This window comes from Magnetofaba australis IT-1, assembly GCF_002109495.1.
Lineage (GTDB): Bacteria > Pseudomonadota > Magnetococcia > Magnetococcales > Magnetococcaceae > Magnetofaba > Magnetofaba australis.
Genome location: NZ_LVJN01000015.1, coordinates 344,645 through 400,495 on the forward strand (window position 1 = coordinate 344,645; position 55,851 = coordinate 400,495).

The 55,851-nt window shown below is 58.7% G+C and carries 58 protein-coding genes and 1 tRNA gene (1 of these 59 running past the window's edge); 18 read left to right on the forward strand and 41 right to left on the reverse strand.

The features are described 5' to 3' along the window. Nucleotides 1-212: 212 nt before the first annotated feature. The 3 genes from MAIT1_RS03805 to hemC form a co-directional block, all read right to left on the reverse strand. On the reverse strand, nt 213-2,198 hold the full coding sequence (locus MAIT1_RS03805; protein WP_085440894.1) for an ATP-binding protein: 1,986 nt from the start codon (nt 2,196-2,198) through the stop codon (nt 213-215). 275 nt (nt 2,199-2,473) lie between these two features. Then, complete coding sequence (locus MAIT1_RS03810; protein WP_085440896.1) at nt 2,474-3,262, reverse strand: uroporphyrinogen-III synthase; 789 nt, start codon at nt 3,260-3,262, stop codon at nt 2,474-2,476. Then, nucleotides 3,259-4,203 carry a hydroxymethylbilane synthase gene (gene hemC / locus MAIT1_RS03815; protein WP_085440897.1) on the reverse strand — a complete coding sequence of 315 codons (945 nt, stop codon included), beginning with the start codon at nt 4,201-4,203 and terminating at the stop codon, nt 3,259-3,261. The genes MAIT1_RS03810 and hemC overlap by 4 nt, the downstream gene beginning before the upstream one ends. A gap of 870 nt (nt 4,204-5,073) precedes the next feature. On the opposite strand from hemC, the gene tsaD reads away from it, so the two are divergent. After that, the gene (tsaD, locus tag MAIT1_RS03820) at nt 5,074-6,129 is read left to right on the forward strand and encodes a tRNA (adenosine(37)-N6)-threonylcarbamoyltransferase complex transferase subunit TsaD (protein WP_414673635.1); all 1,056 of its coding nucleotides are present in this window, start codon (nt 5,074-5,076) and stop codon (nt 6,127-6,129) included. A 222-nt stretch (nt 6,130-6,351) separates the two neighbouring features. After that, complete coding sequence (locus MAIT1_RS03825; protein WP_085440900.1) at nt 6,352-7,395, forward strand: NAD(P)H-dependent glycerol-3-phosphate dehydrogenase; 1,044 nt, start codon at nt 6,352-6,354, stop codon at nt 7,393-7,395. A gap of 449 nt (nt 7,396-7,844) precedes the next feature. Here the strand turns inward: MAIT1_RS03825 and MAIT1_RS21765 are convergent, their stop codons facing one another. Further along, nucleotides 7,845-8,000, reverse strand: coding sequence for a hypothetical protein (locus tag MAIT1_RS21765; RefSeq protein WP_158089298.1), 156 nt, complete (start codon nt 7,998-8,000; stop codon nt 7,845-7,847). 79 nt (nt 8,001-8,079) lie between these two features. Next, nucleotides 8,080-8,334 carry a hypothetical protein gene (locus MAIT1_RS21435; protein ID WP_143814639.1) on the reverse strand — a complete coding sequence of 85 codons (255 nt, stop codon included), beginning with the start codon at nt 8,332-8,334 and terminating at the stop codon, nt 8,080-8,082. Nucleotides 8,335-8,932: 598 nt separating this feature from the next. On the opposite strand from MAIT1_RS21435, the gene MAIT1_RS03830 reads away from it, so the two are divergent. Beyond that, entirely contained in the window at nt 8,933-9,910 is a 978-nt protein-coding gene (locus MAIT1_RS03830; RefSeq protein WP_085440901.1) for a hypothetical protein, read from the forward strand. 94 nt (nt 9,911-10,004) lie between these two features. On the opposite strand, the gene MAIT1_RS03835 is transcribed toward MAIT1_RS03830, so the two are convergent. Next, nucleotides 10,005-12,113: an adenylate/guanylate cyclase domain-containing protein gene (locus MAIT1_RS03835; RefSeq protein WP_158089299.1), complete on the reverse strand. Its 2,109-nt coding sequence runs from the start codon at nt 12,111-12,113 to the stop codon at nt 10,005-10,007. Between the two features lie 173 nt (nt 12,114-12,286). Next, complete coding sequence (locus tag MAIT1_RS03840; protein WP_085440905.1) at nt 12,287-14,155, reverse strand: sensor domain-containing diguanylate cyclase; 1,869 nt, start codon at nt 14,153-14,155, stop codon at nt 12,287-12,289. Between the two features lie 357 nt (nt 14,156-14,512). Between MAIT1_RS03840 and rsgA the strand changes: the two genes are divergently transcribed. Together rsgA and MAIT1_RS03850 are read left to right on the forward strand one after the other, a co-directional pair. Further along, nucleotides 14,513-15,571 carry a ribosome small subunit-dependent GTPase A gene (gene rsgA / locus MAIT1_RS03845; protein ID WP_085440907.1) on the forward strand — a complete coding sequence of 353 codons (1,059 nt, stop codon included), beginning with the start codon at nt 14,513-14,515 and terminating at the stop codon, nt 15,569-15,571. Nucleotides 15,572-15,671: 100 nt separating this feature from the next. Beyond that, nucleotides 15,672-15,748 (forward strand) — tRNA-Arg (locus tag MAIT1_RS03850). Between the two features lie 64 nt (nt 15,749-15,812). On the opposite strand, the gene MAIT1_RS03855 is transcribed toward MAIT1_RS03850, so the two are convergent. The 3 genes from MAIT1_RS03855 to MAIT1_RS21440 form a co-directional block, all read right to left on the reverse strand. Beyond that, nucleotides 15,813-16,805: a phage integrase gene (locus MAIT1_RS03855; protein WP_085440909.1), complete on the reverse strand. Its 993-nt coding sequence runs from the start codon at nt 16,803-16,805 to the stop codon at nt 15,813-15,815. A gap of 1 nt (nt 16,806) precedes the next feature. Then, entirely contained in the window at nt 16,807-18,057 is a 1,251-nt protein-coding gene (locus tag MAIT1_RS03860; protein ID WP_085440911.1) for a hypothetical protein, read from the reverse strand. A 78-nt stretch (nt 18,058-18,135) separates the two neighbouring features. Further along, nucleotides 18,136-19,134, reverse strand: coding sequence for a hypothetical protein (locus MAIT1_RS21440; protein ID WP_143814640.1), 999 nt, complete (start codon nt 19,132-19,134; stop codon nt 18,136-18,138). A gap of 69 nt (nt 19,135-19,203) precedes the next feature. Between MAIT1_RS21440 and MAIT1_RS03875 the strand changes: the two genes are divergently transcribed. The 3 genes from MAIT1_RS03875 to MAIT1_RS03885 all read left to right on the forward strand — a co-directional run bounded on the left by MAIT1_RS03875 (nt 19,204) and on the right by MAIT1_RS03885 (nt 21,051). Then, a complete protein-coding gene (locus tag MAIT1_RS03875; protein WP_085440272.1) occupies nt 19,204-19,506 on the forward strand; it encodes a transposase in 303 nt (100 codons plus the stop codon). A gap of 11 nt (nt 19,507-19,517) precedes the next feature. Next, nucleotides 19,518-20,501 carry an IS3 family transposase gene (locus MAIT1_RS03880; protein ID WP_198947786.1) on the forward strand — a complete coding sequence of 328 codons (984 nt, stop codon included), beginning with the start codon at nt 19,518-19,520 and terminating at the stop codon, nt 20,499-20,501. Nucleotides 20,502-20,577: 76 nt separating this feature from the next. Beyond that, complete coding sequence (locus MAIT1_RS03885; RefSeq protein WP_143814641.1) at nt 20,578-21,051, forward strand: integrase core domain-containing protein; 474 nt, start codon at nt 20,578-20,580, stop codon at nt 21,049-21,051. Nucleotides 21,052-21,075: 24 nt separating this feature from the next. Here the strand turns inward: MAIT1_RS03885 and MAIT1_RS03890 are convergent, their stop codons facing one another. From MAIT1_RS03890 to MAIT1_RS03950, 14 genes are all read right to left on the reverse strand, one after another. Next, nucleotides 21,076-21,543: a zonular occludens toxin domain-containing protein gene (locus MAIT1_RS03890; RefSeq protein WP_158089300.1), complete on the reverse strand. Its 468-nt coding sequence runs from the start codon at nt 21,541-21,543 to the stop codon at nt 21,076-21,078. Further along, nucleotides 21,543-21,854, reverse strand: coding sequence for a DUF2523 family protein (locus MAIT1_RS03895; RefSeq protein ID WP_085440919.1), 312 nt, complete (start codon nt 21,852-21,854; stop codon nt 21,543-21,545). Before MAIT1_RS03895 ends, MAIT1_RS03890 begins: the two co-directional genes overlap by 1 nt. Before the next feature lie 3 nt (nt 21,855-21,857). Next, complete coding sequence (locus MAIT1_RS03900) at nt 21,858-22,520, reverse strand: hypothetical protein (protein WP_085440921.1); 663 nt, start codon at nt 22,518-22,520, stop codon at nt 21,858-21,860. Nucleotides 22,521-22,912: 392 nt separating this feature from the next. Further along, on the reverse strand, nt 22,913-23,305 hold the full coding sequence (locus tag MAIT1_RS21445; RefSeq protein WP_143814642.1) for a hypothetical protein: 393 nt from the start codon (nt 23,303-23,305) through the stop codon (nt 22,913-22,915). Nucleotides 23,306-23,377: 72 nt separating this feature from the next. Then, nucleotides 23,378-24,361 (reverse strand): IS3 family transposase, encoded by a 984-nt coding sequence (locus tag MAIT1_RS03910; protein WP_085441294.1) that lies wholly within the window; start codon nt 24,359-24,361, stop codon nt 23,378-23,380. Between the two features lie 11 nt (nt 24,362-24,372). Next, nucleotides 24,373-24,675, reverse strand: coding sequence for a transposase (locus MAIT1_RS03915; protein WP_085440078.1), 303 nt, complete (start codon nt 24,673-24,675; stop codon nt 24,373-24,375). Between the two features lie 109 nt (nt 24,676-24,784). Continuing rightward, nucleotides 24,785-25,021, reverse strand: coding sequence for a hypothetical protein (locus MAIT1_RS03920; protein ID WP_085440926.1), 237 nt, complete (start codon nt 25,019-25,021; stop codon nt 24,785-24,787). Between the two features lie 8 nt (nt 25,022-25,029). Continuing rightward, nucleotides 25,030-25,257: a hypothetical protein gene (locus tag MAIT1_RS03925; protein ID WP_085440928.1), complete on the reverse strand. Its 228-nt coding sequence runs from the start codon at nt 25,255-25,257 to the stop codon at nt 25,030-25,032. Between the two features lie 42 nt (nt 25,258-25,299). After that, nucleotides 25,300-25,623, reverse strand: a complete 324-nt coding sequence (locus MAIT1_RS03930) for a hypothetical protein (protein WP_085440930.1) — start codon at nt 25,621-25,623, stop codon at nt 25,300-25,302. Nucleotides 25,624-26,062: 439 nt separating this feature from the next. Then, nucleotides 26,063-26,392, reverse strand: a complete 330-nt coding sequence (locus MAIT1_RS03935; RefSeq protein WP_085440931.1) for a hypothetical protein — start codon at nt 26,390-26,392, stop codon at nt 26,063-26,065. Beyond that, the gene (locus tag MAIT1_RS03940; protein ID WP_085440933.1) at nt 26,389-26,577 is read right to left on the reverse strand and encodes a hypothetical protein; all 189 of its coding nucleotides are present in this window, start codon (nt 26,575-26,577) and stop codon (nt 26,389-26,391) included. Before MAIT1_RS03940 ends, MAIT1_RS03935 begins: the two co-directional genes overlap by 4 nt. A gap of 9 nt (nt 26,578-26,586) precedes the next feature. After that, on the reverse strand, nt 26,587-26,859 hold the full coding sequence (locus MAIT1_RS03945; protein WP_085440936.1) for a hypothetical protein: 273 nt from the start codon (nt 26,857-26,859) through the stop codon (nt 26,587-26,589). Between the two features lie 6 nt (nt 26,860-26,865). Further along, the gene (locus MAIT1_RS21770) at nt 26,866-27,036 is read right to left on the reverse strand and encodes a hypothetical protein (protein ID WP_158089301.1); all 171 of its coding nucleotides are present in this window, start codon (nt 27,034-27,036) and stop codon (nt 26,866-26,868) included. 4 nt (nt 27,037-27,040) lie between these two features. Further along, complete coding sequence (locus MAIT1_RS03950; protein ID WP_198947787.1) at nt 27,041-27,256, reverse strand: helix-turn-helix domain-containing protein; 216 nt, start codon at nt 27,254-27,256, stop codon at nt 27,041-27,043. A 123-nt stretch (nt 27,257-27,379) separates the two neighbouring features. Here MAIT1_RS03950 and MAIT1_RS22635 point away from each other — a divergent pair, with 123 nt between their 5' ends. The 4 genes from MAIT1_RS22635 to MAIT1_RS03970 all read left to right on the forward strand — a co-directional run bounded on the left by MAIT1_RS22635 (nt 27,380) and on the right by MAIT1_RS03970 (nt 31,238). After that, on the forward strand, nt 27,380-27,667 hold the full coding sequence (locus MAIT1_RS22635; RefSeq protein WP_414673636.1) for a helix-turn-helix domain-containing protein: 288 nt from the start codon (nt 27,380-27,382) through the stop codon (nt 27,665-27,667). A 77-nt stretch (nt 27,668-27,744) separates the two neighbouring features. Continuing rightward, entirely contained in the window at nt 27,745-28,332 is a 588-nt protein-coding gene (locus MAIT1_RS03960) for a DUF2726 domain-containing protein (protein WP_085440939.1), read from the forward strand. Between the two features lie 35 nt (nt 28,333-28,367). Beyond that, a complete protein-coding gene (locus MAIT1_RS03965; protein ID WP_085440941.1) occupies nt 28,368-29,513 on the forward strand; it encodes a dsDNA nuclease domain-containing protein in 1,146 nt (381 codons plus the stop codon). A 33-nt stretch (nt 29,514-29,546) separates the two neighbouring features. Next, on the forward strand, nt 29,547-31,238 hold the full coding sequence (locus tag MAIT1_RS03970; RefSeq protein ID WP_198947788.1) for a hypothetical protein: 1,692 nt from the start codon (nt 29,547-29,549) through the stop codon (nt 31,236-31,238). A gap of 56 nt (nt 31,239-31,294) precedes the next feature. Here MAIT1_RS03970 and MAIT1_RS03975 read toward each other — a convergent pair whose 3' ends face one another. Further along, on the reverse strand, nt 31,295-31,552 hold the full coding sequence (locus MAIT1_RS03975; protein ID WP_085440943.1) for a Txe/YoeB family addiction module toxin: 258 nt from the start codon (nt 31,550-31,552) through the stop codon (nt 31,295-31,297). Beyond that, nucleotides 31,549-31,803 (reverse strand): type II toxin-antitoxin system Phd/YefM family antitoxin, encoded by a 255-nt coding sequence (locus tag MAIT1_RS03980; protein WP_085440945.1) that lies wholly within the window; start codon nt 31,801-31,803, stop codon nt 31,549-31,551. Before MAIT1_RS03980 ends, MAIT1_RS03975 begins: the two co-directional genes overlap by 4 nt. Before the next feature lie 501 nt (nt 31,804-32,304). Between MAIT1_RS03980 and MAIT1_RS03985 the strand changes: the two genes are divergently transcribed. Further along, entirely contained in the window at nt 32,305-33,189 is an 885-nt protein-coding gene (locus tag MAIT1_RS03985; protein ID WP_085440947.1) for a hypothetical protein, read from the forward strand. 63 nt (nt 33,190-33,252) lie between these two features. On the opposite strand, the gene MAIT1_RS03990 is transcribed toward MAIT1_RS03985, so the two are convergent. The 8 genes from MAIT1_RS03990 to hemB form a co-directional block, all read right to left on the reverse strand. Continuing rightward, nucleotides 33,253-34,398, reverse strand: a complete 1,146-nt coding sequence (locus tag MAIT1_RS03990; RefSeq protein WP_158089302.1) for a hybrid sensor histidine kinase/response regulator — start codon at nt 34,396-34,398, stop codon at nt 33,253-33,255. Nucleotides 34,399-34,492: 94 nt separating this feature from the next. Continuing rightward, on the reverse strand, nt 34,493-35,434 hold the full coding sequence (locus MAIT1_RS03995; RefSeq protein ID WP_085440951.1) for a diguanylate cyclase domain-containing protein: 942 nt from the start codon (nt 35,432-35,434) through the stop codon (nt 34,493-34,495). Next, nucleotides 35,406-40,430, reverse strand: a complete 5,025-nt coding sequence (locus MAIT1_RS04000; RefSeq protein WP_085440953.1) for a PAS domain S-box protein — start codon at nt 40,428-40,430, stop codon at nt 35,406-35,408. The genes MAIT1_RS03995 and MAIT1_RS04000 overlap by 29 nt, the downstream gene beginning before the upstream one ends. Nucleotides 40,431-40,737: 307 nt before the next feature. Next, complete coding sequence (locus MAIT1_RS04005; protein ID WP_085440954.1) at nt 40,738-41,184, reverse strand: CBS domain-containing protein; 447 nt, start codon at nt 41,182-41,184, stop codon at nt 40,738-40,740. 114 nt (nt 41,185-41,298) lie between these two features. Beyond that, a complete protein-coding gene (locus MAIT1_RS04010) occupies nt 41,299-42,726 on the reverse strand; it encodes a B12-binding domain-containing radical SAM protein (protein WP_158089303.1) in 1,428 nt (475 codons plus the stop codon). 405 nt (nt 42,727-43,131) lie between these two features. Further along, nucleotides 43,132-43,413 carry a sulfurtransferase TusA family protein gene (locus MAIT1_RS04015; protein ID WP_085440959.1) on the reverse strand — a complete coding sequence of 94 codons (282 nt, stop codon included), beginning with the start codon at nt 43,411-43,413 and terminating at the stop codon, nt 43,132-43,134. A 23-nt stretch (nt 43,414-43,436) separates the two neighbouring features. Then, complete coding sequence (locus tag MAIT1_RS04020; protein ID WP_085440961.1) at nt 43,437-44,474, reverse strand: tRNA (5-methylaminomethyl-2-thiouridylate)-methyltransferase; 1,038 nt, start codon at nt 44,472-44,474, stop codon at nt 43,437-43,439. 112 nt (nt 44,475-44,586) lie between these two features. Beyond that, entirely contained in the window at nt 44,587-45,576 is a 990-nt protein-coding gene (gene hemB, locus MAIT1_RS04025; protein WP_085440963.1) for a porphobilinogen synthase, read from the reverse strand. A gap of 278 nt (nt 45,577-45,854) precedes the next feature. Between hemB and MAIT1_RS04030 the strand changes: the two genes are divergently transcribed. From MAIT1_RS04030 to MAIT1_RS04050, 5 genes are all read left to right on the forward strand, one after another. After that, nucleotides 45,855-46,724: a PP2C family protein-serine/threonine phosphatase gene (locus MAIT1_RS04030; protein WP_085440965.1), complete on the forward strand. Its 870-nt coding sequence runs from the start codon at nt 45,855-45,857 to the stop codon at nt 46,722-46,724. 54 nt (nt 46,725-46,778) lie between these two features. Then, on the forward strand, nt 46,779-47,696 hold the full coding sequence (locus MAIT1_RS04035) for an adenylate/guanylate cyclase domain-containing protein (protein WP_085440967.1): 918 nt from the start codon (nt 46,779-46,781) through the stop codon (nt 47,694-47,696). A 561-nt stretch (nt 47,697-48,257) separates the two neighbouring features. Next, the gene (locus MAIT1_RS04040) at nt 48,258-49,349 is read left to right on the forward strand and encodes a glycosyltransferase family protein (protein ID WP_085440968.1); all 1,092 of its coding nucleotides are present in this window, start codon (nt 48,258-48,260) and stop codon (nt 49,347-49,349) included. Between the two features lie 73 nt (nt 49,350-49,422). After that, on the forward strand, nt 49,423-49,701 hold the full coding sequence (locus tag MAIT1_RS04045) for a type II toxin-antitoxin system RelE/ParE family toxin (protein ID WP_085440970.1): 279 nt from the start codon (nt 49,423-49,425) through the stop codon (nt 49,699-49,701). 10 nt (nt 49,702-49,711) lie between these two features. Continuing rightward, entirely contained in the window at nt 49,712-50,011 is a 300-nt protein-coding gene (locus tag MAIT1_RS04050; RefSeq protein WP_085440972.1) for a HigA family addiction module antitoxin, read from the forward strand. Between the two features lie 30 nt (nt 50,012-50,041). Here MAIT1_RS04050 and MAIT1_RS04055 read toward each other — a convergent pair whose 3' ends face one another. From MAIT1_RS04055 to lpxC, 7 genes are all read right to left on the reverse strand, one after another. Next, the gene (locus MAIT1_RS04055) at nt 50,042-50,257 is read right to left on the reverse strand and encodes a hypothetical protein (RefSeq protein ID WP_085440974.1); all 216 of its coding nucleotides are present in this window, start codon (nt 50,255-50,257) and stop codon (nt 50,042-50,044) included. Next, nucleotides 50,257-50,469, reverse strand: a complete 213-nt coding sequence (locus MAIT1_RS04060) for a hypothetical protein (protein WP_085440976.1) — start codon at nt 50,467-50,469, stop codon at nt 50,257-50,259. Before MAIT1_RS04060 ends, MAIT1_RS04055 begins: the two co-directional genes overlap by 1 nt. A gap of 109 nt (nt 50,470-50,578) precedes the next feature. Next, nucleotides 50,579-51,514 carry a sigma-54 interaction domain-containing protein gene (locus tag MAIT1_RS04065; RefSeq protein WP_241893406.1) on the reverse strand — a complete coding sequence of 312 codons (936 nt, stop codon included), beginning with the start codon at nt 51,512-51,514 and terminating at the stop codon, nt 50,579-50,581. Beyond that, nucleotides 51,466-51,993, reverse strand: coding sequence for a response regulator (locus MAIT1_RS22700; protein WP_241893407.1), 528 nt, complete (start codon nt 51,991-51,993; stop codon nt 51,466-51,468). Before MAIT1_RS22700 ends, MAIT1_RS04065 begins: the two co-directional genes overlap by 49 nt. Further along, nucleotides 51,990-54,290, reverse strand: a complete 2,301-nt coding sequence (locus tag MAIT1_RS04070) for a sensor histidine kinase (RefSeq protein ID WP_085440978.1) — start codon at nt 54,288-54,290, stop codon at nt 51,990-51,992. The genes MAIT1_RS22700 and MAIT1_RS04070 overlap by 4 nt, the downstream gene beginning before the upstream one ends. Further along, nucleotides 54,287-54,925, reverse strand: coding sequence for a DUF4390 domain-containing protein (locus MAIT1_RS04075; RefSeq protein WP_085440980.1), 639 nt, complete (start codon nt 54,923-54,925; stop codon nt 54,287-54,289). The genes MAIT1_RS04070 and MAIT1_RS04075 overlap by 4 nt, the downstream gene beginning before the upstream one ends. A gap of 19 nt (nt 54,926-54,944) precedes the next feature. Further along, nucleotides 54,945-55,851: the 3' portion of a UDP-3-O-acyl-N-acetylglucosamine deacetylase gene (gene lpxC, locus MAIT1_RS04080; protein WP_349678466.1), read on the reverse strand. The gene runs 14 nt beyond the window's last position; only the last 907 of its 921 coding nucleotides appear in the window; the start codon falls outside the window, past its right edge; it ends in the stop codon at nt 54,945-54,947.

A 55,851-nucleotide genomic window follows, 5' to 3' on the forward strand; every position in this document is an offset into this window, starting at 1 on the left:
CGCAGGGGGGAATTGCTTCTGCAAGTTATTTTGCATGGCAGTAGTGCGTGTGATTTTAAGTAAATAAAATAAACTGTCTACGCAAAACTTCCCGCTCCATGGGAACATGAATTCATAATGTCGAACGCATTGCTGTATGTGACATTTGTGCGAATATTGAGTGTATTGTTTGTGAATGTGTGCCTATCGTCGTGCTGCGGAGGTAGCGTGGATCAGACGTATTGTTGCAACACGCCCAGCAGTTTGCGCTTGCCTAACGGTTTGGTGAGGTGACCGTCGGCGCCCGCTTCGTGGCTCATGCGGATGTCGCGTTCAGCGGCGTTGGCGGTGAAGGCGAGGATGGGGGTGGCGGGCTGATGGTTCTCCCGCTCCCAGTGGCGGATCAGACGAATGGCGGTGATGCCGTCGGCGCCGGGCATGTTGACGTCCATCAACACCAGGTCGAACGGTTCGCTGATGAACACGCCGATGGCGTCCAGACCGTTATTGACCCAGGTGAGACGGTGCGACGTGCCCTTGAGGAAGGCTTTGATCAGATCGCCATTCTCCGACATGTCATCGGCCATCAGAATGCGCAGTCCGGCGCCGGGCAGGTGGGGAGAGCGCTCAGGGCGATGGTTGAGGCAGTTGGCGTCGTTGTCACAGGTCGGCAGGCAACTGCGCAGCGTCTCCGGCGTATTTGCCACAGCGGGCAGGCAGGCCGTAAAACAGAACTCGCTGCCCGCGCCCAGGGTGCTGGCGGCGGTGAGTTCGCCCTGCATGAGCGCCACCATCTCCCGGCACAGCGAGAGCCCCAGGCCGGTGCCGCCATAGTTGCGCGCGACCGAGTTGTCCGCTTGTTGGAACGGCTGAAAAATGGTCGCCAGCTTCTCCTCGGCGATGCCGATGCCGGTATCGCGCACGCAAAAGCGCACCTGATCGCCCTCAGCCTGCTCCACCAGGAGGGTCACCTGTCCCTGTTTGGTGAATTTGATGGCGTTGCCCACCAGATTGATCAGCACCTGTTTAAGGCGCTGACAGTCGCCAAAGGCGTATTGCGGGGTGTTCGGCGCCACGCTCTGGCGCAGCGCCAACCTCTTCTCATCGGCTTTGACGCGCAGGATGTCCAAGGTGTCGTCCAGCAGCGTGCGCAGGTCGAAGTTGCGCTTGTCCAGCGTCATGTGGCCCGCCGCCATTTTGGACATGTCCAGCACGTCGTTGATGAGCCCCATGAGCACATCGCAGGAGCGGCGCTGGGTCAGCGCATAACCGTGTAGCGTCTCGGGCAGCTCGGCCTCCACCATCAGCTCGTTCATGCCAGTGATGGCGTGCAGCGGGGTGCGGATCTCATGGCTCATGGCGGCCAGGAACTGGCTCTTGGCGGCATCGGCCCGCTGCGCTTCGTCGCGAGCCTGTTCCAACTCGGCGGTGCGTTTACGCACCTTCTCCTCCAACTCCTCATTGAGCGCTCGCACCTGGGCGTTGACCTGGGCCAATTGCCCGGTATGCGCGGCGATGCGCTCCCCCATGCTGTTGACGCCCTGCTGCAGGCGGGTGATCTCGTCCGCGCCCTCGATATCGCTTAGCCGTTCATCCAGCTTGCCGTCGGCGATGCGCTCCACGCAGTGGGCGGTGGCCTGTAGTCGGATGATGAGCGCCTTGCCGAACTCATAGAAAACCAAGGCGGTGAGCACCAGGGCGGTAAACGCCACCAGGGCGATGGCGGTGAGAAAGCTCCAGCGTTTCTTCAGCACATCGCGGCGGCTCACAGAGAGGATAACAACCCACTCCAAGGGGCGAATGCTGGCGAATGCGGCATAGCGGATCTCACCGTTATCCGCATAGCGCAGCAGGCCTTGGGGTTGTTTCCGCAGAGCTTGCAAACGCTGCTCAGGGTAGGGATCTCCGGGGTTAAGCGTCGGGTGTTGCAAGACGCGATTGTTGCCAATGTCGACCAAGTGGGCCTGCAGACTGTGTTCTCCACGGCTGCGCAACTTGGCTTGGGTGCGTTGGGCCTGGTCCACGGCGCCGCTCATCCCGGTGTGGTTGAACGCCTCTTCGATTTCATGGCGCGCCTCTTCCAGTTGCAGGGTGAGCGCGCGCTCGTTGTTTTGCACCAGAATCTCTTCGAGCAGCACGTTGCTGATGAGCAGCACCGCGATGGTCATGACGATGACAGCGCCGATAGAGAGCAGTGTGAGGCGGGTGGAGAGTTTCATGGTCCAGCCTGGGCGCGCACGGGTTCAGCAGGCAAGCGTGTTAACGTTGCGATAACGCGCGCGTTGTCGGAGCGCGTAAACGAAGGCGCAAAGTCGGTCGCGCGTTGGGCTTGGGCGTGCGCGAAGGGGGCCGGCATCATCCAGTCTCCAGATTTTACGCATGGATGGCGGGTATTTCACAATGCATTAGCCAGAAAAAGATTGGCCAAATGCATTGTGGCGAAGGCAGGTGAATGAAAGCAAGGCGAAACGGCGCCAAGTGCGCGCCTGATTGGTTACGCAGGGAGGTCTTGGGGGGTGGATATTGGAGAGAAGTGATCGCGGATTGCGGCGAGCAGGTCTTCGCTGGTGGCGTGGGCGGCGATAAGGGGTGCGGGCAGGTTATGCCCCGCCAGGGCTTCGGCGGTGAGCGGGCTCAAGCAGACGGGGGTGACCTTTTTGAGTAGCCCATCATCGCCCACGGCGGCTAGGAACGACTGCACGGTACGACCGCTGAAGAAAAGGACCGCATCCACTTCGTTATTATTCAGAGCGTAGCGCACGGTCTCCGGTAGGCGCTGGGTGGCGGCTGCGCGGTAGGCGGCGACGCAGGTTACGCTGGCGCCCTGGCTGCGCAGGTGGTCGATCAGCTCGTCACGTCCCTGTTCGGCGCGCAGAAACAGATAGCCTTTGCCGCCGCCCTGCCACTGAACGATCTGTTCCGCCAGCGCCTGGGCGCTGAAGCGGCCTTCGGGCGCGCGCGCTTCAATTCCTGCGCTGTGGAGAATGGCGGCGGTCTTCGGTCCCACGGCAAAGCACGGCGGGAGTGGTGGCATGGGGGTCGGCAGGGCGCGCAAGAACGCCCGCGCGCCGTTGGCGCTGGTGAGGATGATCCCGTCGAAGCGGGTCAAATCAGCCATCGCCTGAGCCAGCGGCGCCGGGTCCGTCGGCGGCTCGATGGTGAGCATGGGCGCCAACAGCGCGCGCGCGCCCAGCTCCTCGGCCTGTCGCTGGGTGGCCAACGCCTCCGGCAGCGGACGGGTGATCAGCAGGGTTTTGCCCAGCAGCGGCCCATCGGCGCTCACTTGTCGGCCAACCCTTGGGCGTAGACGCGATCCAGAATCGACTTGGCCCCGGCGGCCAGCAGTTTGTTGGCCAACTCTTCGCCCAGGGCGGCGGCTTGATCGCGCGGACCGGCCACGGCGTCCTCAAAGCTGGCGCCATCCTCGGGGTCGGCCACCAGGCCGCGCAGGCTCAGTTGGTCGCCATCCAGCACCGCGTGTCCGGCGATGGGCACCTGACAGCCCCCCTCCAGACGCGCCAGGAAGGCGCGTTCGGCAGTGACCCGGGTGGCGGTGTCGGGGTCGTTCAGGGGCGCCAGCAGCGCGATGACGCGGGCGTCGTCGCTGCGGTGTTCAATCCCCACCGCGCCCTGACCCACAGCGGGCAGCATCTGTTCCGGTTCGATCCACGCCACCACCCGTTCGGTGCGCTGCAGGCGTTTGACCCCGGCGGCGGCCAGGATGATGGCGTCGTAGTCGCCCGCTTCCAGCTTGCCGATGCGGGTGTCCACATTGCCGCGTAGAAAGGTGACGTTCAGGTCGGGGCGGGTGCGCTTGAGTTGGCTCTGGCGGCGCAGCGAGGAGCTGCCCACCGTGGCGCCCTGGGGCAGTTCATCAAGGCTCTTATAGTTGACCGACAGCAGCGCATCGCGCGGATCCTCTCGTTTGAGGATCGGCCCCAGCATCAGCCCGGTGGGGAATTCGGCGGGCACGTCCTTCATGGAGTGCACCGCCAGATCCGCCGAGCCTTCCAGCATCGCCTGCTCCAACTCCTTGACGAACAGACCCTTGCCGCCCACTTTGGCCAGGGGCACGTCGAGGATCTTATCCCCTTTGGTCTTCATCACGTTGATCTCAACGGTCAGGCCGGGGTGGTGGGCTTCCAGTTGGGATTTGACCCATTTGGCCTGCCACAGGGCCAGCAGGCTGCCGCGGGTGGCGATGCGCATGGTCTGAGCGGTCACGGGGAGTCCTTTGCCAAAAGTTGGTGCGTCGTTCGGTTTCGGAAATCGCCAATTTTCCCCCGCTGCGCCGTCGCTGGCAAGGGCGGGCGTGGTTTTGTCGCGGGGAACAGGCTAATCTACCGTTTGAATTGTGCTGAGACGTTGGATGATGGAAGAGGCTGGGGCTCCGCCCCAGACCCCGGAAAAGTCGCTCAGGACCATCCGGCTATTCTCCGTGAAAAATGGATGATGAAAGAGACTGGGGCTTCGCCCCAGACCCCACCAGGGCGTTGCCCTGGACCCACGAGGGCGCCGCCCTCGACCCGCTGGGGGCAGCGGCCCCCAGACCCCGGGAAAGTCGGCCATGAATGTCCGACTTTTCCCCCTTGGCGGCGATTGAGCTTGTCCGGATTTCTCAGCGGATGGGCGGCTTGATCTGGTGGATGATGGAAGAGACTGGGGCTTCGCCCCAGACTCCAGCCGGGCTCTGCCCGGCGCCCGCCAGGGCGTTGCCCTCGACCCGCTGGGGGCAGCGGCCCCCAGACCCCGGAAAATCGCGCCAATAAATGTCGCGATTTTCCCCCTTGGCGGCGATTGAGCTTGTCCGGATTTCTCAGCGGATGGGCGGTTTATTCTTAGCTTGGCATCAGGAGCCGTTTCGCAATTCGTGGGAAAATGTTGGATGATGAAAGAGACTGGGGCTTCGCCCCAGACCCCACCAGGGCGTTGCCCTGGACCCACGAGGGCGCCGCCCTCGACCCGCTGGGGGCAGTGGCCCCCAGACCCCGGAAAAGTCGGCCATGAATGTCCGACTTTTCCCCCTTGGCGGCGATTGAGCTTATCCAGATTTCCCAGCGGATTGGCGGCTTGATTTATAAGGATATCGTTTTGGTGTTGCGCGTGTTGGGCATTGAGAGCAGTTGTGACGAGACCGCCTGCGCCGTGGTGGCGCTGGAGGGTGACGACCCGCGCGCTCTGCGCATCGTCTCCGACGTGGTGCACACGCAACTGGACGTGCACGCCGACTACGGCGGCGTGGTGCCGGAACTGGCCAGTCGCGCCCACATTCAGCACATCCAACCACTGATGCAAGCGGCCCTGCGCAACGCCGACATGCGCGCCGACGAGCTGGACGCGGTGGCGGTGACGCGCGGGCCAGGTCTGATTGGCGCGCTCATCGTCGGCGTCTCCGCCGCGCAAGGGTTGGCCCACGCCATCGGTAAGCCGCTACTGCCCATCCACCATATGGAGGGGCACTTGATGAGCCCGTTCCTGATGGCGCGGGATGAGAGTCAAGTTGCCGCCATGGAATTTCCCTTCGTGGCGCTGCTGGTCTCCGGCGGACATACGTTGTTGGTGCACGCGCGCGCGTTTGGCGACTATCGTCTGTTGGGTCAGACCCGTGACGATGCCGTGGGCGAGGCGTTCGACAAAGGCGCGCGTCTGTTGGGGTTGGGCTATCCGGGCGGTCCGGCGGTGGCGGCGCTGGCCGAAGGGGGCGATGTGGCGGCGGTGAAGTTCCCCCGCGTGCTGCTGGATAAAACCCGGTTTGATTTCAGCTTCTCCGGCTTGAAGACCGCGCTGCGCACCCATGTGCTGAAACATGAGGCGCAGATGCTCGAAGAGACATATCGGCGCGATGTGGCGGCCTCCTACCAAGAGGCGATTGTGGACACGTTGGCCATCAAGGCGGTGTCGGCGTGTCGCCATGTGGGGGCGACGCGCTTGATGATCGCAGGCGGGGTGGGGGCCAATGCGCGCTTGCGCGAGAAGTTGGATGTTGCCTGCCGCGAGGCGGGGATTGTGCTCTATCGACCGCCGATCCGTTTGTGCACGGACAATGGCGCTATGATCGGCGCGGCGGGTGCGGTGCGTTTGGCGCGGGGCCTGTTTGATCAGCACGCCCCAGTCAATCCCATCCCCAGATGGCCAATAGACGAACTCTGATTATGCCTCTGTCAGAGCGCAATCCAGAGATCACGTAACAATCTGGTTGTGCGCACGGGGCAAAACTAACCGAGGTCCAGGAGGGCGTCCCTCCTGGCGGGTCGAGGGCAGAGCCCTCGCGGGTCCAGGGCGGCGCCCTGGTTGGGGTCTGGGGCGAAGCCCCAGTCTCTCAAATCACCCCCACAAAATTCGCCCAAAAATTGCACCATCAGGAGCCGCTTTATGACTGATTCCATAGTCGATTCGAGCATCGCCCAGGAGGCCGACGTGGCCGTGATTGGGGCGGGCTCCTGGGGCACGGCGCTGGCGGCGTTGCTGTGCGGCAAGCGGGAGCGGGTGACGCTCTGGTGCCGCGAGCTGGAGATCGCCGAGTCGGTCAACACGCAGCATCGCAACGCCTTGTACGTCTCCGAACTGGAACTGCCGCAAAACCTAGTTGCCGATACCGACTTGGCGCGGGTCGCCGCCACCCATCGGGTGCTGGTGATGGTGGTCCCCACGCAGTTCACCCGCGCGGTGGTGGAGGCGATGCGTCCGCACTTGCGCGATGATGCGGTGCTGGTCTCGGCCAGCAAGGGGATCGAGGTGCAGAAGATCGAGACCCTGGCGGAGATCTACGACGAGATGCTGCCTGAGGCGATGGCGCAGCGGGCGTGCTTCCTCTCCGGCCCCTCATTCGCCCGCGAGGTGATTCGCGGGTTGCCGGCGGCGGTGGCCATTGCGTGTCGTGATGCGGCGGTTCTGCCAGCGATTCAGGAGCTGTTTTTCTTCCCCCATTTTCGCACCTATCGCACCGATGATGTGGTGGGGGTGGAGCTGGGCGGGGCGCTGAAGAACGTCATCGCCATTGCGGCGGGGATTTGCGATGGCCTGCAATATGGCCACAGCGCCCGTGCGGCGTTGCTGACGCGCGGCTTGGCGGAGATCGCCCGGTTGGGCATCGCCATGGGGGGCAAGGCGGAGACTTTTGCTGGACTCTCTGGCATGGGCGATCTGCTGCTCACCGCCACCAGCACGCAGTCGCGCAACTATACGGTGGGGCATCGTTTGGGCAGCGGCGAGACGTTGGAGCAGATTCAGGCGGGCGCGCGGGAGGTTGCGGAGGGGGTGAAGACGGCGGATGCGGCGTATCGGCTGGCGCAGCAGAAGGGGGTGGAGATGCCGATTGTGGGCGCGGTGTACGCGATTCTGTATGAGCAGCGCAACGCAAGGGAGGTGGTGCTGGAGCTGCTCAGCCGGGAGATGAAGCCGGAGGTGACGGGTTAGCGCGGAGGTAAACGTGGCCGCCGACTGGTCGGCGGCGGGGTCTGGGGGCCGCTGCCCCCAGCGGGGTTTGGGCGGCGCCCCAAGGTGTGGCAGTGGCCTTTGTTTTTGGCCGTTTCCCCATTGAACAAGGGTGGAGCCAGTAGGAAGTTGGAAACGAAGCGCGGAACAAGAAGCCAGGACGGAGGGTGTCGGGGAAACGGCAGGTGAGCAGGCGCGTAGCGCCGTCGTCCGCAGGACGGCGAACTGCTCTAAAACTGCAAGCTTGGGAAAGTCAAAAAAATGTTTGCGGGAAAGTCTCGACTGAGTGATTTTTCCCAAGATTTTCTGATTAGGTGATTGTCCATAGCGTTCTCTCCTGGCTTCTCTCGCCCGAATCCCATCGCCAATCAGACGGCCTTTTCGGCTCCTGGTCTGGGGCAAGGGTGGGGCGAGGAGCCAAGAAGAAATCTTCAAGTCGATGAGTTGACGTTGTAAGTCATGGCTGGTTGGTCTTTATGAAATAGCAGGTCTTTCCCGTAATCATATACATCGGAAACTACGAGCAATATCATTCCGCCAACAACACCGATTGCTACAAGGCGTTGAAACGAGTTTTGCTTGTCCATGATTCTTCCTTTCCAGAACGGTTGTAGGTGTTTCGATCAGAGCAACGGGGGTATCAAGTGGCGCATTGTCGTGTTTGTGTTAAACCCGGCTGAGCAGGCAGGTGGAACTATCATTACAGCTGTGGTGCGTCGTAGTTGCCGTCCACCAGCACACCCGAGAACGCCTCAACGCCGCGAGCGCATAGGCCATGCTCACCGCGGTGGTGGAGGCGCCCTCTTTGGAGACGCTACTGGCCACCAGCACCGAGAGCGTCTCCTCCTCCCGGGACACCGAGCGCAGATTGGCTTTCACGCCAGCCAGCGCGCCTTGGCTGCGGCGCAACCAAGAGCGCATGGGGCCACCCAGATGACCGAGTTCAGCGGGTTCAGGGACGAGCCCCAGAGACGGGACTAGTTCCTGGGACAGTCAAGTAATTAAATCCTTCTGGACTAGTTCCTGGGACAGTCACTTAATTAAATCCTTCACGAAATTCTAATTTTATGATTCAGAAATTCCATATGTCGTGTTTCACATGTTTCAGAAATTTCAAATTTTATGGGCAGTCACTTAATTAAACTCTCCCGCAAACACTTTTTGACTTTCCCAAGGGTGGAGATTTACGGCAGTTCGCCGTCCTGCGGACGACGGCCCTTCGGGCCTGCTCACCTGCCGTTTCCCCGACGGCCTCCGTGCGGGCTCGGCGTATCGAGCTTCTCAATATGCTCCCTACTGGCGCCGCCCTGGATCAATGGGGAAACGGCAAAGGCAAAGGCCACACCGTGGGCTCTGCCCACACCCGCTGGGGGCAGCGGCCCCCAGACCCCGCCGCCGACCAGTCGGCGGCTAATTTTACTCCGCGCGGGCTCCCACCATTGCACCGTCTAGCGGATATGACGAAAATAACAGGCGCAACCATTTCGTTGTTCCCCCTTTAAAATATGGAGTCACTATAATGAACAGACTGATTCCCTGCGCCTCCCTGGCGCTGCTGCTGGGCCTGTCAGGCTGCGGCGTGAGCACCACCAAGAATGTGGAGGTGGACCGCCACAGCGGCGGCTTTTTAGGATTGGGCGAACAGGCGGATTTGCAAACCTCCGGCCTGGAGGCGATGAAGGGTGAAACCCGCGTGGTGATCCCCAACTTCAAGGTCGGCTTCTATCTGGATAAGAGCCCGGGCGGCTTTAAAAGCGGTTCCGGCGACGCCGCCATTGTGCGCTCCAAACTCTCCGGGGTGGAAAACGCCGACTTCCAAGCCATCACCGACGCCGCCTACGCCGCCTTCAAACAGCAATTGACCGCGCAAGGCTTCTCCGTGATGAGCGAAGCGGAGATGGCCGCTCTGCCGCGCTACGCCGCCGCCAAGGCGAAAGCCAATCCCGAAATGGATAAGGCCCTGTTCGGCCCCGACGCCCTCTACTTCGTCCCCACCGGCGTCAAGCATCTGGACGTGGGCATGTTCGATAAGGGGCTGTTTAATATGGACATGCTCAAACAGTCCCAGGCCACGGTGATGGATGTCACCCTCTACGTGACCTATCTGGGCCAGAAGCTGGAGAAGGTGCTCACCATGGTCTCCGGCGTGCAGGTGGGACAAGCCATGACCGTGATCCCCGGCTCAGTGGTCACCGCCAGCGGCTATCAAGCCTCCAAGTGCGTGGGCTTCTGCCCCAACACCGTCGCCTCCGTCCGCTTAGGTCAGCCGATCTACTCCACTGAAGAGACCGGCACGCTGACCGACGTAACCACCGCCGGTGACCGCGCGTTGGATGTGGCCAAAATGGCCGCCACCTGGATGACCGGTGGTCTCAAGACGCAGGTGACCAAGGTGTATGAACTGAAGGCGGATCCGGCCAAGTTCAAAAAGGTCGCCATCGAAACCCTGGGCAAGGCCACCGGCCAGATGGCCGCCAAACTGGGCTCGGGCCGGTAATGGGGAGTTGATTGTTGGTGAAAAAAGAGCCCCGGCGCAATGTGGCGTCGGGGCTCTTTTGTGGAAGCCGCGTATACGTTTTTCCATAAGACGGTTACTTGCTCTCCAGTTTGAAGGCGCCATCCCAGTCCAGGGAGGGGGGCAGGGTGACGAACTGTCGGCAGCGATTGAGCAGCTTCTTGCCAGCGATATCATCAGGGTATTCTGTCACATAGCGCTGGAACACCGCCTCGGCGTTCTCCCACTGGCGCGCGTCATACAGGTTCATCGCCTCATGCCACAGTCCGCAGCGGGCGTTTTCATATGAAGACGCCGCCAACGGCGAACCTTGGTCCAGCTCGCCCAGCAGCTCGTAAATGCTCATGGGCGTGGTGCTGCCCACCGGTATAACACAATCCACCCGGCGCAACAGGAAACGACCATTCACCTTCTCGGCTACCTGCTGCGACACCAGTAGTTCAGTGCCATACTGCTTGTTCATGGACTCCAGGCGCGCCGCCATATTCACCACATCCCCAAACGCCGAGTACTGCATGCGGTCTTTGGAGCCCACATTACCCACCACCGCCTCGCCGGTGTGTACGCCAAAACGGGTGTAGAACGGCGCGCGGCCCTGAGACTCGAACAGCTCCGCCAGGGCATGACCGGCGGCGCGACAGGAGAGCGTCGCCATACAGGCGTTGGCCACATGGTCGTAGTCGGCCTTGGGCGCATTCCACAAAGCCATAATGGCGTCGCCGATGAATTTGTCGATGGCGCCGTGGTGGCGATGAATCTGCGCCGACATGGTCTCCATGTACTCCGACAACGAGCCCACCAACTCCTCGGGATCGAGCTTTTCGCTGATATTGGTAAAACCGCGAATGTCGGAGAACATCAGCGTCAGGGGCTGTCTGCGTGAGCTGATGTTGGTCTCGTTATCCTCCTCCACGATGGCGCGCACGATCTCCTTGGGCACATAGACGCTGAAGCTGCGCAAGGAGCGCTTCATGGTCTCCACCGCGTCGACCAGCTGCGACACTTCGCGAATATGTGAAGCGCCCATGAGCTCGCCGGAGAGGTCAAAGCGGCGGATGCGCTCGGTTTCGTTCACCACCGCGCCCAGTGGTTTGGTCAACAGCATGGATAACGCCATGAAGCAGAGGATCGCCACCGCCACCGCTGCTGCTCCAGCCAACAGGATCTTCAAACTGGCGTCGGCCAGCGGCCCCACCAGTTCGTCGCGCTTGACCACCACCCCCACAGTCCAGTTCAGATCGCCTTGGGACAAGCGGGAGAACGAGACTAGAAAGGTGTCGCCAGAGCCGGTCAGGTCCGCTTCAAAACGGCTTTTGCCATGGCTACGCCACGCTTTGACCGCGCCAGAGACCAGGGGATCATTCACCTCGGCGGCGTTGCGCAGACGCATCCTCTCACCGCTGGCGTCCACCGCCAGGCTGGGGTCGCGATGGCCCACCAGCGCGCCATTCTCATCGATGAGGAACACGCGGCCTGAGCGTCCAATTTGTGCTTTGCTCAGAAAGGTGGAGAGGGTGGAGAGGGTAATGTCGGCGCCGACAACGCCAAAGCGATCGCCCTCAATGGTCGGAATGCGTCGCGAGAGGGTCAGGCCCACCAATTTGGAGCTGGAGAAGACGTAGGCTTTGGAGAGCGCCACGCCATCGGTGTTCCAAGCGACGTCGTACCAGGGACGCACGCGCGGATCGTAGCGGGGCGCGCCTTCGTCAAAGCGCAACTCCTTGCCAGACTCATCAAAAAAGTGAAAGCGATCGGCGCGAATGCCCTCCTGGGTCTCCAACAAACGGGTGACATAGCGCGCCCCGTTGGGGGTGCGTTGACCGGTGGGACCCAGTTTGATGGGGGTGCGGGGCAGGGAGAGGATTTGATAAAAATCGCCGTTCTCTTCGCCCAAATAGAGGCTGAAGATCTGCGGTAGCGCATTGAGTTGGCGATACAGTCGCTGCAAACCGTTGATGCTCTGCATCCCGGCGGGATCCACCAGCGCCAGATGTGCGGTGGCGTCCACCACTCGCGAGACCGGTTGAATCAACGCCTGGGCGTCGCGTTCAATCTGCGCAGTGGCGCGCTGCATGCTCTCTGTCGCGGTGTTGACGACGATGGCGGCATTGTTCTGAAACAGAAACCCAACCAGACCCAGCATCAGGAGAACCATCACCGCGCCAAAAGTGATGGAGATGCCCACGCGCAGATCAATTGAGCCCCGGTTATTCATACGTCGCCTATATCTAAGTGAGGAGGGGGGGGCGTTTGATTGCACAAGTTTAGTTGCCCCGCTCAACAGAGTGACGCCGCTTTGGCTCTCAGAGGGCCAAAGCGGCGGTGTCTGCATCTGTGCAAAATCATGTGTAGCGCGGTCTATTTTTTATCCTCGTCGGGAGCCATCTCCTCTTCCAGACCCGGCTCATAGATGATCACCCGGTTGCGCCCGCTCTCTTTGGCTTTATAGAGCGCCAAGTCGGCCTTCTTGGTGACGTCCCAGAAGTCGTCGCCATCTTCGGGGAAGGTGGCCAGGCCAATGGAGATGGTCTTCTCCAGAATCCCGCCGGCAACGGGGATCTTCAGTTCCGCAACAGCGGCGCGGATCTTTTCCGCCACCGCGGCGCCGTTGTGGTTCTCCTGCTCCTGCAGCAGCACCAGGAACTCCTCGCCGCCATAGCGGATTACCATATCCGAAGAGCGCACCTGACTCACCAGCACTTTGGCCAACGCTTTGAGCACGGTGTCGCCCGCGTCGTGGCCATAGGTGTCATTGACCGACTTGAAGTGGTCCAGGTCCATCATCATCACCGCCAGATGGTTCTGCTTGCGCTTGGTGGAGGCCACCAGGGTCTGCAGATACTCCTCCAGGAAGCGGCGGTTGTGCAGCCCGGTCATGGCGTCGCGCAGAGCCGATTCGCGCAGGGTGGCCAGCAGGCGTTTGGCCTGCACCACCGGCGCCGATTCGCGCAGGAACACTTTGATGAAGGGCAGCAGCAGTTGGAACAGGCTGCCGTGTTCGCGCTGCACCACCAACTGCACCACCATGCCCACCGAGCCGGAGTGAATCACCGGAATACAGATGTGTTCACACTGCTCGTTTTCGCCCTCTTGGAACATGTTGCACAACTGCGGCGTCTCCACCGAATCGATTATGTGGCCGGTGCGTTGCGCGCGGCAGGCGTCGGACTGGAACAGAATCTGCGGATTACACCAGCGACAGGCGGCTTCCACCTCGCCATCCACCACCATGGGCTTCATGTGGTTCTGATTGGCGGTGACTTCATAGATGGTGTAGCGGCGGATGCCAAAGCGACCGGAGAGCATGCGGCCCAGACGCGCATACACCTCCTGTTTGGTCTGATCCTCCTCCACCGCCTGTTTAAAGTGCGCCACCTCCACCAAAGCGCCCACCATTTCGGTGGTGGTGGTGAGCAGGTTGGTGTTGCCCTCCAATTCATACTGGATCAAGCGCGCCACGTCCTTGCTGATGTTGCCCAGGTTCTCCTGCAGGTAGTTCATCAGTTGGTTCAAATCGCGTGCGATCTGGCCGATTTCGTCATCGCGCTGGTAGTCGATGCGCTCTGAGAAGTCGCCATCTTTGGCGCGGCTGACCACCTGCTGCACGCCGGCGGCTGTGGCCACTACGGCGGCGATCTGGGTGCGGAACACCCAGGTGATGATGAGGGTGAAGATGCCCAGAATGCCGGTCATGAAGAAGATGGTCATCATCGCCTGGCGGCGCAGATGACTCATGGAGAGGGTCAAAGTGATGGCGCCGAGGACGGTGCCGTTCTCCACCTCATGGCACTGCAGACAGTTGGGGGTGCCGGCGCTGTTGGCGGTGAAGGGAATGGTGCCGCGAAAGGTGGGGTCCATCCCTTCATTGAGTTTGAAGTAGGGTTTGCCGGTCTCCAGCACCTTCAATTCGACTTCATCCATAGAGCGTTCGGAGTCCAGACCTTCGCCAAACTGGCGCACCACCCGCTGGCCGCGAATGACGCGCGCCTCCATCAGGCCAGGCACCTGGGCCAGACGCTCCAGGGTCTGCTGGCGCTGGTCGATGACGCCGTTGATCATGGCTTCGGTCAGGCCCACCAGGATCACCTGGGCGGCGGTGCGCACATGTTCTTGCGCGGTGGATATGGAGAATTGTCGGAAGGCCAAAACGCTGATGATCACCAGCACCGAGAGCATCGCGCCGGAAAGGGCAAAGGTGAACAGGGTGGTTTTGGTGGTCAGCTTCATGGGACGACAATCGCCTTTCCTAAATTGATGCTGCGTGCACTCTGACGCTCACATTTGCATCGAGCGGAAATTAATGCTGTCATAAACACGACATCTTGCCAAAAATTGCTCTGCAAATCACCTGTTTTACGCAGCAATATCCAATAAACCTCAGGAGCCGCCTGGATGCGTGGGGGTGGTCCGGTCTTGGCGCGCTACGCGAAAAAGCGCGCACGGCGCCTCGGAAATGAGGTATAAACTTTCATCGGTTGCGGGTCGGCGGGAGACAAGCGCTTTTCCGCTTTCCCTGGTTTCCCGAGTCTTGTGCGTCTCGGCGTAACCAATGCCGCCAATTTGTCATTTTAGCGAAGGGGAGCCATGCCCCGCAAACGATCCGGTCGGTCAGCCCTCAGTCAGCGTCAGAGCGCGCGCGTGGAGGCGATTCGTCAACGTCGCGCCGCCGCCAAATCGGCGCGGGCGCAGGCGCTGTGTGAAACGCTTGCCTCCGGCGGTTTGGGGGATCCGCAGCGCGGTCGCGTCATCGCCCATTATGGGCTGAATGTGGCGGTGTTGCCAGAAGGGGAGCGCGACCATCATGCGATTTTGCGCTGCGCGGTGCGCGAGACCCTGGATAGTGAGCCGGTGTGCGGTGATTGGGTGGTCTGGCGCGCTTCTGGCGCGGCGCAGGGGGTGATTGAAGCGGTAGAGGCGCGGCGTACGGTGCTGCGTCGTCCCGGCTCCCACGGCAAGCTGCTGACCATGGCGGCCAATCTGGATCAACTGCTGATCACCAGCGCCGCGCCGCTGTTCAATCCGTTTTTGTTGGACCGCTATCTGGTGGCGTGCTCCATGGCGGAGATCGAGCCGATCATCTGCGTCAATAAGATCGATCTGCTCGACGATGAACAGAGCTTGCAGGATCTGCTGGAGCTGCTGGCGCCCTACAAGGCGATGAAGATTCCCATTATCCTGCTGTCGGCTCTGGAGGGGCTGGGGGTGGAGTTGCTGCGCAACCATCTGCGCCATCGCTGCTCCGCCTTTGTGGGGCCTTCCGGGGTGGGCAAGTCGTCGCTGGCGGCGCAGTGGATCCACGATGAACCCATTCGCGTGGCCGAGACCAACCCCACCACGGGCAAAGGGCGGCACACCACCACCGTGGCGCGTCTCTATCCGCTCACCGACTCCCAGTATGACATGGGCTCCATTATCGACTCGCCTGGGGTGCGCGCGTTTGGTTTTCACGATGCGCGCCCAGAGGAGATCATTGACCACTTCCCGGATATCGTCCCCTGGAGCCGGGGGTGCCGTTTTAATGATTGCCGCCACCTGGAGGAGCCTGATTGCGCGGTGCGTCGCGCGGTGGAGGAGGGCCATCTGGACCCTTACCGGCTTGAGAGTCTGCACCGCATAATTGACTCCCTGGAGGAGCCCGAATAGTCGGATTTCAGGCGCTTGTCGCAGAAATTTCATATTGCGTGATTTTCTGCTTGACGCATCCGGCGCCCGTCTGTAGATTATGCGGCTCTTGAGTGAGTACGCGCCCGTAGCTCAGCTGGATAGAGTACCTGGCTACGAACCAGGTGGTCGGAGGTTCGAATCCTTCCGGGCGCGCCACTACGAAATCAACGGCTTAGGTCTCCTGACCTAGGCCGTTTTTCGTTGGTGTCCCGCCGTTTTGTCAACCGTGTGTCAACGCCGCTAACGGATTCAATTTTAACGCCTCTTGCAGGTGGTCCGGGGCCATGTGGGCATAGCGCATGGTGGTGCGCAAATCCGTGTGTCCCAGTATCCGTTGCAGCACCAGAATATTGCCCCCGTTCATCATGAAATGGCTGGCGAAGCTATGCCGTAGCACATGGCTGCGTTGACCCCGTGGCAGGGTGATTTGCGCCTTGTGCAGCGCCCGTTCAAATGCCGAGCGGCAATCCCGAAACAGCGGCCCGCGTGAGCGGCCAGCGGCGCGGATCATGGCGACCAGGTGGCAGCTAATCGGCACCGTGCGCACTGTGCCGGTTTTGGTGGCGACCAGATCCAAGCGATCATCCCGCACCTGTTCGGCGCGCAGGTGTTGCGCTTCTCCCCATCTGGCCCCAGTGGCCAAGCAGATCCGCGCCACCACCGGCAGGGAGTCGCTTTTGCTGGCGTCGGTCACGGCCAGGAGCCGGGTTATCTCTTCTATAGAGAGAAACGTCAGTTCACGCGGGGGGATCTTCAGGGGCCGCAGGTTCTCCAATGGGTTGGGCAGGGGCCAGCGTTGCAGGCGGATCAATTCGGAAAACACCGCCTTCAGATAGCCCACCTCAAGGTTCACCGTCTTGGGCGCATTGCCCGCGTCCAGGCGCTGTTGCCGGTACTGGGCGACGAGATCCGGCGTGAGGGATTGGGCGCGCGGGTTGCCCAGCGCAATCACCATCTGTTGCAGCATTTCCAGCTGGTTGCCACGCAGGTTCACCCCATGCAGTTGTTGCCACAGTTTGACCAGATCCCACAAAGTGCGGCTATCCCGTTTGGAGGGCTTCCATTGAGGATCGTTCTGCGCCTTGTTGCGCAATTCGATTTCACAGGCCATCGCTTCGCGTTTGGTCTTGAACCATTTGCGGATGCGTTTACGGCCCCGGCCACCGGGTTGGATATCCAGCTTCCAACTCTCCCCATCTTTCGTAATGGCCACCTTACGCGGCCACCTTCGATGTCATGCGCCGTTCATGCACCTTCTTGCGTAGCCATATGACAAAATCGTTGAATGTCATATCCTTACTCAGATACCAGCCTTCAATGTCTTCCCAGAGCGCAAAATTCCTAAGCGAGATGATGAGTTGCTCGAATGTCACGCCGCGACGCACGGCAACGGTGATCGCATTGCCCAGCATGAGCCCGATGTTCTTTTCTATGGCCGCGGCGTCCTGCTTTTTTACGCGCTTGATATTCAACCCCTGTGCAGACTTGATAAATTCCACATCTTCCATCAGCAGTTGCCACATGGGGTCTATGAAGCGCACGGAATCCATCAGGCGGTTGCGTTCCAGCGCATAACGCCATAAATCCGTTAGAATATCCGTGGCTTGATAGTAGGTCCTAACCCGCGCGCCATCGGTTCCGTTGCCAATCTCGCGCATCACGCTGTGATGGAAGCGCGCCTCTATGCGCCAGACGGGTTTGTCGGCTTCATACATTTCGCCCCACAGTTGGCGGTAGAAATCCACCTTGTCGGATTTCACCATTTCCAGATCCTTGCGATAAACGGTGAATTGCAGGCCGCTGGCTTTGCCGAACATCACCGTTTCGCGCTTGCCATAAGTGGCGCAAACGTTGTCCAGGCCCTGATATTCCAGTTCCTGTATGCCGTTGAATGTGCGCTGCAATGAGCCCTGACGTTTGAGCCGCTTTTCAAAGTCTTCCGGCAAATCCCAACCTTGGATATCCACCGCAAGGTGGATCGCGCATTCACACGGCTCATGATTCAGCAGGAAGGTGTAGGCGAAGCTATCCAGGAACCCTTGGAGTTCGCCAACGAAGGTTTGCGCTATGCGGGTTGGCGCAACCTCAATCTTGAGATGCGTCCCCACTTCATCCGGCTTTTTGTAGAACGACTTCAACAAGATGATATAGCCCCACTGATTGTTCTGGAGCTTGTACAAATAGCCGGATTTCTTGCCCATCTTGGCAACATGCCACTCCCAACCGCCATGGCGGTAATAGCAATCGCCCGAGTCAATCACGGCCTGAATTTCCGCCAAGCGGCTTTCACGGATTTTGCCCCGGTACATCTGCCGCACCGTGTCCACCGATTCGGCCAGAATGCGCACGCCGGACAGATCGCGGATGCCGTTGCCGTTCTCGAACCATGCCCCCTTGGGGTCAAAGGGGATGTCGCGGTAAATCCGCTGCGTCAGATCACATCGGTTCCACTTCGTGTAAGCCATGGTGTGTCCCTCACTGTCCGCCAATGTCCGTCTGTGACGTGGGTTTGTTTGTGTTTGTCTGACGTGTTACAGGAACGTCTAGCGCGCTTCGGCTGCGCGCATCGCCCCCGCGCGTTCCGCGCTGGGGGATGCCGCGCCGCCTTCGCTTCTCATCGCCTGATTCGCTTGTCTGCCAACTCCCATCAGCAGTTGCAGTGGATCACGCTTGATTACGCCTTGCTTCGGGTCCTGCGTGGACTCGGTTGGCTCTTCCTGTTTTTTGGGTTCTGGAAATTCCGGTTCACAGGAGATGACCTTGCGCCAGCCATCTTTGCCCAGCAGTTCACGCACGCATGGCGCATAGACGATTTGCGTCACCTTGTACCGATCCAGGAATTGCGCGCGTAGTTGCAGGCGGCCGCCATGCTTATCAATGAGAATCACAGCGCCAGCAGGATCAACGTTCGTCATCGCGCCGGATTCATCGACTCGATATTCTCGCCAGGAGGAGGCGCGCCATTCGGGACGCCAGAATATCTCTACGGCATCGACAAAAAATGGTGGGGTCTGCGTGTACTGGCTGGCGAGCGGGCGCACTACTGCATCAGCGCGAACATCCCGCGAAAGAGGATCACCGACAGCGCCATTTTGATGAAGACGCCCAGCGCCACCACGAACACCAACCGCAGCGCCTTGCGCATCAACCAGGAGATCCCGCGCATGGCCATCATCAGCAGTCGATACGCCCACGTCTGTTTCGCCTTGCCGCTTATTGTAAATATAAGCTGGATAAGCGACTGAAAACGCAAACACAGCAAGAAGAACGAGGATTGAAGTTTGTTTGAAAGCGTTCGATCCAGCGACATTTGCCGTATGCTCCCCTGTCAAAGTCGATTCATAGAGATCGAATGCCCAATTCGGAACACGCTTGGTGAACTTCACATCAAAGTCGGATTGGCGGGGGCTGGCGACCTTCGGACTATGCAAACCCTCTATGTACTTATTCTTAAACGGCCAGTGATTGCCCAAGCGGGAGAGGTTGATATGCTGATAGCAGGTTTCCGTCACATCCCGGATAACCGGATGCAACTGCTTCATGTGTTTCGGTTCAGTTGGAAAATGACAAACAAGCCGTTTATAATGTGTAGATAATAAGCGGAGGTTTGTATGGAACGGAAGAAGCGGAGATTTACGGCTGAGCAGAAGGTAGGCTATGTGCGCCGTCACCTGGTCGAGAAGGTGGTTCTCTCGGATCTGTGTGACGAGGCGGGCATTCAGCCCAGCCAGTACTATCGCTGGCAAAAGGCTTTGTTTGAGAATGGCGAAGCGGCTTTGGCTGACAAACGCGGCCAAAAGGCTCGTGATCGACAGATTGCCGAACTAGAAGCGAAGTTGGCAACCAAAAATGAGGTTATGTCCGAGCTTCTTGAGGCGCATGTTGCGCTAAAAAAAAGTCTTGGGGTGAGCTGAACGGCTGCTGGGTGGAGCCGGACATACGGGATTCGGTGGTGGATTTCGTGGCGTCTTGGTCAGACAAGAGCGAAATCGACACGAGCCGGATTATCAACTGGATAGGCGTGCAAAGGGGCAAGTTCTATTCATGGCGCAAGCGCTATGGAATGGTTAACGACCACAATGGCCGTATTCCCCGAGATTTTTGGCTGGACGATTGGGAGAGGGAAGCGATTGTCGCCTTTTTCCATGAACATCCGTCAGAGGGCTATCGGCGTCTGACCTACATGATGCAGGATGCAGACGTGGTGGCGGTCAGCCCCTCTTCAGTGCTGCGTGTGCTCAGAACTGCCGGGCTGATGCGTCGTTGGAGCCCACCGCCCTCGCAGAAGGGCACAGGGTTCAAACAGCCTTCGGAGCCGCATAAACACTGGCATGTGGACATCTCCTATCTGAATATCCAGGGGACGTTCTACTATCTGTGCAGTGTCCTGGATGGATGTAGCAGGTTTATCCTCCACTGGGAGATTCGTGAGTCGATGAAGGAAGATGAGGTTGAAGTGGTCCTGCTCCGAGCTCAGGAGGCCTATCCGGAAGCTAAGCCGCGGCTGATCTCAGACAATGGGCCGCAGTTCGTTGCCAACGATTTTAAGGCGTTCATCCGGGAATCCGGCATGACGCATGTGAGGACTTCGCCTTACTATCCGCAGAGCAACGGAAAACTGGAGCGTTTTCACGGTAGTTTGAAGCGTGAGTGCATTCGGCCTCAGACGCCATTATCGCTGGAAGATGCCCAACGGGTTGTGGGAAAGTACGTCGAGCATTACAACACCCGGCGGCTCCATAGCGCCATCGACTACGTCACCCCACAGGATCGCCTGGAAGGGCGGCATGTGCAGATCCTGGCCGAACGAGATCAAAAGCTTGAGGCGGCCAGAGAACGGCGTCGGACGACGTACCAAAAGCAGTCTTTTCAGCCATCCCAAAAAATGGCTGAAAAGGCGAACGGCTAACTGATATTTTGGCTTAGGCGGTTGTCATGTTTCCGCTGAACCAGCACATATCCTCCACTGGGAGATTCGTGAGTCGATGAAGGAAGATGAGGTTGAAGTGGTCCTGCTCCGAGCTCAGGAGGCCTATCCGGAAGCTAAGCCGCGGCTGATCTCAGACAATGGGCCGCAGTTCGTTGCCAACGATTTTAAGGCGTTCATCCGGGAATCCGGCATGACGCATGTGAGGACTTCGCCTTACTATCCGCAGAGCAACGGAAAACTGGAGCGTTTTCACGGTAGTTTGAAGCGTGAGTGCATTCGGCCTCAGACGCCATTATCGCTGGAAGATGCCCAACGGGTTGTGGGAAAGTACGTCGAGCATTACAACACCCGGCGGCTCCATAGCGCCATCGACTACGTCACCCCACAGGATCGCCTGGAAGGGCGGCATGTGCAGATCCTGGCCGAACGAGATGAAAAGCTTGAGGCGGCCAGAGAACGGCGTCGGACGACGCACCAAAAGCAGTCTTTTCAGCCATCCCAAAAAATGGCTGAAAAGGCGAACAGCTAACTGATATTTTGGTTTAGACGGTTGTCATGTTTCCGCTGAACCAGCACACATGTTCTGCGCCGCTATGATGAAATCCCAGTTATAATGACGATGTTTAGCGAAGGCGGAACGCAACGTTGGCTCTCTGCCGTCTCTCTCTGCCGCTTCCCGTCCGCCTGGATAATCCAGTTCTGAAAATTCCTTCTGGTCTGGATCCCAGAGGTTGTAAACCTCATCAAAAAAGAACATCGCCCCCTTCGGAGCCCAGTGATAGAAGCGCCGGAGCTTCTCGTAGTCTTCCGGGTTCTCATCGTTGAAGACTTCAATATGGAAGGATTCAGGCGCTTCAATCTTATGCACTTTGCGGAAGACATCACGCACACGAAGCGGAGAGATTCCCCGTATGTTTGTGATCACCAAACGCCCGGCTTTGACCGCTTTGGGCAGATCATCCGCAATGGCGCCACTGGTCTTGAACGATCCCGGCGCCCCATGGTGATATTTGATCGCCATTAGCCGATGCCCGGCATGATCAAGCGAATCACGAACCGCGTTATCCAAGCCGTCATGATAATGGCCATCGCGTCCGGGATATTTAGAACGTTGATCATGCCCAGCCATTCCGTTGGGATGGCGGCCCAGAGAGATTCTATCTTGTCCGAGATAGTGACATTCGGATCGCCCGTAATATCGGGACCCATCGCCGCTTCCAGCAATGACATCGCGCCAGAGAGGATGAAGCCGAGAACTTCATAGTAGGCAAGTTTCAGATATTCAATCAGCGTGTCGAATATCTGCGCTATGTGGTCCCAGATTGCGCCCATGGGTCACCTGATCACGATGAAGGCGGCTTGGATGAATGCGCCAAGCAATACCAGCGTGCCGAGGAGTTCAAACCATTGCCTGTAGGGCTCAAAGCAGATGCTTACGCTCTGATCACCCGGAACCGGAATCGTGAAGCATGGCAGGGTTGTATTGCTGGTGTTGGTCGTCGGCAGGAGCAACGCTGTTGCGTTGTGTTTGAAGTCAGTCACGACCGTGTCGTAATTGGTCTTCGCAGTGGAGGTTCGAGAACCCAGGCCGCTAATGATGCCGTCACGCGCCGCGTTGGGATCAACACTGGTCCCGGACGTAGATCCATCTGTGCTTCCGCCTGACGTGCCCGACGCACTCCCCAACTTACTGGCGTCGAATTCCGCCTTCGTCACGGTCTGGCATTGCGTCCCATCCCAGAATTGCGTGCTGTAATCGCACCCCTTGTCTTCTGTCCCATTGGCTACGCAACTGTATTTCGCGCCATCTATCACTTTCGTGGTTCCGCTGGGACACGTCGCCATCTCTGCGTCACCGCCCTCTATGCAGGCAGATCCATTGGTATTCAGCACAAAGCCCGCTGGACATGTCAGCGCGCCCGTATCCGGGTCCGTTGTAGGCTCCTGAGTGACGCCGGCATTCTTCACGCACGACGCATACAGGTAGTCATAGACCATGCCGGACTCACCACATGACGCACATTCGCCCGTGGAGGCATCCCACCATGATCCGGCTGATTCACAAGTCACGCATTGTCCGGTATTCGAAGAGTAATAACTACCTGTTGCACAGACCGACTCTATATTCTGATCTTCAGGTATGCAGCTATATGAGCATGTCTTTTCGCCACCAGCTGGACCAATACAACCATAATTCTTGATATATCCAGGCGTAGCGCAGTCGTACGCATCTGCATCTTGCTCAGTGGGATTCTCAGGTTCGGTTGATTTCGGGTCATAGCATTGCCCGTTTTCATCAGCCAATTGGCCCGCTGGGCAATAGCGAGAAACACACGAATCCGCGACAGGATCATACTGCTTGCCTGTGGGGCAATAACACATAGCTGAATTCAAAGAGCTTCCTGAAGCTGTAGAACCGACATTGCAATAAACAACAGCATATATAGGAGAGCCTTCGAACACTCTTCTTGGCCCATTGGACCAAATTTAATCATCATCTGACCTGTATACATCCGATGATAAGTGATGCTGTTGCCTAGGAACCATGCTCCAACATTAGATGTAGGATAATCACAGACAGTAGGGGTTGTTGTTAAACCGCTTGCAAGCATGTATGAAAGAATCGCCTGTTCAATCGTATAACCTTGCCTATTTCCAGTTTCATAATACCGTGCCTTGGGTTCATATTTTTGATATGCCTCCAAAGCGAAACAATCAGACATAAATGACAAAGCCCCCGCAAATGCGAGAACAATTGCGAGGGCTTTGCTTTTAACCGACATTGACACCGATCCCGAATCCCATGATGTGCTGGTTCAGCGGAAACATGACAACCGTCTAAACCAAAATATCAGTTAGCTGTTCGCCTTTTCAGCCATTTTTTGGGATGGCTGAAAAGACTGCTTTTGGTGCGTCGTCCGACGCCGTTCTCTGGCCGCCTCAAGCTTTTGATCTCGTTCGGCCAGGATCTGCACATGCCGCCCTTCCAGGCGATCCTGTGGGGTGACGTAGTCGATGGCGCTATGGAGCCGCCGGGTGTTGTAATGCTCGACGTACTTTCCCACAACCCGCTGGGCATCTTCCAGCGATAATGGCGTCTGAGGCCGAATGCACTCACGCTTCAAACTACCGTGAAAACGCTCCAGCTTTCCGTTGCTCTGCGGATAGTAAGGCGAAGTCCTCACATGCGTCATGCCGGATTCCCGGATGAACGCCTTAAAATCGTTGGCAACGAACTGCGGCCCATTGTCTGAGATCAGCCGCGGCTTAGCTTCCGGATAGGCCTCCTGAGCTCGGAGCAGGACCACTTCAACCTCATCTTCCTTCATCGACTCACGAATCTCCCAGTGGAGGATAAACCTGCTACATCCATCCAGGACACTGCACAGATAGTAGAACGTCCCCTGGATATTCAGATAGGAGATGTCCACATGCCAGTGTTTATGCGGCTCCGAAGGCTGTTTGAACCCTGTGCCCTTCTGCGAGGGCGGTGGGCTCCAACGACGCATCAGCCCGGCAGTTCTGAGCACACGCAGCACTGAAGAGGGGCTGACCGCCACCACGCCTGCATCCAGCATCATGTAGGTCAGGCGCCGATAGCCCTCTGACGGATGTTCATGGAAAAAGGCGACAATCGCTTCCCTTTCCCAATCGTCCAGCCAAAAATCTCGGGGAATACGGCCATTGTGGTCGTTAACCATTCCATAGCGCTTGCGCCATGAATAGAACTTGCCCCTTTGCACGCCTATCCAGTTGATAATTCGGCTCGTGTCGATTTCGCTCTTGTCTGACCAAAACGCCACGAAATCCACCACCGAATCCCGTATGTCCGGCTCCACCCAGCAGCCGTTCAGCTCACCCCAAGACTTTTTTTTAGCGCAACATGCGCCTCAAGAAGCTCGGACATAACTTCATTTTTGGTTGCCAACTTCGCTTCTAGTTCGGCAATCTGTCGGTCACAAGCCTTTTGGCCGCGTTTGTCAGACAAGGCCGCTTCGCCGTTCTCAAACAAAGCCTTTTGCCAGCGATAGTACTGGCTGGGCTGAATGCCCGCCTCGTCACACAGATCCGAGAGAACCACCTTCTCGACCAGGTGACGGCGCACATAGCCTACCTTCTGCTCAGCCGTAAATCTCCGCTTCTTCCGTTCCATACAAACCTCCGCTTATTATCTACACATTATAAACGGCTTGTTTGTCATTTTCCAACTGAACCGAAACAATGAAGAACAGGAAGAAACCCAGCGCGTAGATCATCGATCGTTACTTCACACCACGGATGGCGATGATCACGAAGCGAATCGTCGCCACGGCAGCGATCAAACCCAACATCGCCACGCCCGCCGCGGTGATGTCCTCACTCAGTTGCACCAGTTCGCCACTCTTGAACGCCGTAACCCAAGCGGATTCAGCCGCCATGGCAGGCGCCGCCATAAACGCCGAAAGCATCCCCAAGCCGATTCCGGCAACTTTCCCTTTGCGGTCGAAAATCTTTTTCACATCACACCTCACTTTACGTACCTGATGATAAGTTTAGCGACGAGGCCAATTGCCAAGCCAATAGCGAAGAATGTGAAATACATCTCGCTAATCACTTCTGGCGGCATCAACCCAACCTCAAGAAGAGACGAAAGCGGCGTTGACTCAATCTGAACCCATTCCCCCAAAGCGCAGTCTTTGGCCTTCGTCGCTGGATTGTTCGGGATATCGGAGCAATAGAACAGATAGTGCGCCATGCCGCTTCCGCCTCTTTATCAGCGTCCCCACGACGCCGATTCTTACGCCTTGGCCGCAGCAGGCTTGGGCGGTTCGTTTTCGTAGATCGGTTTCACACCGATGATATGGAGCTTGGCGACGCCCTTGGATTGGCGCAGTTCAGCGCGGCATTCATACCAGTGCGGAAGCTCGATTTCGCTGATGGCGTCGTACACGTTTTGTTCGCAGCTCATGCCCATCACTTCCAAACCCTTGCGGTTCTCGATGGGATTTTCAGGCTTAGCCCCGGCTGTGACTTTGGCCCCCTTCACTTGACGGCCCGAGTCATCGTCTTTGAAGTCGTAGCAGCTGGCGTTAAGAATGTTCAGTCGCAGAATTTGAATCATGTTCGTTCCTCTACTCCCTACTTCAATCAGGCGTATCCAAGGAGAGGGATTCCCTTGGGCCTTCTCTCAATGACAAAACAAATGCAACTTCCCCTAGCCGGGCGGCGAGGAATGAAACGAAAATGCTCGTTTCATTCCCCTGCCTGAAGGGTGGTTGCGTGGCTTTCCGCCGCCTCAAGCCGCTTCCACCCAAAATCGATGAGGCGTGATTTTGGGTCCCTGTGAAGCGCCTTGACCCGGCTACGTTCTCAGCTCACACGCCACAGAGGTACAGCTTCGCGATAGGCTTTTTGAGCCGCGCTTATCTCCTCGAACAGCCGCGCCGCCCTGTCATAGATGTCCATGACCTCTTCCATTTCCGAAACGCTCAGAGTCACCGACTCGCAGCACGAGCTATGCGCTAGCCAAATCTTGTTCATCACTCCTGGCGTTTCGTCGCTCATGACTGAGGCAACGGCGGCTGAAGCGCCATGCCGTCAAAGTCGCTGGCAATGTTCGCAAGCGCTAAACGGGCTACAGTGCGATCCAACGCTTTCGGCTTAGCGGAGGCGGCATCGGGCGAACATTGGCTTTCTGCGTAAATCTCTTCCGCGCGAATCAAGCTCACAGCGGTTTCCAGCCGAGTCAGAGCCTGTTGCAGGTATGATGCGGCGTCATCGCTAATCACGCTGTTAGCGGGGTCCACAGTCCGCTCCATGTGCCGCTTGAGTTCATCAGCGAGAATCTGAGTTGAAATGCGCACACTCTGCAAAGCGTGGAACTCATTCATTGACCAACTCCCATTGTTGCCGCCATGACTAGCAGCGGGTTGTTGCATGCCTGCTCCATCAACTGAATGGAGCCCGCCAACGCTTGCCCCATTTCGGGCGGACTCACGCCCAGATCACGGACCTTTTCCAGCAGCGCCGCCGCCTGCTCGAAAAGCGAAAGCGCCTCTGCGCATGTGATCCCCATGCTTGCCCCCTAAACCAACTGGTCCCGGATATCCCGGGCCGACTGTGACCACGCCACCGGGTTCGGGTTGTCGCAGATGTCGCCCAACAGGTGCAGCGCCATTTCCACCACCTGCGCCTGACTCAGGCCTTCACGTGCGTACTCAGCCATCACGGCGCAGGCGCGCTCATCCAGATGCACCGCCTTCTGGCGCTTGCCGCTCTGTTCCTTCGCGGCGCGCCATCTGGCGGCGCGGGCTTGACGTTTGGCGTCGCTAGTGACGTTCGGCGTTTGCATCAACATGGTGGGTTACCCCTTGTTCGCCGCGCCAAGCTCATTCACGCGCTCTTTGATGGAGCCGAGCAGCGCCTGTTGACCCTGCTCCATACCAGCACTGTTGCCTTTAACCGATTCGATTTTGGCGTAGACGTCCAGCAGGAGCTTGATGTCGTCAATGCGTTTTTCCAGATCGGTTTGCATCGTCTCAGCCCTCATCCAGGCAGTTACGGGTTAGGCGCACCATGTTGACCATTACGCGCCGTCCAATCGTCACGGCTGGCAGGTAGCCCCGCTTGATCCAACCTTCCACCACACCACGGGATACCCCGCTCAGTTCACAGAATCGCTCTTGCGTCATCACCGGTGTGAAGTGGCACATCGGAACGCTGATTTCCGCCTCTTGCAGTTCCATCGGCTCCATGCGCCTCACTCCGTCGTTGCTGGACTCTGTTGGACAGTGATAGACTATGGACAGGCTAACCAGTGTGGGTAACTTGTCCATATGGATAATATATCCACCTATGGATTATGTGTCCACACTTTTATGGGCTCAATTGGTGAAAAAATTCGCCCGATGCGTGAAGCGTTGGGGCTTGGGCGTGCCGAATTCGCGGAGCGGATTGGGGTGAATCGTGACGCCGTTCGCGATATTGAGGTTGGCAGAAGAAGACCAACTGAAGAGTTGATGGAAGGAATCGGGCGCGAGTGGCCCCAATTTGCCTATTGGCTAATGACAGGGAAGGTTGACCCGGAGCATGGGCACATCAGCCCCGAGATTGAGCTAGAGCGTCAAAACTCCCCAGAACCCCGAACGGGTACAGACTCGCACTGAGGATTTTGGCCAAGTGGAGGCCTAACGAATCATCGTGCCTCTAAAACAACCACTTTAATATATTGTTGACGCTGATTATGTCGATCGAGGCAATTTTAGGGATTTTCTTCGCATCCAAGGCATTGATTTGGATTCTTGTCGTAATGGTTTTGGTTCTGGCGATAATTTACTTATCAAAAAGCATTTCGGCAAAATCGAATGAGGGAGCCCGCAACGCCAAGCGCAATCCTGGGCCGCAGAGAGCCACTGAGTCGTTCACACCCGAGGAGCCCACGTTTGATGAAGCCCCAGTCGCGACACTCTCAGCCAAGAAGCCTTTGTCGAAGCCTGAAGAGATTCTCTATTGGCGATTGGTAGAGGCGCTCCCGGATCATGTGATCCTGCCCCAAGTGAGTTTCAGCCGGTTCATGAAGGTGACTTGCCAGGATCGTAAAGCATACATGGCCCGGTTCGGACAGATATCCCAAAAGACCGTGGACTATCTGGTATGCGACAAGGCGTTCAACATCGTGACGGCCATTGAGCTTGACGACCGCAGCCACAAAACCGAAGACGACCGCAAGCGTGACGAGCTTTTCAAAGAGGCGGGAATCCGCATCATCCGCTGGAATGTAGGCAATATGCCTAACGCTAAAGAAATTCATGTAGTGATCCAAGAAGTTTAATTAGACGAATAGCCTGAAAAATCAATAAATTGAAAATGGAAAATAAACAAGCAAGTGAAATATTACAAGTAGCTACAAACAAGGCGATTGCCGAGACCGGTGGTGGACACAATCAGAAAGGGATTGAGTTCCAACGGGTGTGGGCAGTATATCGCATGTTTACACTTGTCGATTCAGGGGCTAAAGATTTCCTGTTCTTGTTTGAGGTGATTCAGGATGTTGCTGTGCTTGATTCGGTTGAGTCGCCAACTCAAATCTGTCTTTATCAGGTAAAAAAAGATGATCGTAAAGAGTGGACGTGGGCAAGACTTACGAACTTACCTGAACCAGGAAAAAAAAGACGTGTAACAAAGAACAAGCCAGCTGAGATAAATGATAGTCCAATTGGGAAGCTCTATTCTTCAATTGTAGAGTTTAGTAACCTAAAGAGCTCTGGGGCTTTTGTTTCAAATAGGGGTTGTGATCTTAAGTTAACAGGTGGGCGAAATGCTGCTACGTCAGTATCAAGCGACCTCTCACAATTAGAAGCAACTTACTTAGCTCAACTGACAACAGAGTTGAAAACCCTTCATGGGGCATGTACTCTACCCGTCGACCCCTCACTTATCCACATTGAGAAGTTTGATATTTCGACAACTACGCCGATAGATCATTTGATCGGAGTGGTTGCTAAATTTCTTAATAAACGTAGCCCTAAACATGCGGGTCAGGCCGAATCACTAGTTAATGCATTGTTGATGAAGGTCGCACCTTTGAGCGCTAAGACTGACGCTTGTTCAACAATTGAGGAAATATGTAAAGAAAGAGGCTATTCTTATAAAGAGTTTGTATTAGCATTGCGAGACTTAGAAAGTCTCCCAGATGTAGAGGTGTTGCTAGACGGCTGGCTTGTCGAGCTCCTGAATAAAGGAGCAATTACTTTTATGGAAAAGCCTGCTATAACCGTTGCAGCCGCGAAAATTGCACGCTTGAAACTTCTAGATCATGATGACCCATTAGTCGACTCATTATTATTGGATGTCAATAATTGGCTTGATAGAAATGAGTTGGAGTATAGTCTTGTGGACTTTTTTAGTAAGGCAAGGAAGGAAATAGCCTCTGCTCACCCTGAGATTCGCTTCCCGGAATTTGCAGCACATTTTCTCGTTAGGGCATTAGAAAAATGCGTGGACCTAAGTTAAGAAAGCTAGTCAGGAACCTTCGGACGAGATCTTATGAGAAACTTCCTATTCGAAAGTGTTTGGATGCTCTCTCACCGGGACAAAACAGCTCGGTTTGTGGAGCTTCACCCCAAAAAGAACCTGATATGGGGGCGGAATCATACGGGCAAGTCGAGCTTGGTGAAGACACTATTTCTAACATTAGGGGCAAGACCTCAAGGTAAGTTAGATAAGTGGGATGAATATACAGTTTCATTAGTTACATTTCAAATAGATGGTCAAAGATTAAGTGTGTTACATAAATCTGGGATGAGGGCTCTATTTTATGATAATGGAGAATTGCATGCTGCCACGTCTGACTTCCCAGAGTGGTGCGAAATTTTTTCAGGAATCACAGGTTTTAATCTAATCCTCTCGGGCAAAAATTCACATAGTGTACAGGCTGACCCGAACTGTTTTTTTCTGCCATTCTATATTAACCAGGATGGAAGCTGGCAGTCGTCTTGGAGCACATTCCCAGCAATACATCAGTTCAAGGACCCTTATAAGTCAATCCTTGACTATTTTTCAGGGGTAAAGCCCCCAGAGTACTACAAGGCTAAGGTTCAACATGATGCTGAACAACTTCTGCTTGCAGATCAGCAGAAAGAACGGAGTTTACTGGAGAAGGCCCGTGACCGGCTCTCAGTGAAGCTGCCACAGTCTGGCCCTAAACTGGACCCAGAAAACTTCAAATTTGAAATTGAACAACTGACGAGAGAAGTAACAGAACTAAATAAAGAGCAAGAGAGATTGCGGGAGAAAGCCGTTTCAGAACGTGATCTATTATCTAGTATTAATAAGCAGGTAAGTTTAGCCAAGCAGGTGTTGGGTGCCTATGAGCATGACGCAATGTTTCTACGCAAAGGGGATAGAGGCGTTTTGGTTTGCCCCGTCTGCCATGCTGAGCATAAAGAAGCTTTCATAGAATTGCTTTCCTTTGTGGACGATGCACGATCTCTATATAGATTTACTGAGAAAATGGAAAGTGATGCAAGTGAAATCCAGGTTAAGATTAATAGGACATTATCTGAAATTTGTAGTCTTGAGGCGCATTACCAAAAAATTTCACGGCTTCTTAATGTCAGGAGAGGTGAGCTACAGTTTCATCAAGTGATTGAGAGTATAGGTGCTGAGCAGGCATATTCGGTATTTGCAGAAGAGTTTAATGCTCTCGATAGTGAAATAGCAAATCGAGTAGAAATGATTAGAATGCTAAAAGCCGAGTTGAAGAGTTTTGATAATCGAAAACGTTCTTCGGATATCTTGAAACATTTTCGTGATGCATACTCAGCTGCATTGTTTGAATTAAGCGTCTCAATAGACAAGAAGCCATCGCAACTTAATAGTCGACCTAAGATTTCCGGCAGTGCAGGGCCCCGGGCTGTTTTGGCCTACTATGCAGCTATTTGGGCACTATGTTATGGGGAGTATGGTTCATTCAATGTTCCTTTGGTGATTGACTCACCTAATCAGCAAGGGCAGGATGATATTAATTTGCCGAAAGTTATAAGCTTCGTTACTGATAAGCTTCCTTCTAATGCTCAATTGATTCTTGGTTCGGAATTGAAGCCAGATCAAGGGTTTGATAACGAAATTATTCTTGATCGGCCCTATAATTTGCTAGAGGAACAGTTTTATGAAGATGCTCTTGCCGAGGTAGGACCATTAGAGAAGCAGATGTTTGATAGTCTTAGCAAAGGGTAGTTGCTCAGTTTGCGTTAATATATATTGTAAATTATCCTAGCTAATATTGTAAGCGCTCAGTAGTGGAACCGACATTGGATGATGACGATATCCCCGTCATCGATAGCATAAACCAAGCGATGTTCGCTGTTAATGCGACGTGACCAATAGCCAGTTAGATTCTCTTTCAGGCGCTCAGGTTTGCCGATGCCTGAGAACGGGTCACGCTGGATATCGCGGATCAATTCGTTGAGCCGCTTCACCATCTTGCGGTCATTCTCCTTGATCCAGTATTCGTAATCGGCCCAGCCGTCCGGCGTGAAACAGATGTTCATGGATCAATCAAATCCCGCTTCTTGGCCTTGCCCGCTTTGTGCTGCTCAATGGAGGACATGAGCCGTTCAGCATTGGCAGGCGTGCGCAGAAGGTAAACAGTCTCCTGCCAACTGCGATACTCCTCTTCGGACATCAGCACCACATTGCCGCCCTTTTGCCGTGAAATGAAAATCGCTTCGCGATCCTCAACAGCCCGGTCCATCACAGACTTCAGATTCTGCCGAGCATCGGTGTAGTTGATCACTTGCATGGAAGGACTCCAGTAGCCCGAATGTGGACGAATGACCCAATCAGGTCAAGAATAAACTGTACAGGTAATTGTACGTTTAGCCGTTGGTTCTGTCAACCAAGTGTCAACGCCAGTGTCTGAAACAGTCCGATAGAGTCAGATAGCGAAAAGACCAGGCGGTTCATTATCAGACTGTTACGGACTCTGTTGGACGCTTGCAGGTGGCTACGAACCAGGTGGTCGGAGGTTCGAATCCTTCCGGGCGCGCCATTTTGAAGCCTAAACGGCCCGAGTCGAAAGACTCGGGCCGTTTTTTTGTGCCGGAGATGGTGCTGTGTGAATCAACAGAGCGTGTGAGCGCTGATGATGTTTTCGCCGAGAGGGCCCTTACCAGATGGGCTCTGCTCTCCTGGTGCTAGGATGCTGATTAACCTATATTGTTAGAAGGTTAATCAAAATCATTGCTGTGACAGAACGCGCTGTCGCCCCATTGGCTGAAACGGTATTTGGGAGTGTTCTCATATGGGATTTGTATCCAAGGGGCGCCAGATCAATGTGAAATACGCCATTACATTACGCCTGTGGGCTCTGTTTCATTTGCTGACGGTGTTTGCAGTTTTTTACACACACCCATTCGAACAGATGGGCGCGGATCTCCGCTTTCAGGCTGTGGCTCTTGCGCTGGTTGGCCTGCTTATCTTTTTCCGGCGAGCAGAAGGGTTCTCCATTGAATTGGGGATCGCCTTGGGATTTGCGCCGCCAGCTCTGTACAGGCTGATTTTTATTGAGTGGCCGGGGTTAGAGGGCCATTTTCAGAACTCAATTGGCGATGTTTTTCGTTCGATTCTGTTTCACCTCGTCATCTCGCTCTACTTTTTAGTGGTATGGCGGAGACATTTGCGCGCGTTTCTGCACAATCGCTGGGTGAGCATCGCGATTGTGGCTGGCGCCACCACGCTTATGGGATGGTGGGTTCATGCAGATGGCGTGAAAAGCTTGATGCGGATGAAAGAGGTTCTGACAAGCAGAGCATCGGCGCCACAATTTCCCCATGTCGTGACATCGCCTCAATCGCAAACCCCGCAATCGAGCGGTTCCACTGAGGCGGAGCAAGCCATCCCCCCTTCCTGTCCCATGCCAGAACGCGAAATTCTGCTGGTGAAAATCGCCGAGTGCCAATGCGCGGCGGAGTTTGTTCCGCCCCTGTCGGAGATCTATTACATTCCAACCGTTCCACAGGATCTCAAACAGGCGATCTTGCAGACGACATTGACGAAAATTGGTGAACGGAATTACCGCAAAGGTCTCGATCTCTATATCAGTCAGATCACGCAGGAGTGCAATAAGCGGGGCGGAGATGTGCAAGCGTGTGTTTGCAAACATCTCTCCGAGCCATTGGCGCCATGATGTGGACGGAGTTTGCCGTCTCTTCTGTTGTCTGGAACGCGGCCTGAATCTGGCTGCAATCGATTACAGGCTGGCGGGCGGCGGCGTAATGGGCAGGCGCACGGTCAGTGTGACGCCATGTTCGGCGCTGCTCTGCATCTCAATGTCGCCATGGTGGGCGCGGGCCATCAATCGCGCTGAGTAGGCGCCCAATCCGGTGCCGTCCTTTTTCCCTGCGGTGGCGTATTTTTCAAAGAATCGCGCCCGGATGGCCTCGGGCGCCTGGCCATGGTTATGGATGCGAATCATCGCCTCGGCGTCATGCCGCTCCAGGGTCACGGTGATGCAGGAGTTGCTCGGGGCCGCTTCGGCGGCATTCTGCAACAGATTGCCAAACAGGGTGTAGCAGAGCGACTCTTCCGCTTGAATGAGGAAAGGCGCGGCGTCTGCTGAGACGCCGGACAAGGTGACGTCCTTGGCGTTGGCGATGGGGGCGCAGCCGTCCCACACCTCACGGATCACCTGCATCAGATCAACCGGCGCATACCGCACCGCATAGTCGCCGTTCTCGATTTTAAACAGCACCAGCGTGCTGTTGGCTTGGTTCATGGCTTGACGCGCCGCACGATGGATCGCTTGCAGCATCTCTGCGGTGTCGTCGTTGCCGTCACACTCATCAAGCAGGAGTTCGCAAAAACCGAGGATTCGCGACAGAGGGGATTTCAAGTCGTGCCGGGTGATGCGGTCCACATCCTCGCGCAGACGCACGTTCTCTTCCAGAATCTGGTTGCGCGCGGCCATCGCCTCAGCCTGTTCGGTCAGCGCGTTATGGGCCTGTTTGAGCTGAATGTGGGTGCGCACTCGCGCACGCACGATTAGCGCGTTGATGGGTTTGGTGATGAAATCCACTGCGCCCGCCTCCAGCGCGCGCACCTCATCCTCTTCCGTGGTGTGGGCGGTGATAAAGATGACCGGAATATGCGCCAACGCCTTGTCGGCTTTGAGGCGGCGGCAGGTTTCATAGCCGTCCAGACCGGGCATCTCCACATCGAGCAGGATCAGATCCGGCGCGGTGTGCGCGCAGTGCTCCAGCGCCTTCTCGCCACTGGCGGCCATGAACACATCGCCTTCGCTCTGCACAATTTGGTAGAGCGCATGGATGTTGGTCGGCTGGTCGTCGACGATGAGAATTCTGGGCGCGGGTTGTTTGTTCAGCAGTTGTTCAGGCATGGTCTCTCTCCACCTGATTCGCTCGCCGGAAGGCGGCTCGGCCGATGACATGAGCGCTTGTTGCGCTGGGGAGAGTCTGTCGTGACATTACGTGTTATCCATCTTCCGCTTCGCTGATCTCCACCCGGTTGCGGCCTGCGCCTTTGGCGGCGTAGAGGGCCTGGTCCGCCAACAGGAGCAGGCGTTCCCAGGCGTCGTGGCTGGAGGGTTTTAACGTGGCGGCGCCGATGCTGACTGTGACGACCTCAGCACAGGCTGAGGCGGGGTGCGGCAGTCCAAGTTGCGCGATCTGCTGACGAATGTGCTCCGCCTTGGTCAGAGCCCCTTTGCGTGTGGTCTGAGGCAGTAGGCAGACAAACTCTTCGCCGCCGTAACGCGCCGCCAAATCGTGGGGGCGACCCATGTTTTGCGCAATGACAGACGCCACTTGGCGCAGGCAGGCGTCGCCTTGGGGGTGGCCCTGGTCATCGTTGTAGCGTTTGAAATAGTCCACGTCGAGCAGGAGCAGAGAGAGCGGCGCGCCATGGCGTTGGCAGTGGCGCCACTCCTGACGCAGGGCGTGATCAAAATAGCGGCGGTTGGCGATCTGCGTGAGGGCGTCCTCCTGCGCTTGTCGGCGCAACAGGTCGCTTTGCGCTTTGAGCGTTAACTGGGTGGAGACGCGGGCGTGGGCAATGGCGTGGTTGACCGGCTTGTGGATGAAGTCGGCGCCGCCGATCTGCAGGGCGCGCGCCTCATCGTCGGCGCTGGCGTGGCCAGTGACAAAGATCACTGGAATATCGGCGCTGCGGTGATCCTGTTTGAGGCGCTGGCACACCTCATACCCGTTCATATCCGGCATCTCCACATCCAGCAGGATCAGATCCGGCGGGGCGTCGTTGCGACAGAACGCCAACGCCTGCTCGCCGCCAGTGGCCATAAAGATGTCGCCGACTGGCTCCACGGCGTGGTAGAGCGCCTGAATATTCCCCGGTTGATCATCCACGATCAAAATGCGGGGTTTGCTCTCACTCTGACTTATCGTGCGACGCTTCATCTGACTCTTCCAACGATTCGCGTAGCTCTGTGCTGGCGGCCTGTGCGCTGGGAATATCCATGCCGTTGACTGCGTCCAGCAGCGGTTTCAGCCGCGCGCCCAGCATTGCGCCATAATTACGTTCGATGTTGGCGACCACCTCCAGCATACGCAAATTTTGTTCAGCCAGCAGCAGATCCAGTTCATCCAGATCGGCGCGCAAGGCGTCGGCGTCCAATTCCGTAGCGCTGTCGCTGGTTTCTGCTTGGGGCTCGGCCAGCTGCGTATGGATCTGCTCGATTACTTCCAAGGCTTGGGACGCGGCCTCATTCAGTTGGGTCTGCATGGGCTCAAGCGCGTCCCCTGAGGCCAACTCCGCTTCACAGTGACGCGCCAATGCCGACAGCGTCACCGCGCCCAGGGTTCCTGCAAGACCTTTCAGGGCGTGCAAGTGGCGGCCAAAGGCGTCGCGATCCTTCTCGTTGATTGCGCTTTCCAGCCGCGAGAGCAGAACCGGCAGGTCGCGTTGGAAGCCCGCGATGGCGATGAGATAGGCGCGCGCGCGATTGTTGAAACGCGCCATGGCGCCTGGATAATCAAAGCCGGGAAAATTTTGCGCCGCCTCTTGGCGCGTTGAGGGTGGGGGCGCCCTCTCCCCCACCACGGTGCGGCCGCAGCATGTGAGGATCTTCGCCACCACTTCGCGCACGTCAAACGGTTTGCCCACATGGTCGTTCATCTGCGCGGCCAAACACGCTTCGCGGTCGGAGCTGAGCGCATTGGCGGTCATCGCCAGAATCGGCAGCTGCTGGGGCGTAAAGCGCTCGCGCAGGATGCGCGTGGCTTCAAAGCCGTCCATCACCGACATCTGAATGTCCATCAGCACGGCGTCAAACAGCGGCTCCGCCGCCATGGCCAGACGCACGCCCTCGGCGCCGTTATCGGCCACCACCACCTCGGCGCCTTGAATCGAGAGCAGCTCCTGGGCCACCTGTTGGTTGGTGGGGTTGTCCTCCACCACCAGCAGATTCATGCCGTGGAGCGGTGTCTGTGGCTGCAGGTCCATCTTCTTCAGATCGGGATTCGTTTGCCTGCCTGCCGTGAGAATGGCTTCGCGCAGCATCTCATGGGTGACGGGTTTGGTGAGGAATCCGTTAAACAGTCCGCCGGGGGACTCTTCATGTTGTTGCAGCACCATTTCGCGCCCATAGGCGGTGATCAGGATGAAGATCAACGAGGAGCCGCTGGGGCAGTTGTTGCGGATGTAGCGGGCGGTCTCCCACCCATCCATGCCGGGCATTTTCCAGTCCAGCAGCACCAGGTCGTAGGGTAGCGGCGCGCCATCATCGCACGCGAGCAGTTTGATCGCTTCGTGACCGCTCTGGGCCACATGCGCCTGCCCGCCCAGGTCCACCACCATGCGCGCCAACACATCGCGGGAGATCTCGCTGTCGTCCACAATCAGGGCGCGCAGCGGGGCCCCTTTGGAGCCGAGTTTGGGCGCGGCGCGCTGCTGCTCGGGCATGGCGTTGGCCAGCGGCAGGGTGAGGGTAAAGAAGAAGCGGCTGCCTTTGCCCTCTTCGCTGATCACTTGCAGCTCGCCGCCCATTAACTCCACCAGGCGACGACTGATGGCCAGACCCAGCCCGGTGCCGCCAAAGCGGCGCGTGGTGGAGGCTTCCGCCTGGGAGAAGCCTTCGAAGATCAACGACAGTTTTTCGTCGGAGATGCCGATGCCAGTGTCGCTGACGCTGAACTCCAGGGTGACTTCCTGTGCGGTGCTCTCCAGCAGAGTCAACGCAACGGTGACGCTGCCTTTGGGGGTGAACTTCACCGCATTACTGGTGAGGTTGATCAACACCTGTTGCAGACGCAGGGCGTCGCCCGACAGCATGGTGGGCATGGCGCCGTCGATATCGAACAGAATCTCCACATCCTTATCGCTCACCGTGGTGGAGAGGAGCGAGGCCAAGGTGTGGAATAGTTCGGCCAGATCGAATGGCGCGGTCTCCAGCTCCATGCGATTGGCTTCGATCTTGGAGTAGTCGAGAATGTCGTTGAGAATGCCCAGCAGGGAACGGGCCGCCACCTCGGCCTTTTCGATATAATCCTTCTGCCGGTCATCCAACAGGGTGTGGTGGGTCAGTTGCAGCAAGCCGAGCACCGCGTTCATGGGGGTGCGGATTTCATGGCTCATGTTGGCCAGGAACTGGCTTTTGGCGATATTGGCGGCGTCGGCGTTATGCCGCGCCTGAATCAACTCTTCCTGGACCTGTTTGGCTTCAGTGATGTCGAGAATTTGCGCCACAAAGTGGATGGGAGAGCCATCGCTGGAGCGCACCAGAGAGACACTGAGAAGAATCCACACCAACCCGCCGTTCTTGTGGATGTAGCGCTTCTCCATCTGGTAGCTGTTGATCTGACCGGCCAGCAACGCCTGGACGTATTGCAGGTCCGCTTCCAGATCATCGGGATAGGTGATGGTTTGAAAGTCAGTCGCTAGCAGCTCTTTTTCGCTATAGCCGATGATTTCGCACAGCGCCTGATTGACCTTGAGCCAACGCCCCTCCAGGGAGACCAGCGCCATGCCATGGGGCGCGGTTTCGAACGCGCTGCGGAAGCGCAATTCGCTCTCGACCAGGGCCTCTTCGGCGGCGTGCTCGGCGGTGATGTCGCGGTTGATGCCCACCATGCGCACCGGGTGGCCTTGATCGTCGCGCTCCACAATGGCCGCCATATGGATGTGGCGCAAACTCCCGTCGGGCAGGGTGATGCGAAAGGCGCTGTCGAGCAGCTTGTCGCCGTCCATGGCGGCTTTGATATCGTGGTTCAGGCGCGCCAGATCCTCCTCGTGGAAACGGCTGCGCCAGAAGGTAAGCGAGGGCTGAGAGATCCACAGGCTTTTGGGCGCCTGATAGAGCTCGAACATGCGTTTGTTCCACTCCAGATCATCGGTTTTGAGATCCCACGTCCAGATGCCTAAAGAGAGCGCATTGGCGGCCAGCTCAAAGCGTTCGGTAAGAGAGCGCAAGCGCGCCTCTTTGCGTTTGGCGTCGGTGAGATCGAAGAACTGGGCGATCAGATGGTCTTCGCCATTGAGGGTGGCGGGCAGCAGCAGGCTCTCGGCCCACACCTCGCGCCCAAACGAAGTGGTCAGACGGATCTCATGTTTGCGCGGGGCGCGTTCGCGCAGCGCCTCCACCGCCGCGTCCAGCAAGCCGGAGTTGCGCCAGGAGGGAATCAGGCGGAAATTCTGTTTGAGCAGGCGCTCCACCGGCGCGCCGACCATCTTGGCCATGCTTTCATTGACCATGACGCACTCGCCGCTGGCGCGGTAGACCCCTTTGGCCACCGGCGATTGCAGCAGCAGGGTGCGGCTGAACTCCAAACTCTCCTGCAGCCGCGCTTCGGACTGCTTGCGCCCGGAGATGTCCCGCGCAGAGGCATAGAGGAGTTGACGCTCGCCCAGACGGATCCCTTTGGCGCTGATTTCAACATCGAACTCCACGCCATCTTTGCGGCGGTGACGGGTCTCGAAGGTGCGAGCGCCCTTGAGCAGGGCTTGCAGCGCATGCACCAGGTCTTCTGCAGAGAGTTGCGCCTCCCAGTCACGTACGTTCAGCTGTTTGACCTCATCGGGGGAGTAGCCGAGCATTTGGGCAAAGGTCTGGCTGAACTCCACCACATTGCCGGTTTCATCCAGAATGTGGATGCCGTCGCTGGCGGTGTCGAGCAGGGTCTTCATGCGGTCGGAGGCGTCGCGCAGCGCCAATTCGGTTTGACGTTGATCGGTTATGTCGCGGAATACGCCGGTGATGCGGTGGGATCCCTGAGCCTCTCTCTGATCAACGAAGGCGGCGCCTTGAATCCAATGGGTCTCGCCATTGGCGTCGGTGGTGCGAAAGGATATATCAACGCTCTCGCCCCCCACAAACCGCGTGTGCATCAGTTGCTTCACATGATCGTGGTCGCTGGCGTGTACGCGGGTGAACCACACATCCCCTTGCAGGGGCGTGTGTGCGGATTCTGCGGGTAGGCCAAACATCTTGCAGGCGCGTTGATCCCCCTGCAGCAGATTGCGTTGAGGCTCCCACACCCAGATCCCCAGCCCGGATAGGGAGGTGGCCAGCTCCAGGCGCTTGAACGTGGTCCACTGGGCATCCTGCCCTCTTTGTCTTCGTCGCATGACCCAAGCCGCCAGAGCGCCCGCCAGCAGCGCAATCATCGCTTCCAGCGCAATGCGCAAAGGGCTGAACCAACCGCGCTGAGGAACCACGCTGAGGAACCATTGGCCGTTGGGCACGCTGATGGTCTGGGTGATGGGATCGGCGGCCATGGGGGTTTGCGATTGCGCAAACACATGGCGTGCGCCGGTATTGGGGTGGTTGCGCCATAGCTGATAGCTGTAGCCTGTGGCTTCAATTTCGGCAAAACGCAGGTGGCGAGTGACATCCTCCAGGCGAATCAGTACCGAGGTGAAGCCCCAGAAGTCGTCGGCGCGATCCTTCAGAAACACCGGTTGGCGTCCGATCACGGCCACGCCGCCCTGGATCAGCGTAAACGGCCCCGCCAGCGTCATGGAACGGGTCTCAATTGCGCTTAAGGCTTCCTTATTGCGGTTTTTGTCACTGAGCAGGTCGTGGCCGATGGCTTTCTCATTGCCCGCCAACGGCACGATGTGGCGCACCACGCCCGCCGGGGCCAGTTGCAGGGAGCTGATGGTGGGGTTGATGCGCAGGATCTCTTGCGCCACCTCGTCAAAATCGGCGATGTGGCCATCGCCTTGGCGCACCAGCGCAGCCAGCGCTTTGGCGGAAAACAGATCGCGCGTGAGCTGTTGATTGATCTGACTGGTCATGTGATGGGCCAGCAGCGTGGCGCGCTCCCGCTTCTCCAGCCACACCGCCTTTTCGTTGAAAAGCGCCAGCAGAAGGCAGATGACCATCACCACAATCGCCGCAATAAAGGGCAGGCCTGTGCGGCGTGGGGCGGCGGTCTGGACGAGAGGGGATTCCATGACCTGCTGACTCCTCTGGCGAAGATGGGCGGTGGAGCCATTGATATTCTCAGAGCGGACTCGGCGCTAGGTTAACCAGTATATAACATTTATAAGCTGATTACCGGGGTTCGACAAGCACGACGTTCTGAGTTTTGCAGTGAATACGGGGGGTTGATCAATCAGTCTGAAATCTTGCGCCGCCTCTGTTGCGGCGAGCCCTGTTTGCGCGCCAGCCGCGTTTCGCGAAGAAGCTTTCTGGGCGCAGCAGAAAGGCCTGACGCGAGGCGTCAGGCCCGAATAAGAGAGGTGAAACCGTGTGCCCGAGTTACACCGCCAGGGTGTTGCCGGTGATGTACTCTTCCAGATGTTGAATGGTGAAGGCCTGGTCGCCAATGAGGCGGTGCACCACGTCGCCGATGGAGATCACCCCCACCAGCTTGCCCTCATCCAGCACCGGCAGGTGGCGGAAACGCTTGTGGGTCATCAGCGCCATGCACTCCTGCACCGAGGCGTCAGGGCTGACGCAGGCGATCTCGGCGCTCATCATGTCGCGCACCGGAGTCTCCTTGGAGGCGCGTCCTTGCAGAATCCCTTTGCGGGCATAGTCACGCTCGGAGAATGTGCCGATCAGTTGGCCCTCCTCCAGCACCAGAAGCGCGCCGATATTGCGTTCCGACATGATCACCAGCGCATCGAATACGCTGGCGGTGGGCGCAATCACAGCGAGTTGATTGCTCATTTTACTGCTCAGAATCTGTTTGACTGTGCTCATCGTCCTGTCTCCCCTGACGCATGGCCGCATCGCGCGCGATGTGGCGGCATCGTTCTCAAGTGGCGGGCAGATCGGCTTGGCGCCAGTACAGTCGGCAGTGCGAAAAAGGCTCCGTTACGCCTCGGTCTTGTTGGTTGACATCTTGAGGTCTGGCGGCCTGCCGAACTCAGTGATTTTGGTTAGCGCCATGATCTGGCCGAATTGTCGAAAAACGTTCCATAAGATGATGGGCCGTTTGAGCATCACCACCAGCGTCCGCAAGCGGAACGCGGCTTTTTGGTTGGCGATTCGAATGCTCGAATGAATATCGGTTTCACTCAAAATCGGATGTTTGAACAGCAGTTTGCTGCCAAACAGGCTGTATTCGCGGAAGGATTTGATATCCAGCAAGCCTTCGCGGCGCAGCATGTTGTAGGCGGGGGAGCCGGGCACCGGCACAAAGTTGGTGAACTGGAAGAAGTCCGCGCCCAGCTCCTTGACCGCCTCGATATTGCGTTTGACGCTCTCTTTGGTGTCCCAGTAGTGACCCATGATGAAGTAGGCGGTGCAGATGATGCCGTGCTTGCGGAACAGCTGCACTGCGTTGATCACCTCATCCTTTTTCAGGCGCTTGTCCATCTTCTCAGCCACGCCCTCATCCCACGACTCGACGCCTATGTTGGCGCCGATGCAGCCGGCTTTTTTCATCAGTCCGGCCAGCTCGTCGTCCACCAGGTCGGCGCGCATGCCGTTGGGCAGGGTGAAGATGATATCCAGTTTGGCGTCGATGATGGCCTGGCAGATGCGCTTGGCCTGCTTGATGTTGGCGTTGAAGCAGTCGTCGATAAACGAATATTTGCGGTAGCCGTAGCGCTCTTTGAGCTGCTTGATCTCGGCGACGATATTCTCCGCCGAACGCATGCGCATGCGTTTGTTGATGTCGTCGCGATAGCAGAAGTCGCAGCGGAACGGACAGCCGCGGCTGGTCATGATGATGCCGTCGCGGGTGGAGGGCGACACCAGGGTCATGTTGTAGCTGCCGTAGCGCTCCAGTTGAAACACCTCGATGGCGGGGAAGGGGTACTCATCCAACGGCTTGTTAAAGGCGCGCATGGGGTTCTGGCGAAATTCGCCGTTTTCGATCCAGCAAATGCCGGGGATCTCCTCGCCGGGCTTGCCGGCAGCGAAGTCCAACATCACCTCTTCGCCTTCGCTGACGCAGGCGTAGTCGGCGCCGGAGTCGCGCAGACTCTCTTCGGCCAGCGCCGTCACATGGGGGCCGCCCAGCACGATCTTGCCGTTAAAGCCGCGCTCGCGCAGCTCACTGACCAGATCCACCGCGTGTTCAAAGTAGTTGGTGAGGATGGAGATGCCCACCATCTCCACGCCGTCCATGTTATCAAATACATCCTGCTTGTGCTGGACCTGCAGGTCCACTGCGCGCACAGAGTGTCCCGCCTGCTTGAGGAACGCCGCCATGTAGCCGATGCCCAGTGGCGGCGTATGCACCTTCATCTGGCTGATATTGGTCTCTTCGTAAGCGAAAACAAACAGAAAGTTCATGTGAACAGGGCTCCTGATCATCGGCCAACGGTGACAACAATTCCGACTGGGCGACAGGGGAATTGGTTCCTGCAAATCGGACTGGATCGTATTTGCAACTCTACAACCTTGCGAAGTCAAACCTGTACAAAATTGCCAATGTTTGCGGGGCGTAGGTTGAACTTGTGCTGACTATTGGCCGCCGACTGGTCGGCGGCGGGGTCTGGGGGCCGCGCCCCCAGCGCCAATGGTGTGCAATCCAGGGCGGACCCACGATTCGGCAGGATTGCCGAATCGGACTCGCGCAGCGAGCCCGAAGGGTGAGGGCTATGGATGGCCCGAATCACGGTTGTGCTTTTGGGAGCTCGAGGGCGGAGCCCTCGATATCTTTTATTTACCCGTTAATTGGCTTTCTCTGGTTATAATTCATGATGCAACGATTTTTCGCACATAGCCGACCCATTCGCCGTTCTCCTGCACGCAGCCGAGGAACGCCTGCCCCTGCACCCGGCACCAGGCGGGCAGATCCCGCGCCACGCCGGCGTCGGTGGCGCGCACCCGGGCCAGGACGCCGATAGGCTGTGGCTCCAGCGCTTGGGCGGTCTTGACGATGGGCATGGGGCAGAGGGTGAAGCGAGCGTCCACCTGCAGGTCGGGTTCCAGCGCCGCCAGTTCGGCGGCGGAGAGGGGGGCGTCGGTTTGCGGCATGCGCAGGCCTCACTTTGGCTGTGTTACAGATACCAGGATTGCGGCACCTCATCGGCCCCAAAGGGGGCGACTTCGCGGGTTTCGGTCTGGCCGTCATGCTCCACGCTGATGGCGACGCTGGGGTGGCTCTTGCCTTTGCCAAAGCGCGCGGTCAGACGACAGGCGGCCTCCAGATCCTCTGTGCTGGGAGCGCCCTCCACCAGCGCCAGCGGACCGGGAAGGTTGGCGGCGCGGATGGCCCAGCGTCCGGCGCGGAACCCTTGCAGGAAGTTGTTCTCCGGCTCGTCGCGGCCAACGATGATCTTGCAAGTGGGCGAAATGCGCAGATGGCGGCCCGCCTTGAGGAGGATGATATCCTCCATGCTGTACTGCTTGGAACCCCGGTTGTCCCAGAGGTCCTGCAAACGGCGCGAATAGTTCTCGTCGGTGAGGAAACAGCAGCCGCCCGCCGGGGAGGGGTAGTCCACCAGGCCGAACTCGGCGGCCAGGGCCATCTGCGGCTTGCGCGAGCGGCCATGAAAGCCCATCAGCTTTTCGCGATCCACCAACCCTTGCTTCTCCGGCTCGGTCTCCGGCAGGCGCTTGGCGCACAGCGGGCGCACCAGCCACCCCTCCACGCCGGACTCCCGCGCCACTTTGGGCATGGTGTCGGCGCGCTGGCTCATGGGGCGCTGACCCACCACCTCGCCGGTGAAGAGAAAGTCGAAGCCCAGCTTCTCTTTGAGCTCCCACGCCTTCTCCACCATGAAGATCTTGCAGTCCAGGCAGGGGTTGAGATTCTTGCCGTAGCCATACTTGGGGTCGGTGACAATGCGCACGTACTCTTCAGAGATATCAACGATGTGCAGTTTGATCCCCAACACTTCGGCGGCGTGGAGGGCGTCGTGGCGTGGGGCCGGATCGCCCTCTTTGGCGCGGATCGCCTGGGTGTGGTTCTGTACGCAAAAGCCGGTGTAGAAGTTGACGCAGGCCACTTCGATTCCCTGCTCCATGAGCAGACGGGCGGCCAGGGTGCTGTCCAGACCGCCCGAGAGCAGTCCCAACGCGCGCGCTTTGGGCATGACGAAACTCCATGGATAAAAGCGTCAGCGCGCGCCGGGCCGGGAGGCTGGGCGCGCGCCGTCATTGCGGTGCGAAAAATGGCTTCGCGAACAGTTCAGACGCGAAAGCGGATTAACCGTTCCCCGCCGCGCGCAGCCATTGGGCGGCGTCCAGGGCGTGGTAGGTGAGGATCATATTGGCGCCGGCGCGGCGGAAGCTGGTGAGCATCTCCAGCACGGTGCGCTCCTCCTCCAGCCAGCCGTTGTGCACGGCGGCCTTGATCATGGCGTATTCGCCGCTGACGTTGTAGGCCGCCACCGGCAGGTGGGTGCGCTCGCGCACGTCGCGGATGATGTCCAGATAGGGCAGGCCGGGTTTGACCATCACCACGTCGGCGCCCTGCTCCAGGTCTAGCTCCAATTCGCGCAGCGCCTCCTGGCGGTTGGCCGGATCCATCTGATAGGCGCGGCGGTCGCCGAAGGAGGGGGCGTTGTCGGCGGCGTCGCGGAACGGTCCGTAGAAGGCTGAGGCGTATTTGACCGAATAGGCCATGATGGGAATGGATTCGTGTTCGGCGCTGTCCAGAGCGTGACGGATCGCCTCCACCATGCCGTCCATCATGCCCGAGGGCGCCACCATGTCGATGCCCGCCTGGGCGTAGGTGACGGCGATGCGGCCCAGCAGCTTGAGGGTGGCGTCGTTGTCCACCGTATCCACCGGGTGCACGATGCCGCAGTGGCCGTGGTCGGTGAATTCGCACAGGCACAGATCGGCGATGAGATAGAGCTCCGGGACCTCCGCCTTGATGGCGCGGATAGCGCGCTGCACCACGCCGTTGGGATCGTAGGCGTCATGCCCGGCGGGGTCTTTATGGTCGGGAATGCCGAACAGGATCACCCCGCCCAGGCCCAACTCATAGGCGCGCTTGGCGTCCTTGACCGCCTCATCGATGGAGACCTGATCCACGCCGGGCATGGAGGCCACCGGAATGCGGCGCGCCTCATCTTCGACGACGAACATCGGATAGATTAAATGCGCTGGAGACAGAAAGGTTTCGCGCATCATATCGCGGCTGGCCGGGTGGCGGCGCAAGCGGCGGGGTCGATGGGTCAAAGAGGCCATGGTTGCTCCGAAGTGGCGTCGCGCGGGTCGGCCTAAAGGGACGGCCTGGGCGCGCGGATATTGAAAAATTTTGCTGTATGCGGCAGCATGATGCGGCATGAGATGCGTGTGGGCAAGCGCTCAATTGCGCCCTGTAAGGTCAAACTGCGTTGAATCCCTTGGGAAAGTGAACATTTGTCCCTATACTCAGGGACTGTTTTGTATGAACCGAGTTGAATTAGGCCGCGCCACTCACTGCGTCGGGCCGCGTTCATTCCTGTTAAAGAAGGCTGACGGATATGGCGCAAAAGCTTGGGAATCGGATCTGTGTCGTCGGTCGTAGCGACGTAGGCCGGGTCAGAACCCTCAATGAAGACAGCTTTGCGGTGGATGGTTCGCTGCGCTTGATGGTCGTCTCCGACGGTATGGGCGGGCACGATCATGGCGAAGTGGCCAGCCGTGAAGTGATCGCTGCGCTGCGCGAATACCTCATGAGCCCCGGAACCTTCGGCCGCAAACAGACGATTCGCAGCGACGACACCTATCCCGATGAAGCGCCCACGGTGGTCAACACCATCGCTACGGCCGAGACCGATGACGAAGAGGAAGACGGCCCCACTCAGGATGACGTGCCCAATCCGGCGGTGACTCTGGTGCGCCATGCGGTGGAGTACGCCAACAGCAAAGTGTTTGAAGAGAACCAGAAACGCAAATACCCTGAAGGCACCGGCATGGGCGCCACGGTGGCGGGTCTGTGGCTCTCCAACTATGAAGATCGTCTGGTGGTGTTCCACGTGGGCGACTCCCGCGTCTATCGCTTCCGCGAAGGCGACTTCTCGCAGGTGACCCGCGACCACTCCATGATTCAACAGTGGCGCGACTTCGGCGAGCGCGGCGCGCAGCCGTCGCAGAACATCCTGACTCAGGCCATGGGCCCGGCCGCCAATGTGGTGCCGGACGTGGCGCTGGTGGACGACCAGGCGGGCGACTGTTATCTGATCTGCTCCGATGGTCTGAGCAACATGGTGGACGACGCCGTGCTGGCGGAAAAGCTCGGCAAGGCCACTGAAGAGAATCTGGAAGAGATCGGCGATGAGCTGATCGAACTGGCTAAACATAATGGCGGCAAGGACAACATCACCCTGATCCTCGGATTGGTGGTGGCGTGATCCAACCTGCTGCGCTAATTGATTCGAATCCTTAATGCTGTGTAGGACCGAGCCATGAGAGAAAAAGTCCGCCTCGCTATTATGTTCGCCGATATTGCCGGCAGCACGCGCCTCTATGAGGAGTTGGGCGACGCCAAGGCGCGAGAGGTCACCTCCCGCTGCATCGAAATGCTCACCCGCCTCACTGAGCTGCATGAGGGTAAGGTGGTCAAGACCATCGGCGACGAGGTGATGTGCATCTTCCCCTCCGCCGATCTGGCCGCCGAAGCCGCCATTCGCATGCAGGAGGATGTGGAGGAGGGCGAAGATGAACTTGGCCACCAACTGCACGTGCGCATCGGCTTCCACTTTGGCGAAGTCATTCGCGAAATGGAGCGCAAGCGCCTCGATGTGTTCGGCGACGCGGTGAATCTGGCCGCGCGCATGGTGGCCCAGGCCAAGGCCGAGCAGATCATCACCACCGGCGAAACCCTGCAGGAGGTGAGTCCCGACATTGCCGAGAACAGCCGTATGCTGATCACCACCACGGTGAAGGGCAAGACCAAGCCGGTGGAGATCTTCGAGCTGACCTGGGGCGAAGAGGACGATCTGACCGTCATGGGCGGCATGCCGTCGCCTGGCATGGCGCAGCAGCAGACCCACAAGCTGACTCTGCGCTACTCGACTGAGCAGGTGGAGCTGGGGCCCTCGCGGGACTCCATCACCCTGGGACGCGGTAAGCAGAGTGAATTCCGCGTGCCGGACAACATGTCTTCGCGGGTGCACTGCAAGATCGAATTCCGTCGCGATCGCTTTGTCATCGTCGACCAGAGCACCAACGGCACCTATGTGAGCACCAGCGCGGGCGAGAACTTCTTCGTGCATCGTGACGAGCGCCGTTTGACCGGCCAGGGCGTCATCGGTCTGGGCCAGAAACTGGGCCCCAGTGATGATCTGGCGGTGCACTTCGACGCCGGTGACGACGAAGATTAAGCGCTGATGACACCTCTGACTTTGTGGCCCGGCGTCGGCATGACGCCGGGCCATTTTTGTGTGCGGCGCCTCTGGGGCGTCTGTGCTCTAGCCATGTGAAACCAAAACGGCGCAGAACGGCCAATGTTTGCGTGACGCAGGTGAAATTCGCGCTGACTGATTGGCCGCCGACTGGTCGGCGGCGGGGTGATTCGGGCCATCCATGGCCCTCACCCTTCGGGCTCGCTTGCGCGAGTCCGATTCGGCAATCCTGCCGAATCGTCTGGGGGCGCGCGCCCAGCGCCAATGGTGTGCAATCCAGGGCGGAGCCCACGGTTTGGTTTTTGGGAGCTCGAGGGCAAAGCCCTCGATATCTTCCATATTCAAAATCGCCAAAATCCAATTTTGAATTCGACTGACTATATGGGCCGTCGATTGGTTGTCAGAGGGGTGATTCGGTCCATCCATGGCCCGAATCACGGTTTGGCTTTTGACCTTGAGAGTTCGAGGGCAAAGCCCTCGCTATCTTCTCACACCAAACTGTCCTGATTTCGTTTCACGCGACGATATGGGGAGCCTCTCATGCGCGTATGGTGCGCGGTGTCCGGCCATGGCTTTGGCCATCTGGCGCAAACCGCTCCGGTGCTTGCCGCTTTGGCGCAACAGACGCCACTGGAGGCGCTCACCCTCTGTTGCGCGTTACCGGCGCGCAAAATCCGCTATAAACTCACTTTGCCGCATATCCACGACTCCGAACCGCGCGACGTGGGATTGATTCAAACCGACCCCATGCAGCCGGATCTGCCCGCCACCGCCGCCGCGCTGGACGCCCTGCACGCCGATTGGCCACAGAAGCTGGCGCGCGAGCGGGAGAAGATGGCGGCGTTTCGCCCCGATGTGGTGATCGCCAATATCCCCTATCTCACCTTAGAAGCGGCGCAAGGGTTGGGCATACCCACGGTGGCGCTGGCCTCGCTCAGTTGGGATCGGATTGTGGCGGGCTATTACGACGTCGCCGAGCCGCGCGTCGCTGCATGGTTACAGCGCATGCGCGTCGCCTATGGCGGGGTGGATCTGGCGTTGGCGCCGCACCCGGCCATGGCCGATGCGCCGTTTCCCCATGTGGTGGAGATTCCGCCGATTCTCGATGCCGCGCAGCCGGACCGCGCCGGATTGCGCGCGCAGTTGGGCATTAGCCCCGAAGAGACGCGGCCTCTGATTCTGGTGAGTTTGGGGGGGATTCCCATCGATGCGCTGCCGTTCGATCTATTGCGGCGGGAGCGGCGCGGGCTGTTTCTGATTGACCATCCCGACGCCCCCCATGAAGAGAACCTGTACAACGTGGGGCGTTTGGGCGATTGGCCGTTTGGCGCGGTGATCGGCAGTGTGGATGGGGTGGTGGGCAAACCGGGTTACGGCATGTCGGTGGAGTGCGCCGCCCACGGCATTCCGTTCCTCTATGCGCGACGCTTCCACTTTGCCGACGAAGCGTCCATCTGTGCTTGGCTGGCGCAGCATGGCCGCGCGCGGGAGATCACGCTGGAGCAGTTTTTTCAGGCCGATTGGTGGGCGGATTTTGAGGCGGTGCTGGCGCAGCCGACGCCGCCGCGTCCGGCCCATGATGGGGCGCAAGAGGCGGCGCGGCGGATACGCTGTTTTTTGCAGCGTGAGTAAAGGCGAGCGTGGGGGGTGACATTCAGGGTTTGTAACGGTTGATGTTTAACGTTCAGCGTTATAGCCTCAATCCATGATTCAATCGTTCGCATGCAAGGCGACTGCTAAATTGTTCGCTGTTGGTTCACACAAGCGGTTCGTCAACATCCGCGCGGTTGCTCTGCGTAAACTCGATATGCTGCATGCGGCCACATCAGTGGAAGACCTGCGCGCGCCGCCCAGTAATCGGTTGGAAGCGCTCAAAGGGAACCGAAAAGGCCAACACAGCATCCGTATCAATGACCAATGGCGGGTCTGTTTTGTTTGGCGTAATGGCCATGCGCATGATGTTGAAATCATCGATTACCACTGAGGAAGCGCCCATGCCCCGTATTGCAACCCACCCTGGCGAAGTGCTTTTAGAAGAGTTTATGAAGCCTCATGGTCTGAGCGCGCATGCGTTGTCGTTGGCGCTGCGCGTTCCGGCAACGCGCATTGGCGATATCATCAAGCAACGGCGTGGAGTGACGGCGGATACCGCTTTGCGGCTGGCGCGCTACTTTGGGGTCAGCCCAGAGTTCTGGTTGAACCTGCAAACCGCCTATGACCTCTCTCGTTTGCGCGCGGAATCGGGCGATAAGATTGCCCAGGAGGTTGCCGTGCTGGAGCAGAGCGTCGCCTGAATCCAGGCGAGGCGCTTATTACCTCACGCTTCAAGAGCGGTTTTTCAGGAACAGCGCCACCAGCAGGGCCAGACCGCCGAAGATGGCCAGCAGCATGCCGTCTTGGGCGCGCGCAGCCACATCGGCGGCGTTATCCACGGTGATGCGGTCGGTTCCATGGGTGAGCAGATGGTAGCCGCCCAGAATCATCAACGCGCCGACCACGGTGAGGATGCGGCGCAGCCAGTCGCGCCACGTCGCCCCCATCAGCGCGTCGTCCCGGCCAGCAGGCGGGCGCGCTCTTTGGCCATGAGCCAAGCCAGACGCTTGCCGCCGCCGCCTAGCAGGGTGGCCATGGCGCCGCTGCCCAGGCGCGCCAGGGAGGCGTCATCCATGGTGGCTAACATGGGGCCATGGGGCGCAGTGATCATGCCGCGTGTGGCCAGATGGGCGAAACTCTCGTTCAGATGGACCGTCATTGTCTCTTCCCCGGTGGATTCCTGAAGGTCATCACAGCGACGCAAAATGCGCCGTCGCCCTAGACAAAGCACAGCCCATGCCAGCGGGGAAGAGGATTTTATGGCTGGCCTACGCCAGCCCCAGGCTTTTGATTTTACGGTGTAATGCCGAACGCTCCATGCCGATGGCTTCGGCGGTGCGGGAGATGTTGCCGTCATTCTGGCCCATTTTTGCCTGCAGATAGGCGCGTTCAAAACGCTCCCGCGCCTCGCGCAGGGAGTCGATGGCGATCACCTCGGCCCACAGATCGCACTCCCCGCTGGATACGGATTTGGCGCTATTCACCACTGCGCCTTCCGGGGTAATGAACTCCGGCAGATGCTCGGCGTCGATGACCCGCCCCGGCGACATGATCACCATGCGCTCCACCAGATTCTTCAATTCGCGCACATTGCCGGGCCAGTGGTACTGCGCCAGCACGTCCAGCGCCTGCGGCGAGAAGGCGCGTTCGGGCAGTCCCGCCTGCGCCTGTTGACGCAGGAAGTGGTTGACCAGCCCGGGGATATCCTCCAGCCGCTCGCGCAGGGGCGGGACATAGAGCGGCACCACATTGAGGCGATAGTAGAGGTCCTCGCGGAAGCGCCCGGCTTCGATCTCCTGGCGTAGGTCACGGTTGGTGGCGGCGATGACGCGCACATCCACCTGAATCACGCCACCGCCTACGCGCTCGATGCGCTGCTCCTGCAACAGTCGCATGATGCGCGCCTGCACCGGCAGCGACATGTCGCTGATCTCATCCAAAAACAGGGTGCCCTGGTGGCCCTGCTCCAGCAGGCCGGGTTGGGGGCCATCTTCGCCGCCCACCCCTTCGGCGGCGTGACCGAACAGCGCCGATTCGATGTGATCATCGGGGATGGCGGCGGAGTTGACCGCGATGAAGGGGCCGTCGCCGCGTTGGGAGAGGGCGTGGATGCGCCGTGCAGCGACCTCCTTGCCGGAGCCGTTTTCGCCGCTGATCAGCACCCAGCCATCGGTGGGGGCGACGCGGCGGATCTGTTCATCCAAACGTTTAAGGGGGCGGAGTCGCCCAGCATGGCGAAGTCGGACTCGACGCGGCGTTTGAGTTCGCGGTTTTCGCGTTTGAGGCGATATTCGCGAATGGCGCGGTCCAGAAGCAGCAGCACCCGCTCCAGCGAGAGCGGTTTCTCCAGGAAATCATAGGCGCCGTGACGGGTGGCCTGCACCGCAGTGTCGATAGTGCCGTGGCCCGACATCATGATCACCGGCGCGTCGGGGTTGAGGGGGTGGGGAAAATCATCAGACATCTGCTCGGGCTCTTTGATGCGCCGCAGCGTCTCGATGCCATCCATCCCCTCCATCCAGATATCCAGCAGCAGCGCCGAGACCTCGCGCTTGGCCAGCAGGCGCAGCGCCGCCTCGCCGGAGTCCGCCTCCAGCACGTTGAACGCCTCATCCTCCAGAATGCCGCGCAGACTGGTGCGGATGGACTCTTCGTCATCGACGATCAGAATGGTGTGACTCATGCGGAGAGGTCCCTCGATTCCAGCGCCGGGGTCGCCGCGCGGGGCAGAGAGACCTCCACCAATGCGCCGCCCCAACGGGACTCCTTGATGCGAATGTGGCCGTTGTGGTCCTCGACGATCTTCTTGACGATGGCCAGGCCCAGTCCGGTGCCGCGCTTTTTGGTGGTGAAGTAGGGTTCGAACACCTGATCGCGCTTCTCGGCGGGGATGCCGGGTCCGCTATCGGCCACCTGCAAGCCGACCCAACGGCCATTGTCGGCCACAAAGGTGTGGATGGCAAGATGCGCCTGGGCCTCCAGACCCGCTTCGCGGGCCTTGGCGGCGCGCTCGTCGGCGGCGGCGATGGCGTTGGCGATGAGATTGGTCAGGGCTTGTTTGATCTGGCTGGGGTCCAGGGAGATGGCGGGCATCGCCTCGGCCAGTTGCGTGGTCAGGTCAACATTACGCAACTCGGCGTCGTGCAGCTGCAGCGCCTCGCGCACGGTGACGTTGAGGTCGCCCTGTTGCAGATGCGGACGCGGCAGGCGGGCGAAGGTGGAGAACTCATCCACCAGCACTTTGAGCTCATCCACCTGCTGAATGATGCTCTCGGTGCCTTCATCCAGCACGCGCCAATCGGGCTCGCCGTCGAAATCGCGATGCAGATAGCGCCGCCGCATGCGCTGCGCCCACAGTTGGATGGGGGTGAGCGGGTTCTTGATCTCATGGGCGATGCGCCGCGCCACCTCGCTCCAGGCGCGGGATCGCTGGGCGCTGACCACCTGGGTGAGGTCATCGAAGGTGATGATGAATCCTGTGCGCGCGCTCTCCAGCGGGGTGAGGCGCACCAGCAGGGTGACGTCGCCGCCTGCGCGGGTGAACTGCGCCTGCGCCGCCAATTTGGTTTTGTTGACGGCATCGCCGGGGGCGGTGGCGTCATCATCCTGAGCCCCCTGGGCGTCCACTGCGGCCAGCAGCTTCTGCAACGGACCCAACAGCGCGCTGGGCAGCGCCTCCTCAAACGGGCGGCCAATGTGGTCGTCAGGGTTGAGCTCCAGCAGGCTGGCGGCCACCGGGTTGATCAACGCCACATCGCCCTGCAGATCGACGCTGATCACGCCGGAGGAGATGTTGCTGACGATGGCCGAGAGGAACTGCTGGCGATCCTCCAGCAGCGCGTTGGCGCCTTGGAGTTCGGTGCGGTTCTTGGCCAGACGCCGGGTCATGGCGTTGAAGGAGGAGACCAGGGTGGCCAGCTCGTCATCGCCGGTGACCGGCAGATTGACCGACAAGTCGCCCTCGGCCACGTGGCGGGTGCCCACCACCAGCTCGGTGATGGGGTCGGTGATGGAGTCGGCGATGCGGAAGCCCGACCAGCCCGCCGCCAGCACCAGCAACAGGGTGATCAGCGCCAGGGTGATGGTGTGGCTGCCGCGCAGAAGGCCATGGGAGTCGCGCAGGCGGTTATAGTCCACGTAGGTGGTTTCGATGGTCTGCATCTGCGCCAGGATCTGGCGGTCGATCCAACGTCCGGCGGAGAGGAAGTGGTCGGGCCCCAAGCGCACATAGGCGCGGGTCAGGGAGCCGGAGTCGTCGGTGGTGAGCAGCGAGTTGACGCCGCCATGGGTGAGGCTGGTGAGGTCGGGCAGGGTCTCCTGGGGCAGGTCGCCCGCCTTGGCCACGCGCACGCCGTCGTGGCGGAAGATTGCGATCTCATCCAGGCCGCGCGCCTGCCGCTCCACCTCCAGCGCGGCGCTCACCGCCTCGGCGCCCTCCAGAATCAGCGCCGAGGTGATGGCGCGGTTGCGCACCATATCTTCGGCGTCGTGGCGCACGGTGCGCTGACTCTCCAGATAATAAGCGCGAGCCACGTCCAGGGAGTGGTCCAGTGCGGTGGCCACCTGGTCGGAGAACCAGGAGTCCACCCCCTTGTTGAGCAGCTCCACCGACAGCACTGTGATCACCAGGGTCGGCAGCAGGGAGAGGGCCACGAACAGGGTGGCCATGCGCGTGCGCAGTTGCGAACCGGCCAGACGGCGGCGGCGATCCAGCCACAGGCGCGACAGATGGCGGATCACCAGGAAGCCGAAGGTGATGGCCAGGAACAGGTTGACATAGAGCAGGATCAGAAAGACTGCGCTGTAGTCGCCGCCGGTGACCGCTTCACTGCCGAACAGGCCGCGCCCCACCACCGCGGTGGCGGTGACCACGCCCATCATGAGCAACATCAACATCCAGCGGCCAACCGGGCGCTGGGGTTTGCGCGCGTTCTCCTCAATGGCGGCGCGCGTGGGGCCGAACAGATTGAGCGGACTCATGCGGCGCGATACCTCCGGATCATCAGATGGTCTTCCCGCTGGCCCAGACTGAGCCAGCGGAACAGCACGCGGAACATGCGCGACAGCCCTTCGCGCTCGCGGGTGACGCGGGTTTCAAAGCGGTAAGAGTGGGGACCGCCCGGCAGCGCCGCCGTCAGCTTCTCCACCCCCTGTGGCGGTTCGCCCAGGGCGATGAAGCGCGGATGGGTGAGAAAGCGCAGCGCTGAATCGGGGTCCGATTCGTACAGCAGCTTGGGTTGCTCCTGATCCACTGATTCGCGCATCTCGTAGCGTTGGGTGATCTTGTGCAGTTGCAGGCGACGGGTCACGGTGGTCTCCGCCAGCAGCTTGTCAGGGAGCCAGTCGCGCTGATGCAGGACGCGGAAATGGTAGGTGAGGCGAATGGGTTCGCCGCGCGCCAGCAGATCGCGGATCTGGGTGATTAGATCGTCATGCAGGGCGGTTTGGGCGTAGAGCTTGCCGCCGTTGATGGTGAGTTCGGTGGCGGCGATGAAGGCGTTCTGCTGCTGTTGGTCGCGCTGTTGCACGATGGCCAGAAACAGCAGCAACAGAGCGGCCAGAGCGATGAGAAACAGGAGCCGACGCCCCATGGATGCAACGGCGGGGGGCGTCATGGCGCGTCGGCTCCCGCTGTTAGCAGGAGAGTCCCACCGGCGCGGTGGTCAGCGCCGGAGCGGCGGCCGGGGCGTGCAGGGGTTCATTCAACTCCACGAACTCCCAGGCGTCGCGGGTGGCGGCCAGTTTGCGCAGCAATTCATTATTGAGCGCATGGCCGGAGCGCACGCCATCGAAACAGCCGATGATGGGGTGGCCCAGCAGATAGAGATCGCCGATGGCGTCCATTATCTTGTGGCGCACGAACTCGTTTTCGTAACGCAGACCGCCTTCGTTGAGGATGCGGAAATCGCCGATGGCGATGGCGTTCTCCAGCGACGCGCCCCGGGCCAGACCCATGGATTGCAGCGCTTCGACCTCTTTGAGGAAACCGAAGGTGCGCGCGCGGCTGATCTCTTTGACAAACGCCGTCTCGCTCAATTGGATCTCCGCGCCCTGACGACCCAGCATGGGGTGGTCGAAGTCCAACATGAAGCGCAGGGCGAAGCCATCGCCGGGCTCGAAACGGGCCGATTTGTCGCCCGCCTCCACGGAGATCGCCTTCTTGATGCGGATATAGCGGCGCGGCGCTTTCTGTTCGGTCAGCCCGGCGCACTGGATCAGGAATACGAAGGGGGCGGCGCTGCCATCCATGATGGGCGCTTCCGGGCCGTCCACGTCGACAAAGGCGTTGTCCACGCCCAGTCCGGCGAAGGCGGACATCAGGTGTTCGATGGTGGAGATGCTCTCGCCGCGCTCGTTGGCCAGGGTGGTGCACAGGCGGGTGTCGGAGACTTGATCGGCGTGGGCGGAGATCCAGCTATCGTCCAGATCGGTGCGATGAAATACGATGCCGCTGTTCTCGGGCGCCGGGCGCAGGGTCATATGGACCTTTTCACCACTGTGGAGGCCGATGCCGGTGCAACGAATCGTATTTTTCAGCGTG

Coding starts and splice junctions, on each gene's coding strand:
- MAIT1_RS04055 (WP_085440974.1), bottom strand. CDS start 50,257: ATGGGGGCGACGTGGCGCGACTGGCTGCGCCGCATCCTCACCGTGGTC.
- MAIT1_RS03935 (WP_085440931.1), bottom strand. CDS start 26,392: ATGAATGAGTTCCACGCTTTGCAGAGTGTGCGCATTTCAACTCAGATT.
- MAIT1_RS03840 (WP_085440905.1), bottom strand. CDS start 14,155: ATGAAGCTGACCACCAAAACCACCCTGTTCACCTTTGCCCTTTCCGGC.
- MAIT1_RS21765 (WP_158089298.1), bottom strand. CDS start 8,000: ATGGACAAGCAAAACTCGTTTCAACGCCTTGTAGCAATCGGTGTTGTT.
- MAIT1_RS04020 (WP_085440961.1), bottom strand. CDS start 44,474: ATGCCCAAAGCGCGCGCGTTGGGACTGCTCTCGGGCGGTCTGGACAGC.
- MAIT1_RS04075 (WP_085440980.1), bottom strand. CDS start 54,925: ATGACGCCCCCCGCCGTTGCATCCATGGGGCGTCGGCTCCTGTTTCTC.
- MAIT1_RS04060 (WP_085440976.1), bottom strand. CDS start 50,469: ATGACGGTCCATCTGAACGAGAGTTTCGCCCATCTGGCCACACGCGGC.
- MAIT1_RS03875 (WP_085440272.1), top strand. CDS start 19,204: ATGGAACGGAAGAAGCGGAGATTTACGGCTGAGCAGAAGGTAGGCTAT.
- MAIT1_RS21445 (WP_143814642.1), bottom strand. CDS start 23,305: ATGTCGGTTAAAAGCAAAGCCCTCGCAATTGTTCTCGCATTTGCGGGG.
- MAIT1_RS03940 (WP_085440933.1), bottom strand. CDS start 26,577: ATGGGGATCACATGCGCAGAGGCGCTTTCGCTTTTCGAGCAGGCGGCG.
- MAIT1_RS03830 (WP_085440901.1), top strand. CDS start 8,933: ATGAACAGACTGATTCCCTGCGCCTCCCTGGCGCTGCTGCTGGGCCTG.
- MAIT1_RS03950 (WP_198947787.1), bottom strand. CDS start 27,256: ATGGAGCCGATGGAACTGCAAGAGGCGGAAATCAGCGTTCCGATGTGC.
- MAIT1_RS03825 (WP_085440900.1), top strand. CDS start 6,352: ATGACTGATTCCATAGTCGATTCGAGCATCGCCCAGGAGGCCGACGTG.
- MAIT1_RS03995 (WP_085440951.1), bottom strand. CDS start 35,434: ATGAAGCGTCGCACGATAAGTCAGAGTGAGAGCAAACCCCGCATTTTG.
- rsgA (WP_085440907.1), top strand. CDS start 14,513: ATGCCCCGCAAACGATCCGGTCGGTCAGCCCTCAGTCAGCGTCAGAGC.
- MAIT1_RS04040 (WP_085440968.1), top strand. CDS start 48,258: ATGCGCGTATGGTGCGCGGTGTCCGGCCATGGCTTTGGCCATCTGGCG.
- MAIT1_RS03975 (WP_085440943.1), bottom strand. CDS start 31,552: ATGAACATCTGTTTCACGCCGGACGGCTGGGCCGATTACGAATACTGG.
- MAIT1_RS03890 (WP_158089300.1), bottom strand. CDS start 21,543: ATGGCGATCAAATATCACCATGGGGCGCCGGGATCGTTCAAGACCAGT.
- MAIT1_RS21435 (WP_143814639.1), bottom strand. CDS start 8,334: ATGCGCTCTTGGTTGCGCCGCAGCCAAGGCGCGCTGGCTGGCGTGAAA.
- MAIT1_RS04045 (WP_085440970.1), top strand. CDS start 49,423: ATGATTCAATCGTTCGCATGCAAGGCGACTGCTAAATTGTTCGCTGTT.
- MAIT1_RS04035 (WP_085440967.1), top strand. CDS start 46,779: ATGAGAGAAAAAGTCCGCCTCGCTATTATGTTCGCCGATATTGCCGGC.
- MAIT1_RS03990 (WP_158089302.1), bottom strand. CDS start 34,398: ATGCCTGAACAACTGCTGAACAAACAACCCGCGCCCAGAATTCTCATC.
- MAIT1_RS03980 (WP_085440945.1), bottom strand. CDS start 31,803: ATGCAAGTGATCAACTACACCGATGCTCGGCAGAATCTGAAGTCTGTG.
- MAIT1_RS03805 (WP_085440894.1), bottom strand. CDS start 2,198: ATGAAACTCTCCACCCGCCTCACACTGCTCTCTATCGGCGCTGTCATC.
- MAIT1_RS04030 (WP_085440965.1), top strand. CDS start 45,855: ATGGCGCAAAAGCTTGGGAATCGGATCTGTGTCGTCGGTCGTAGCGAC.
- MAIT1_RS04070 (WP_085440978.1), bottom strand. CDS start 54,290: ATGAGTCCGCTCAATCTGTTCGGCCCCACGCGCGCCGCCATTGAGGAG.
- MAIT1_RS22635 (WP_414673636.1), top strand. CDS start 27,380: ATGGGCTCAATTGGTGAAAAAATTCGCCCGATGCGTGAAGCGTTGGGG.
- MAIT1_RS03925 (WP_085440928.1), bottom strand. CDS start 25,257: ATGGCGCACTATCTGTTCTATTGCTCCGATATCCCGAACAATCCAGCG.
- MAIT1_RS03930 (WP_085440930.1), bottom strand. CDS start 25,623: ATGATTCAAATTCTGCGACTGAACATTCTTAACGCCAGCTGCTACGAC.
- MAIT1_RS21440 (WP_143814640.1), bottom strand. CDS start 19,134: ATGAAGCAGTTGCATCCGGTTATCCGGGATGTGACGGAAACCTGCTAT.
- MAIT1_RS03945 (WP_085440936.1), bottom strand. CDS start 26,859: ATGTTGATGCAAACGCCGAACGTCACTAGCGACGCCAAACGTCAAGCC.
- MAIT1_RS04050 (WP_085440972.1), top strand. CDS start 49,712: ATGCCCCGTATTGCAACCCACCCTGGCGAAGTGCTTTTAGAAGAGTTT.
- MAIT1_RS03900 (WP_085440921.1), bottom strand. CDS start 22,520: ATGGTCTATGACTACCTGTATGCGTCGTGCGTGAAGAATGCCGGCGTC.
- MAIT1_RS04000 (WP_085440953.1), bottom strand. CDS start 40,430: ATGGAATCCCCTCTCGTCCAGACCGCCGCCCCACGCCGCACAGGCCTG.
- MAIT1_RS03915 (WP_085440078.1), bottom strand. CDS start 24,675: ATGGAACGGAAGAAGCGGAGATTTACGGCTGAGCAGAAGGTAGGCTAT.
- MAIT1_RS03985 (WP_085440947.1), top strand. CDS start 32,305: ATGGGATTTGTATCCAAGGGGCGCCAGATCAATGTGAAATACGCCATT.
- MAIT1_RS04005 (WP_085440954.1), bottom strand. CDS start 41,184: ATGAGCACAGTCAAACAGATTCTGAGCAGTAAAATGAGCAATCAACTC.
- MAIT1_RS03860 (WP_085440911.1), bottom strand. CDS start 18,057: ATGGCTTACACGAAGTGGAACCGATGTGATCTGACGCAGCGGATTTAC.
- MAIT1_RS03970 (WP_198947788.1), top strand. CDS start 29,547: ATGAGAAACTTCCTATTCGAAAGTGTTTGGATGCTCTCTCACCGGGAC.
- MAIT1_RS04010 (WP_158089303.1), bottom strand. CDS start 42,726: ATGAACTTTCTGTTTGTTTTCGCTTACGAAGAGACCAATATCAGCCAG.
- hemB (WP_085440963.1), bottom strand. CDS start 45,576: ATGGCCTCTTTGACCCATCGACCCCGCCGCTTGCGCCGCCACCCGGCC.
- MAIT1_RS03895 (WP_085440919.1), bottom strand. CDS start 21,854: ATGGGCGCAATCTGGGACCACATAGCGCAGATATTCGACACGCTGATT.
- MAIT1_RS03965 (WP_085440941.1), top strand. CDS start 28,368: ATGGAAAATAAACAAGCAAGTGAAATATTACAAGTAGCTACAAACAAG.
- MAIT1_RS03960 (WP_085440939.1), top strand. CDS start 27,745: ATGTCGATCGAGGCAATTTTAGGGATTTTCTTCGCATCCAAGGCATTG.
- MAIT1_RS22700 (WP_241893407.1), bottom strand. CDS start 51,993: ATGAGTCACACCATTCTGATCGTCGATGACGAAGAGTCCATCCGCACC.
- MAIT1_RS03885 (WP_143814641.1), top strand. CDS start 20,578: ATGAAGGAAGATGAGGTTGAAGTGGTCCTGCTCCGAGCTCAGGAGGCC.
- MAIT1_RS21770 (WP_158089301.1), bottom strand. CDS start 27,036: ATGCAAACCGATCTGGAAAAACGCATTGACGACATCAAGCTCCTGCTG.
- MAIT1_RS04015 (WP_085440959.1), bottom strand. CDS start 43,413: ATGCCGCAAACCGACGCCCCCCTCTCCGCCGCCGAACTGGCGGCGCTG.